This is a genomic window from Atlantibacter sp. MEI4A-1023, from assembly GCF_056155425.1.
In genome coordinates this window covers 3,163,747-3,221,417 of record NZ_CM149568.1, presented here as the reverse complement: position 1 = coordinate 3,221,417, position 57,671 = coordinate 3,163,747, and the positions used below count along the sequence as shown (strand labels likewise).

Annotated in this window: 52 protein-coding genes (2 of these 52 only partly in view); 36 read left to right on the top strand and 16 right to left on the bottom strand. The window is 57.0% G+C overall.

The genetic code is table 11. The annotated features are described in order from the left end of the window. From dalD to ACVV26_RS15330, 3 genes are all read left to right on the top strand, one after another. Positions 1–527: the 3' end of a D-arabinitol 4-dehydrogenase gene (gene dalD, locus ACVV26_RS15340; RefSeq protein WP_474798108.1), read on the top strand. It extends 868 nt beyond the left edge of the window; only the last 527 of its 1,395 coding nucleotides appear in the window; its start codon lies beyond the left edge, outside the window; the stop codon is at positions 525–527. A 10-nt stretch (positions 528–537) separates the two neighbouring features. Continuing rightward, the gene (gene xylB, locus ACVV26_RS15335) at positions 538–2,004 is read left to right on the top strand and encodes a xylulokinase (RefSeq protein WP_474798107.1); all 1,467 of its coding nucleotides are present in this window, start codon (positions 538–540) and stop codon (positions 2,002–2,004) included. A gap of 71 nt (positions 2,005–2,075) precedes the next feature. Next, on the top strand, positions 2,076–3,356 hold the full coding sequence (locus ACVV26_RS15330) for an MFS transporter (protein ID WP_474798106.1): 1,281 nt from the start codon (positions 2,076–2,078) through the stop codon (positions 3,354–3,356). Positions 3,357–3,387: 31 nt separating this feature from the next. Here ACVV26_RS15330 and ACVV26_RS15325 read toward each other — a convergent pair whose 3' ends face one another. The 3 genes from ACVV26_RS15325 to yfcG form a co-directional block, all read right to left on the bottom strand. Beyond that, positions 3,388–4,281 carry a TIGR01777 family oxidoreductase gene (locus ACVV26_RS15325; protein WP_474798104.1) on the bottom strand — a complete coding sequence of 298 codons (894 nt, stop codon included), beginning with the start codon at positions 4,279–4,281 and terminating at the stop codon, positions 3,388–3,390. A gap of 18 nt (positions 4,282–4,299) precedes the next feature. Continuing rightward, positions 4,300–4,662: a dihydroneopterin triphosphate 2'-epimerase gene (gene folX / locus ACVV26_RS15320; protein ID WP_312978252.1), complete on the bottom strand. Its 363-nt coding sequence runs from the start codon at positions 4,660–4,662 to the stop codon at positions 4,300–4,302. A 77-nt stretch (positions 4,663–4,739) separates the two neighbouring features. Next, positions 4,740–5,369 (bottom strand): GSH-dependent disulfide bond oxidoreductase, encoded by a 630-nt coding sequence (gene yfcG, locus ACVV26_RS15315; protein ID WP_312978254.1) that lies wholly within the window; start codon positions 5,367–5,369, stop codon positions 4,740–4,742. A gap of 129 nt (positions 5,370–5,498) precedes the next feature. Between yfcG and yfcF the strand changes: the two genes are divergently transcribed. The 3 genes from yfcF to yfcD are packed head-to-tail and all read left to right on the top strand — an operon-like array spanning position 5,499 to position 7,361. Beyond that, the gene (gene yfcF / locus ACVV26_RS15310; RefSeq protein WP_474798102.1) at positions 5,499–6,143 is read left to right on the top strand and encodes a glutathione transferase; all 645 of its coding nucleotides are present in this window, start codon (positions 5,499–5,501) and stop codon (positions 6,141–6,143) included. A 57-nt stretch (positions 6,144–6,200) separates the two neighbouring features. After that, positions 6,201–6,752 (top strand): phosphodiesterase, encoded by a 552-nt coding sequence (gene yfcE / locus ACVV26_RS15305; RefSeq protein WP_474801867.1) that lies wholly within the window; start codon positions 6,201–6,203, stop codon positions 6,750–6,752. A 54-nt stretch (positions 6,753–6,806) separates the two neighbouring features. Beyond that, a complete protein-coding gene (yfcD, locus tag ACVV26_RS15300) occupies positions 6,807–7,361 on the top strand; it encodes an NUDIX hydrolase YfcD (RefSeq protein WP_312978258.1) in 555 nt (184 codons plus the stop codon). A 48-nt stretch (positions 7,362–7,409) separates the two neighbouring features. On the opposite strand, the gene yfcC is transcribed toward yfcD, so the two are convergent. The 3 genes from yfcC to ackA form a co-directional block, all read right to left on the bottom strand. After that, on the bottom strand, positions 7,410–8,936 hold the full coding sequence (gene yfcC, locus ACVV26_RS15295; RefSeq protein ID WP_474798100.1) for a putative basic amino acid antiporter YfcC: 1,527 nt from the start codon (positions 8,934–8,936) through the stop codon (positions 7,410–7,412). Positions 8,937–9,130: 194 nt separating this feature from the next. Beyond that, complete coding sequence (pta, locus tag ACVV26_RS15290) at positions 9,131–11,272, bottom strand: phosphate acetyltransferase (RefSeq protein ID WP_474798098.1); 2,142 nt, start codon at positions 11,270–11,272, stop codon at positions 9,131–9,133. An 80-nt stretch (positions 11,273–11,352) separates the two neighbouring features. Beyond that, entirely contained in the window at positions 11,353–12,555 is a 1,203-nt protein-coding gene (ackA, locus tag ACVV26_RS15285) for an acetate kinase (RefSeq protein WP_474798096.1), read from the bottom strand. A gap of 330 nt (positions 12,556–12,885) precedes the next feature. On the opposite strand from ackA, the gene yfbV reads away from it, so the two are divergent. The 4 genes from yfbV (at position 12,886) to ACVV26_RS15265 (ending at position 16,547) form a co-directional block, all read left to right on the top strand. Next, positions 12,886–13,341 carry a terminus macrodomain insulation protein YfbV gene (gene yfbV / locus ACVV26_RS15280; protein WP_144130262.1) on the top strand — a complete coding sequence of 152 codons (456 nt, stop codon included), beginning with the start codon at positions 12,886–12,888 and terminating at the stop codon, positions 13,339–13,341. Between the two features lie 73 nt (positions 13,342–13,414). Continuing rightward, positions 13,415–13,909, top strand: coding sequence for a YfbU family protein (locus ACVV26_RS15275; RefSeq protein WP_474798094.1), 495 nt, complete (start codon positions 13,415–13,417; stop codon positions 13,907–13,909). A 12-nt stretch (positions 13,910–13,921) separates the two neighbouring features. After that, complete coding sequence (locus ACVV26_RS15270; protein WP_474798092.1) at positions 13,922–14,584, top strand: sugar phosphatase; 663 nt, start codon at positions 13,922–13,924, stop codon at positions 14,582–14,584. A 130-nt stretch (positions 14,585–14,714) separates the two neighbouring features. After that, positions 14,715–16,547 (top strand): SLC13 family permease, encoded by a 1,833-nt coding sequence (locus tag ACVV26_RS15265; protein ID WP_474798090.1) that lies wholly within the window; start codon positions 14,715–14,717, stop codon positions 16,545–16,547. Positions 16,548–16,549: 2 nt separating this feature from the next. Here ACVV26_RS15265 and yfbR read toward each other — a convergent pair whose 3' ends face one another. Both yfbR and alaA read right to left on the bottom strand, forming a co-directional pair. Continuing rightward, on the bottom strand, positions 16,550–17,149 hold the full coding sequence (yfbR, locus tag ACVV26_RS15260; protein WP_312978274.1) for a 5'-deoxynucleotidase: 600 nt from the start codon (positions 17,147–17,149) through the stop codon (positions 16,550–16,552). A gap of 78 nt (positions 17,150–17,227) precedes the next feature. After that, positions 17,228–18,442 carry an alanine transaminase AlaA gene (gene alaA, locus ACVV26_RS15255; protein ID WP_312978276.1) on the bottom strand — a complete coding sequence of 405 codons (1,215 nt, stop codon included), beginning with the start codon at positions 18,440–18,442 and terminating at the stop codon, positions 17,228–17,230. 983 nt (positions 18,443–19,425) lie between these two features. Here alaA and lrhA point away from each other — a divergent pair. From lrhA to ACVV26_RS15180, 15 genes are all read left to right on the top strand, one after another. Further along, complete coding sequence (lrhA, locus tag ACVV26_RS15250; protein WP_474798088.1) at positions 19,426–20,358, top strand: transcriptional regulator LrhA; 933 nt, start codon at positions 19,426–19,428, stop codon at positions 20,356–20,358. Positions 20,359–20,972: 614 nt separating this feature from the next. After that, the gene (nuoA, locus tag ACVV26_RS15245) at positions 20,973–21,419 is read left to right on the top strand and encodes an NADH-quinone oxidoreductase subunit NuoA (protein WP_125291540.1); all 447 of its coding nucleotides are present in this window, start codon (positions 20,973–20,975) and stop codon (positions 21,417–21,419) included. Between the two features lie 15 nt (positions 21,420–21,434). Next, positions 21,435–22,109: an NADH-quinone oxidoreductase subunit NuoB gene (gene nuoB / locus ACVV26_RS15240; RefSeq protein WP_002463453.1), complete on the top strand. Its 675-nt coding sequence runs from the start codon at positions 21,435–21,437 to the stop codon at positions 22,107–22,109. 89 nt (positions 22,110–22,198) lie between these two features. Beyond that, positions 22,199–24,010, top strand: a complete 1,812-nt coding sequence (gene nuoC, locus ACVV26_RS15235; protein WP_474798086.1) for an NADH-quinone oxidoreductase subunit C/D — start codon at positions 22,199–22,201, stop codon at positions 24,008–24,010. 2 nt (positions 24,011–24,012) lie between these two features. Then, positions 24,013–24,513: an NADH-quinone oxidoreductase subunit NuoE gene (nuoE, locus tag ACVV26_RS15230; protein ID WP_165459982.1), complete on the top strand. Its 501-nt coding sequence runs from the start codon at positions 24,013–24,015 to the stop codon at positions 24,511–24,513. Next, positions 24,510–25,847 (top strand): NADH-quinone oxidoreductase subunit NuoF, encoded by a 1,338-nt coding sequence (gene nuoF, locus ACVV26_RS15225; RefSeq protein WP_125291542.1) that lies wholly within the window; start codon positions 24,510–24,512, stop codon positions 25,845–25,847. Before nuoE ends, nuoF begins: the two co-directional genes overlap by 4 nt. Positions 25,848–25,941: 94 nt before the next feature. Then, positions 25,942–28,668 (top strand): NADH-quinone oxidoreductase subunit NuoG, encoded by a 2,727-nt coding sequence (gene nuoG / locus ACVV26_RS15220; RefSeq protein WP_474798084.1) that lies wholly within the window; start codon positions 25,942–25,944, stop codon positions 28,666–28,668. Continuing rightward, positions 28,665–29,642 carry an NADH-quinone oxidoreductase subunit NuoH gene (nuoH, locus tag ACVV26_RS15215; RefSeq protein WP_125291544.1) on the top strand — a complete coding sequence of 326 codons (978 nt, stop codon included), beginning with the start codon at positions 28,665–28,667 and terminating at the stop codon, positions 29,640–29,642. Before nuoG ends, nuoH begins: the two co-directional genes overlap by 4 nt. 14 nt (positions 29,643–29,656) lie before the next feature. Then, complete coding sequence (nuoI, locus tag ACVV26_RS15210) at positions 29,657–30,199, top strand: NADH-quinone oxidoreductase subunit NuoI (RefSeq protein ID WP_125291545.1); 543 nt, start codon at positions 29,657–29,659, stop codon at positions 30,197–30,199. A gap of 11 nt (positions 30,200–30,210) precedes the next feature. Beyond that, a complete protein-coding gene (gene nuoJ, locus ACVV26_RS15205) occupies positions 30,211–30,765 on the top strand; it encodes an NADH-quinone oxidoreductase subunit J (RefSeq protein ID WP_474798082.1) in 555 nt (184 codons plus the stop codon). Further along, positions 30,762–31,064 (top strand): NADH-quinone oxidoreductase subunit NuoK, encoded by a 303-nt coding sequence (gene nuoK / locus ACVV26_RS15200; protein WP_002463445.1) that lies wholly within the window; start codon positions 30,762–30,764, stop codon positions 31,062–31,064. Before nuoJ ends, nuoK begins: the two co-directional genes overlap by 4 nt. Next, positions 31,061–32,902: an NADH-quinone oxidoreductase subunit L gene (gene nuoL, locus ACVV26_RS15195; RefSeq protein WP_474798080.1), complete on the top strand. Its 1,842-nt coding sequence runs from the start codon at positions 31,061–31,063 to the stop codon at positions 32,900–32,902. Before nuoK ends, nuoL begins: the two co-directional genes overlap by 4 nt. 141 nt (positions 32,903–33,043) lie before the next feature. Then, positions 33,044–34,573: an NADH-quinone oxidoreductase subunit M gene (gene nuoM / locus ACVV26_RS15190; RefSeq protein ID WP_474798078.1), complete on the top strand. Its 1,530-nt coding sequence runs from the start codon at positions 33,044–33,046 to the stop codon at positions 34,571–34,573. A gap of 6 nt (positions 34,574–34,579) precedes the next feature. Continuing rightward, positions 34,580–36,037: an NADH-quinone oxidoreductase subunit NuoN gene (nuoN, locus tag ACVV26_RS15185; protein WP_312978290.1), complete on the top strand. Its 1,458-nt coding sequence runs from the start codon at positions 34,580–34,582 to the stop codon at positions 36,035–36,037. A gap of 159 nt (positions 36,038–36,196) precedes the next feature. Further along, the gene (locus ACVV26_RS15180; protein ID WP_474801865.1) at positions 36,197–37,738 is read left to right on the top strand and encodes a vWA domain-containing protein; all 1,542 of its coding nucleotides are present in this window, start codon (positions 36,197–36,199) and stop codon (positions 37,736–37,738) included. Positions 37,739–37,773: 35 nt separating this feature from the next. Here ACVV26_RS15180 and rnz read toward each other — a convergent pair whose 3' ends face one another. Then, positions 37,774–38,688: a ribonuclease Z gene (rnz, locus tag ACVV26_RS15175; RefSeq protein WP_474798076.1), complete on the bottom strand. Its 915-nt coding sequence runs from the start codon at positions 38,686–38,688 to the stop codon at positions 37,774–37,776. A gap of 65 nt (positions 38,689–38,753) precedes the next feature. On the opposite strand from rnz, the gene ACVV26_RS15170 reads away from it, so the two are divergent. The 8 genes from ACVV26_RS15170 (at position 38,754) to menE (ending at position 46,694) form a co-directional block, all read left to right on the top strand. Beyond that, entirely contained in the window at positions 38,754–39,203 is a 450-nt protein-coding gene (locus ACVV26_RS15170; RefSeq protein ID WP_474798074.1) for a GNAT family N-acetyltransferase, read from the top strand. A 66-nt stretch (positions 39,204–39,269) separates the two neighbouring features. Then, entirely contained in the window at positions 39,270–39,581 is a 312-nt protein-coding gene (elaB, locus tag ACVV26_RS15165; protein WP_312978294.1) for a stress response protein ElaB, read from the top strand. 115 nt (positions 39,582–39,696) lie between these two features. Next, on the top strand, positions 39,697–40,983 hold the full coding sequence (gene menF / locus ACVV26_RS15160; RefSeq protein WP_474798072.1) for an isochorismate synthase MenF: 1,287 nt from the start codon (positions 39,697–39,699) through the stop codon (positions 40,981–40,983). Positions 40,984–41,063: 80 nt separating this feature from the next. After that, positions 41,064–42,734 carry a 2-succinyl-5-enolpyruvyl-6-hydroxy-3-cyclohexene-1-carboxylic-acid synthase gene (gene menD, locus ACVV26_RS15155; RefSeq protein WP_474798070.1) on the top strand — a complete coding sequence of 557 codons (1,671 nt, stop codon included), beginning with the start codon at positions 41,064–41,066 and terminating at the stop codon, positions 42,732–42,734. After that, entirely contained in the window at positions 42,731–43,501 is a 771-nt protein-coding gene (gene menH, locus ACVV26_RS15150; protein ID WP_474798068.1) for a 2-succinyl-6-hydroxy-2,4-cyclohexadiene-1-carboxylate synthase, read from the top strand. The genes menD and menH overlap by 4 nt, the downstream gene beginning before the upstream one ends. Positions 43,502–43,510: 9 nt before the next feature. Further along, on the top strand, positions 43,511–44,368 hold the full coding sequence (gene menB / locus ACVV26_RS15145) for a 1,4-dihydroxy-2-naphthoyl-CoA synthase (protein ID WP_312978300.1): 858 nt from the start codon (positions 43,511–43,513) through the stop codon (positions 44,366–44,368). Continuing rightward, complete coding sequence (menC, locus tag ACVV26_RS15140) at positions 44,368–45,333, top strand: o-succinylbenzoate synthase (protein WP_474798066.1); 966 nt, start codon at positions 44,368–44,370, stop codon at positions 45,331–45,333. The genes menB and menC overlap by 1 nt, the downstream gene beginning before the upstream one ends. Continuing rightward, entirely contained in the window at positions 45,330–46,694 is a 1,365-nt protein-coding gene (gene menE, locus ACVV26_RS15135; protein WP_474798064.1) for an o-succinylbenzoate--CoA ligase, read from the top strand. Before menC ends, menE begins: the two co-directional genes overlap by 4 nt. A 1-nt stretch (position 46,695) precedes the next feature. Here menE and nudI read toward each other — a convergent pair whose 3' ends face one another. Both nudI and katA read right to left on the bottom strand, forming a co-directional pair. Next, positions 46,696–47,121, bottom strand: a complete 426-nt coding sequence (nudI, locus tag ACVV26_RS15130; protein WP_151603992.1) for a nucleoside triphosphatase NudI — start codon at positions 47,119–47,121, stop codon at positions 46,696–46,698. A gap of 80 nt (positions 47,122–47,201) precedes the next feature. After that, positions 47,202–48,650, bottom strand: a complete 1,449-nt coding sequence (gene katA / locus ACVV26_RS15125; RefSeq protein ID WP_474798062.1) for a catalase KatA — start codon at positions 48,648–48,650, stop codon at positions 47,202–47,204. A 285-nt stretch (positions 48,651–48,935) separates the two neighbouring features. On the opposite strand from katA, the gene ACVV26_RS15120 reads away from it, so the two are divergent. Together ACVV26_RS15120 and ACVV26_RS15115 are read left to right on the top strand one after the other, a co-directional pair. Further along, entirely contained in the window at positions 48,936–49,478 is a 543-nt protein-coding gene (locus ACVV26_RS15120) for a YfaZ family outer membrane protein (protein ID WP_474798060.1), read from the top strand. Between the two features lie 94 nt (positions 49,479–49,572). Continuing rightward, entirely contained in the window at positions 49,573–50,772 is a 1,200-nt protein-coding gene (locus tag ACVV26_RS15115; protein WP_474798058.1) for a nicotinamide mononucleotide deamidase-related protein YfaY, read from the top strand. A 31-nt stretch (positions 50,773–50,803) separates the two neighbouring features. Here the strand turns inward: ACVV26_RS15115 and glpC are convergent, their stop codons facing one another. The 3 genes from glpC to glpA are packed head-to-tail and all read right to left on the bottom strand — an operon-like array spanning position 50,804 to position 54,862. Continuing rightward, positions 50,804–52,000 carry an anaerobic glycerol-3-phosphate dehydrogenase subunit GlpC gene (gene glpC, locus ACVV26_RS15110; RefSeq protein WP_474798056.1) on the bottom strand — a complete coding sequence of 399 codons (1,197 nt, stop codon included), beginning with the start codon at positions 51,998–52,000 and terminating at the stop codon, positions 50,804–50,806. After that, a complete protein-coding gene (gene glpB, locus ACVV26_RS15105) occupies positions 51,997–53,253 on the bottom strand; it encodes a glycerol-3-phosphate dehydrogenase subunit GlpB (RefSeq protein ID WP_474798054.1) in 1,257 nt (418 codons plus the stop codon). The genes glpC and glpB overlap by 4 nt, the downstream gene beginning before the upstream one ends. Then, positions 53,243–54,862 (bottom strand): anaerobic glycerol-3-phosphate dehydrogenase subunit A, encoded by a 1,620-nt coding sequence (gene glpA, locus ACVV26_RS15100; RefSeq protein ID WP_474798052.1) that lies wholly within the window; start codon positions 54,860–54,862, stop codon positions 53,243–53,245. Before glpA ends, glpB begins: the two co-directional genes overlap by 11 nt. 263 nt (positions 54,863–55,125) lie before the next feature. Between glpA and glpT the strand changes: the two genes are divergently transcribed. After that, complete coding sequence (gene glpT, locus ACVV26_RS15095) at positions 55,126–56,478, top strand: glycerol-3-phosphate transporter (RefSeq protein ID WP_474798050.1); 1,353 nt, start codon at positions 55,126–55,128, stop codon at positions 56,476–56,478. A gap of 39 nt (positions 56,479–56,517) precedes the next feature. Here the strand turns inward: glpT and yfaE are convergent, their stop codons facing one another. Both yfaE and nrdB read right to left on the bottom strand, forming a co-directional pair. After that, positions 56,518–56,772 (bottom strand): class I ribonucleotide reductase maintenance protein YfaE, encoded by a 255-nt coding sequence (gene yfaE / locus ACVV26_RS15090; RefSeq protein WP_144130302.1) that lies wholly within the window; start codon positions 56,770–56,772, stop codon positions 56,518–56,520. A gap of 1 nt (position 56,773) precedes the next feature. Next, positions 56,774–57,671, bottom strand: partial view of a class Ia ribonucleoside-diphosphate reductase subunit beta gene (gene nrdB / locus ACVV26_RS15085; RefSeq protein ID WP_165459955.1) — the 3' portion only. Its footprint extends 233 nt past the window's final position; 898 of the gene's 1,131 nt are visible here — the last part of the coding sequence; its start codon lies off the right edge, out of view — the gene reads right to left on this strand; the stop codon is at positions 56,774–56,776.

Below are 57,671 nucleotides of genomic sequence, written 5' to 3'. Positions count from 1 at the left end.
TTTCTTACATCGACGACAGTACCCGTCATCCGGTGATCCGCCAGCTGGCCTGGGAATACGTGTCTCAGGACGTGATCCCGTCTCTGACTCCGAGTCCACTTAATTTAGGCGACTATCGCGATGTGGTACTGGCGCGCTTTAGCAATCCGCATATCAAAGATACCAACCAGCGCGTCGCCGCCGACGGACTGTCAAAAATCCCCGGCATGGTGACGCCGACCTTAATTCAGTGCTACGCGCGCGGCAGTGAGCCGCAGGCCAGCGCGGTACTCCCGGCGCTGTTTTACCTGTTCCTCCAACGCTGGGCGCAGGGTGAACTGCCGTATGAATACCAGGATGGCGTCATGCAGCCTGACACTATCCGCGCGCTGTTTGCCGGTTCCGATCCGCTGAAAACTTTTACCTCGGATGAGGCGTTATTTGCAGAGCTGGCGGGTAACGACGCGTTTCATGCGCTGATGGTGCGCACCGTCGCCCGGATGCAAGCCTGGGTGAACGAAACCACCGCACAACCACTGACTGCGTAACGGGGGCGCTATGTATCTGGGAATCGATATCGGCACATCAGAACTGAAAGCACTGGTGATTAATGAGCTGGGTGAGATTGTCGCTGCGCAACATGTCGCTCTGACCGTGCAGCGCCCGCATCCCCTCTGGGCGGAACAGGACCCGCAGGCCTGGTGGCAGGCCACCTGTCAGGTTGTGGCGGCGCTGCGCCAGCAGGTGCCGGAAGCCTGGGCGGCGATCCGCGCCATTGGCCTGTCCGGCCAGATGCACGGCGCGGTGCTGCTGGACAAACAGGGTGAGGTACTGCGCCCCTGCATCCTGTGGAACGACACGCGAAGCCACCGGGAGTGTGACGACCTGCGCGAGCGCCATCCAGAAATCATGACCCTCAGCGCCAATATGATCATGCCGGGTTTTACTGCGCCGAAGCTGGCCTGGGTGGCGCGTCATGAACCGAAGATTTTTCAACAGATCGATAAAGTGCTGCTGCCGAAAGATTATCTGCGTTGGCGCTTAACCGGCGAGTTCGTGAGCGATCCCTCCGACGCGGCAGGCACGCTGTGGCTTGACGTAGCAAAACGCGACTGGTCTGACGCTTTGCTGGCGGCCACGGATTTATGCCGTGAGCAGATGCCGCGCCTGGTGGAAGGCAGCGAAGTTAGCGCCACGCTGGATGCGGCGCTGGCAACCGAATGGGGCTTAAGCGCAGACGTGGTGGTTGCCGGTGGCGGCGGCGACAACGCCACCTCGGCGGTGGGCGTTGGCGCGGTCAATCCCGGCGATGCGCTGATCTCGCTCGGCACTTCCGGGGTGATATTTGTAGTCAATGACGCGCTCCAGGCCGATCCGTCCTCCGGCGTGCACGCTTTCTGCCACGCGCTGCCTGGACGCTGGCATCAAATGAGCGTAATGCTCAGCGCCGCCAGTTGCCTGCGCTGGGTATGTAATCTGCTCGGGGTAACGGAAAGCCAGCTCATGGAAGAGATGGCGCTGTTAACCGACGAGGAGAAACAGTGCGCGCCGCTGTTCTTACCGTACCTGAGCGGCGAGCGGACGCCGCACAACGACCCCGAGGCCAGCGGCAGTTTCTTCAACTTGCGCCATGAAACTCGCCGCGCGCTGCTGGGCTATGCGGTGATTGAAGGCGTGGCATTCGGCCTTGCGGACGGCATGGATGTGCTGGGCGACGCCCGGCAGACCATCACCCGTTGCAGTCTGACCGGCGGCGGCGCGCGCAGCACGCTGTGGGCGCAGTTGATCGCCGACGTGCTCGACCTCACCGTTGTCACCCATCCGGCCAGCTCCTCGGGGGCGTTAGGCGCGGCGCGGTTAGCCTGGCTTGCCTGCGGTGCTGATGAGCAAACGGTTTGCCGTAAACCGCCCGTTCAGCACGCGTTCGAACCCGCGCGCGCGCGCCAGGGCTGGCTGGAGAAACGCCTCGCGCTGTTCCGTCTTCTGTATCAGCAACAGCGGCAGGCTCGCGCGCTCTTACCCTGATTGATGATGATAAATGCCAGGCGCGGACACCGACGCCTGGCCCCCTGTACCCTGTGAAGAGGAAGATTGTGATGCAATCGCAACAATACTGGTTTGGGTTACCCAAACATCTGCTGTGGGGTTTTATCGCTATCGCCATTTTTATGAGCGGTGATGGTTTCGAGATGGCGTTCCTGTCAAAACACATTACCGACATGGGATTCAGCCCGGCGCAGTCGGCGATGGTATTTGCCGTTTACGGTTTTGCCGCCGCGCTGGCGGCCTGGGCCTCTGGCGTCGTGGCGGAACTGATCACCCCGCAAAAAGCCATGGCAATCGGCTTTGTGCTGTGGTGCGTGATGCACGCGCTGTTTATGGCGCTGGGGCTCGGGATGCGCAATTATCCGCTGATGCTGCTGTTTTACGGTATTCGCGGCTTGGCTTATCCGCTGTTTATCTACTCGTTCATGATGATGCTGGTGCAGGTGTTGCCGCGTGAGAAACTGGCGGCAGCGACCGGCTGGTTCTGGGCAATGTACTCTGTGGGCATCGGCGTAGTCGGCAGTTATCTGCCGAGCTTTACCATTCCGATGATGGGCGAAACCGGCACGCTGTGGATGGCGATTGGCTGGGTGGCCGTGGGCGGCGTGACGGCGCTGATCAGCCTGCGCAACGTGCCGGTGGATCGCTCGCGGGTGAATCTGCCGATGAAAGAGAAAATGACCGAGCTTTCCCGGGCGGTGACGATCCTGTTTACCAACCGGGATGTGTTCTACGCATGTCTTATCCGCATTATCAACACGCTGTCGCTGTTCGGTTTCGCGATTGTTATGCCGCTGCTGTTTGTCGATCGTCTCGGTTTTACCATTTCGGAATGGCTGCAAATCTGGGCGGTGTTCTTCTTCGTCACCATCTTCACCAATATCTTTTGGGGAATTATGGGCGAGTATATCGGCTGGATCCGCCAGGTACGTTGGTTCGGCTGTCTGGGCATGGCGATCGCCAGCCTGTCGTTTTACTATCTGCCAATGTGGGCGGGCCACAATTTTGCGATAGCGCTGATCCCGGCGGTGCTGCTGGGGATTTTCGTCGCCGCCTTTGTGCCGATGACGGCGGTGTTTCCTACGCTTGAGCCGCATCATAAAGGCGCGGCGGTTTCAATTTATAACCTGTCGGCTGGCATGAGTAACTTTGTCGCACCCGCCATTGCGTCGCTGATCCTACCGTTTTTCGATATTGTCGGCGTGGTGTGGGCGTACACCGGTTTGTATCTGTTCGCTGGCGTGTTGACCTTTATCATCAAGGTGCCGCAGCCCAAACGGGCCGCGAAAGCGGTGGATGCCTCAGACGGCTATTCACAACAGCGTATTTAACATTAAGGGCCGCAATAGCGGCCCTTGTTATTTACCGCACCACGTCATGTAGCGCTTCTTCTAAATCGAACCAGCGAAAGCCAAACCCGGACTCTTCCAGCCGCTTCGGCAATGCCCGTTGCCCACCGAGCACCAGTACGGCGGATTCCCCCATCATCAATTTAATGGCAGTGGCAGGGGCGCGGATAAACGCCGGACGACTCATCACATGCCCCAGGGTATGCGCGAACTGCTCGTTGCGTACCGGATACGGCGACACCATATTGAACGGCCCGCGCAGGTCGTTATTCAGCAGCCAGAGAATGCCGTTCACCATGTCATCGACGTGGATCCAGGCCAGATACTGACGCCCGTTGCCCATCGGCCCCCCCAAACCGGTGCGGAACAGCGGCACAATTTTCCCCAGCATCCCGCCCTCCGGGGCGAACACCGCGCCGGTGCGCAGCAGGCAGACGCGGGTTTTATCGCTTTGCGCCTGGCTGGCGATTTGCTCCCATTTGGCGCACAGCTTGTGGGTAAATTCGTTATGCGGCGGTTCATCTTCCGTCACCACCACTTCGCCGAGGTCGCCGTAATAGCCGGTGGCTGACCCGGAAATCAGTACCGAGGGTGGGTTATCGCTGGCTTTGATCAACGTAACCAGGCGCTGGGTAATTTGCCAGCGGCTCTGGCACAGCCGCTGTTTCTGCGCCGCCGTCCAGCGCTTATCAGCAATGGGCTCGCCCGCCAGGTTAATCACGGCGTCGAACTCATCTAAATCCTGCGCGTCGGACAGCCCTTTCCAGACGTTAACCCGTTGATCGAGCCGGGAGCGCGCTTTTTCCGGGTCGCGCGTCACTACCGTCACGTTATGCCCCAGCACCAACAGCCGTGGCACCAGATGGCGGCCAATCAGGCCAGTGCCGCCGGTAACCAGAATATTCATGCAACCTCCCGGTTGCGCTTAGCGCCGCCAGCTCATGGTCATCGACACCGAGTCGGCATAGCGTAGCGCGTGAAGTTTATCGATCTCCACTTCAGCATAGGTGACCCAGTGATGTTCCCGTACGATATCGAGCACATCCTGAGTTAATTTTTCGAGCAAAGAGAACCGGTTATTCTCGACGTGCTGAATGATGGCTTTGGTAATAGTGCGATAATTTAATGCGTCCTGAATGTCTTCGCTGGTCCGCGCACGATCGGCGGGGTAGTGGATCGCCGCATTGATAACAATATCTTGCCGGTTGGCGATCTCTTCTTCCTTGATGCCAATAAAAGCGCGCAGGCGTAAATTTTTGATGCGGATGATGGCGTCCGGCTGTGACATGAAACTCTCTCCATAAGGGTTATGCCTCGCTATCATACCTTGCCGCGACCGTCTCGCCCACGCGCGCTGCGCCAGACTTAGACCACCTCCGCTTTTTTCCACGCCGCCAGGGTTGCGGGCCGGTTGCGAATGCGCTCGAACCAGTTGCTCACCGCCGGATAGTTCTCCAGCGGGATGCGCTGGCGCTCATGCGACGCTACCCACGGATAGGTCGCGATATCGGCAATGCTGTAATGGCTGCCGCCCAGCCAGGGGGATTTTTCCAGCCGTTTATTCAGCACGCCGTACAGACGTTGAGTTTCGACCTGGTAGCGCTCAATAGCGTAGGGCACCGGCTGCGGGGCGAAATGGTTGAAGTGGTGATTCTGGCCGAGCATCGGGCCAAACCCTGCTACTTGCCAGAACAGCCACTGTAGCGTGGCTTCCCGCTCGCGCAGCTCACCGCTCAGGAACTTGCCGGTTTTCTCGGCGAGGTACAGCAAAATCGCCCCGGATTCGAACAGGCTCAGCGGCGCGCCGCCGTCCACGGGATCGTGGTCGACAATGGCCGGGATTTTATTGTTAGGCGAAATCGCCAGAAACTCCGGGCGAAACTGCTCGCCCTTGCCGATATCCACGCGATGAAGCCGGTATTCCAGGCCCGCTTCCTCCAGAAAAAGGGTGATTTTGTGGCCGTTTGGCGTTGGGGCATAAAACAGATCGATCATAACCGCTCCCGAAATGACGTCATGAATGGCTCAACTAAAAAGTATAGTGAGTACAGGCATTTTCATCAGATGACAGACAGGGATTTCCAGGATAGTTTTTTGTTAAACGTCCAGAAGATGCGAGGAATTATGAGCCAGCCCGTGATAACACTTTGGTCCGATGCAAATTATTTCAGCCCGTACGTCATGTCTGTTTATGTCGCCCTGAAGGAAAAAGGGCTGAACTTCACCCTGAAAACCGTCGATCTGGATAGCGGACAGCACCAACAGGTCGACTGGCAGGGCTTCAACCTGACCCGGCGGGTGCCGTTGCTGGAGATTGACGGCTTTCTGCTTAGCGAGTCTTCCGCCATTGATGAGTATCTCGACGAGCGTTTTGCGCCTCCTGTATGGGAGCGTATTTATCCGCACGACCGGGAAAAACGCGCCCAGGCGCGCCAGGTGCAGGCTTGGCTGCGTAGCGATCTGATGCCGATCCGCGAAGAGCGCCCTACCGATGTGGTGTTTGCGGGCGCTAAGCGCTCTCCGCTCACCCCGGCAGGGCAGCAGGCGGCGCAAAAGCTGTTCGCCATCGCCGGTTCCCTGCTGCGCGACGGGCAGCAAAACCTGTTTGGCGAGTGGTGCATTGCCGACACGGATTTGGCGCTGATGCTCAACCGACTGGTGCTGAACGGTGACGCGGTGCCGGAAGCGCTGGCGGATTACGCGACATTCCAGTGGCAGCGGGCATCGGTTCAGCGCTATGTGGCACTCTCTGCTAAGCGCGCAGGCTGATAAGCGTGGCGGGATCGGCTATTATCCTGTTACTGAATTTTGCTTAAGAGGTGAATGATGAAACTGATGTTCGCATCAGATATTCATGGTTCTCTACCCGCCACGGAACGGGTACTGGCGCTGTTTGAACAGAGCGGCGCGCGGTGGTTGATTTTACTGGGCGACCTGCTGAATCACGGCCCGCGCAATGCGTTGCCTGAAGGTTACGCGCCAGCGCAGGTCGCAGAAAAACTCAACGCTTATGCATCGCAAATTATCGCGGTGCGCGGCAACTGCGACAGCGAAGTGGACCAGATGCTGCTTAACTTCCCGATCACCGCACCCTGGCAACAGGTGTTATTGGCGGAACAGCGGCTTTTTTTAACTCACGGCCACCTCTGGCAGCCGGAGAATCTGCCACCCTTAAGTGAACGAGATGTGTTTGTTTATGGTCATACTCATATCCCTGTGGCGCAACAAGGCGAAAGCTGCCTGCTGTTCAACCCGGGTTCTGTAAGCATACCCAAAGGGGGCTTTGCCCCGAGTTATGGCATGCTGAATGATGGCGTTCTGAGCATTCAGACGCTGGATGATTGCCGGGTTATTGCGCAGATGGCAATTACCCCGTAATTTACCCACTTACTAAATATGCGCCGTGAGAGCGCTTCTCTAAAAGGTTTTCTAATGGTTGAGCAGAATCATTTGGCGGGGACGGAATGGGTCGATATTGTCAGTGAAGACAATGAAGTTATCGCCCAGTGCAGTCGTGAGCAGATGCGTGCTGAACGCCTGAGGCATCGTGCAACTTATATCGTGGTGCATGACGGGATGGGCAAAATTCTGGTGCAGCGCCGTACCGAAAACAAAGATTTCCTGCCCGGCATGCTGGATGCCACCGCAGGCGGCGTGGTGCAGTCAGAGGAAACGATGCTGGATTCTGCACGTCGCGAAGCCGAAGAGGAGTTGGGCATTGCAGGCGTGCCGTTTGCCGAGCACGGCATGTTCTATTTCGAGGATGAACATTGCCGGGTGTGGGGCGGTTTGTTTAGCTGCGTATCCCACGGGCCGTTTGCGCTTCAGGAAGAAGAAGTAAGCGAAGTAAGCTGGATGGAACCGGAAGAGATCACCGCGCGCTGCGATGAATTTACCCCGGACTCCCTGAAAGCGCTCGCGTTGTGGATGACCCGTAACGCCAAAAATGAATCGGCTAAAAAAGAGAAGCAGGAAGAGACGGAATAATTACCGCATCAGATGCCCTCGCCAGCTCTGGCGAGGGCAATCCCCGATTTAATGGTAGCCCATCAGCTGTGCGCCAATCACCACCACGCTCGACATGATAAACAGCAGTCCCAGCAGCGTTGCCCCCACCTTAATCCAGTTGCGGAAATCCACCCGGCAAACGCCGAGCGTGGCCATCAGCGAAGCCGATGTTGGGTAGATGATATGGCTGAACCCGTCGCCAAACTGGAACGCCAGCACCGTGACCTGACGGTTTACGCCCACCAAATCGCCCAGCGGCGCCAGCAATGGCATGGTTAATGCCGCCTGGCCGGAACCCGAAGTCACAAAGAAATTAAACACCGCCTGAAACAGCAGCATAAACCAGGCGGCCACAGCGTTATCCAGCCCGCTGATGCCGTTGGCGATACTGTTGAGTAGCGTATTCAGCACGCTGGCTTCCCCGGCTTCGCCGCTGCCCACCAGCAGCAGTATCCCTTTAGCGAAACCGACCAGCAGGGCAGGGGCGATCATCATCTTCGCGCCCTCGGTAAACGAGGAGGCCATGACGTTTATCGTCATGCCGTTGAGGCGGAACACTACCGCAATCAGGCCAATCACCAGGCCCATAGTGAAAAACTGGCTGGCAATCTCGGGAATAAACCACGCGTTGACGATAACGCCCCAGACCACCCAAATCATCACGCCGGTGAGCACCAGCAGAACCAGCCAGTCGCCCAGGGTAAAAGGCCGCTTGATGACGTCATCCTGCTGTTCGCGGAAAAAACGATCTGATTCATAAACACGCGACAGGTGAGGATTTTTCTTCACCCGTGCGGCATAGGCCAACGTGAACAGCAGGCCAATCAGTGTGGAAACTATCCACACGACGATCCGCAACCCTGACCCCGAGAGCACCGGCAAACCCGCGATACCCTGGGCCACCACCACGCAAAAAGGGTTCATCCATGAACTGGCAAAGCCGATTTGGGTGGCGATGTAGGTGACAAGCACCGTGGTGATGCTGTCATATCCCAGGCGCACCATTAGCGGCGCGATAATGATAGCGAACGCCACCGCCTCCTCGCCCATGCCAAAGACCGCGCCACCGAGCGAAAACAGGATAAACAGCACCGGGATAAACAGCGCTTCATTGCCTCGGGTGTGGCGGATCAGTGCCAGGATACCGTTATCGATGGTGCCGGTACGCATCACGATGCCAAACGCGCCGCCGATCACCAGCATAAACATGATGATCCCAACGGCAGTGCCGAATTTAGAACCGGAGGTTAACCCTTCAAACGGGAAGTTCATCAGGCCTGGCCGTTCATCGCCGGTGCTGAAAAACTGCACCCGATGGTACTGTTCTTCCCCTGCATCGTTAGTCAGGATGCGAAACGAGTGAGGGTCAACGACTTTACGGGTTTTGCTTTGACCATCGACCTGATATTGCACTTCCTGGCTATCAAATATCCCTACCGGCACCACCCAAGTGGCAAGACTGGTCAGTATGGCGACAAAAAAGATGATGACCAGCGTATCGGGCATCGCCCATTTTTTGGCTGGCTTAGATGGAGACTCGGTGACTGCAGACATAACACACTATCCCTGTTGCATGGCAAAGCGATAATTATGCAAACAGGCGAATAGCTATTCATTGATGACACGCAGAGAAATGAACAAATCCGATTTTTACTCTGCTCTGATTTTTAAGATAAAAAAGCCGGAAACAGGGCGCTGTTTCCGGCTTTCGGATGCACAGCGTAGTGGCTGTGCATGGGCATCGCAAATTACTGCTGCTGAGCGGACTGGATCGCGGTCAGTGCGATGGTGTAAACGATATCGTCTACCAGCGCGCCACGAGACAGGTCGTTTACCGGTTTGCGCATACCTTGCAGCATCGGCCCGATGGAGATCAGGTCGGCAGAACGCTGTACCGCTTTGTACGTGGTGTTACCGGTGTTCAGATCCGGGAAGATGAACACGGTAGCACGACCAGCAACCGGCGAGTTCGGCGCTTTAGATTTGGCTACATCAGCCATCACTGCGGCGTCATACTGTAGCGGACCGTCGATGACCAGATCCGGGCGTTTTTCCTGAGCGATGCGGGTCGCTTCACGGACTTTCTCTACATCGCTGCCCGCGCCAGAGGTGCCGGTGGAGTAGGAGAGCATGGCAACGCGCGGGTCGATGCCGAACGCGGCAGCGGAGTCTGCGGACTGGATAGCGATCTCAGCCAGCTGTTCAGCGGTCGGGTCCGGGTTGATGGCGCAGTCGCCATAAACGTAAACCTGCTCCGGCAGCAGCATAAAGAACACAGAAGAAACCAGTGAGCTGCCCGGTGCGGTTTTGATCAGCTGCAACGGCGGACGGATGGTGTTGGCAGTAGTGTGAACCGCGCCGGATACCAGACCGTCAACTTCATCCTGCTCAAGCATCAGGGTGCCCAGCACGACGTTATCTTCCAACTGCTCGCGGGCAACCGCTTCGGTCATGCCCTTGCTCTTACGCAGTTCAACCAGACGGGCGACATAGCTTTCACGAACCACTTCCGGGTCGACGATTTCAATGCCGGTGCCCAGCTCCACGCCCTGTGCTGCCGCAACGCGGGTGATTTCATCCGGGTTGCCTAACAGTACGCAGGTCGCGATGCCGCGTTCAGCGCAGATAGCCGCTGCTTTAACGGTACGCGGCTCGTCGCCTTCCGGCAGCACCACGCGTTTACCGGCTTTACGCGCCAGCTCGGTCAGCTGATAGCGGAACGCTGGCGGAGACAGACGGCGGCTGCGCTCGGAGCTGGCGGTCAGGGATTCGATCCAGTCAGCGTTAATGTGGCTGGCTACATATTCCTGCACTTTCTCGATACGCTCGTGGTCATCAACCGGCACTTCGAGGTTGAAGCTCTGGAGGCTCAGGGAAGTCTGCCAGGTGTTGGTGTTCACCATGAATAACGGTAGTCCGGTAGCGAAAGCGCGCTCGCACAGTTTGCTGATGCGGGCGTCCATTTCGTAACCGCCGGTCAGCAGAATAGCGCCGATTTCCACGCCGTTCATGGCGGCCAGACATGCGGCAACCAGCACGTCAGGACGGTCAGCGGACGTCACCAGCAGAGAACCTGCGCGGAAATGCTCCAGCATATGCGGGATGCTGCGCGCGCAGAAGGTCACGGATTTCACGCGGCGGGTTTTGATATCGCCTTCGTTGATCACAGTGGCTTTCAGGTGACGCGCCATGTCGATAGCGCGTGTTGCGATCAGATCGAAGCTCCACGGCACCGCGCCCAGCACCGGCAGCGGGCTTACCGCTTGCAGCTGTTGCGCGTCGATGTTGATCACTTTGGCTTTGTTGGAATCGTCAAAGATTTCAGACAGGTCAGGGCGGGTGCGGCCTTGCTCGTCAACCGGGGCGTTCAGCTTGTTGATGATAACGCCGGTGATGTTGGTGTTTTTCACGCCGCCGAAGCTGCTGCGGGTTAGTTCGATACGCTCTTTCAACTGCTCCGGAGTATCGGTGCCCTGAGACATCACGAACACGATTTCCGCGTTCAGGGTTTTGGCGATTTCGAAGTTCAGCGACTGCGCGAACTGGTGTTTGCGGGTCGGCACCAAGCCTTCAACCAGCACCACTTCCGCGTCTTTGGTGTTCTCGTGGTAGCGCGCGATGATCTCTTCCATCAGCACATCTTTCTGATTGCTGGAAAGCAGAGACTCAACGTGGCTCATCTTCAGCGGCTCAGCGGCCGGAAGATTAGAATTGGTGCGCACGATCGTGGTGGTCTGGTCCGGCGCATCGCCGCCAGCGCGCGGCTGCGCGATCGGTTTAAAGACGCTCAAACGAACGCCTTTACGTTCCATAGCACGGATCACGCCGAGGCTGACGCTGGTCAGGCCGACGCTGGTTCCGGTAGGGATAAGCATAATTGTACGGGACACGGTTTATCCTCTTATACACGGCGGCCAGAAATTCTCTGGCACAGAAAACAACACCGCCAGCAGAGGCTGGCGGCGAGGGATTAAGCGGTCAGGCGGCTCGCATCCTGAGCGATCACCAGTTCTTCGTTGGTCGGGATGACCATCGCAGCGCGGGTGCCTTCTTTGTTGATGAAGCCGGATTTTCCGAAACGGGCAGCCAGGTTACGTTCGTGATCGACGTCGAAGCCCAGCACGCCCAGTTTGCCAAGAGACAGTTCGCGAACCATCGCCGCGTTTTCACCGATACCGCCGGTGAACACTACGCCATCCAGACGACCATTCATCAGCGCAGTGTAAGAGCCGATGTATTTCGCCAGGCGGTGGCAGTAAACGTCCATCGCACGCTTAGCGTCTTCTTTGGATTCGTAGTTGTCTTCAACATAACGGCAGTCGCTGGTGACTTCGGTCAGGCCCAGCAGGCCGGACTCTTTGGTCAGCATCTTGTTGATCTGGTCAACGCTCATGCCCAGGTTGTCGTGCAGGAAGAAAATGATCGCCGGGTCGATGTCACCGGTACGGGTGCCCATCACCAGGCCTTCCAGCGGGGTCAGACCCATAGAGGTGTCCACGCACTCGCCGTTGCGAATTGCAGAAACGGAACCGCCGTTGCCCAGGTGGCAAGTGATGATGTTCACTTCTTCCACCGGCTTGTTCAGCATTTTCGCGGCTTCCTGAGTCACATAGTAGTGGCTGGTGCCGTGGAAACCGTAACGGCGAACGCCATGCTCTTTGTACAGGTTGTACGGCAGGGCATACAAATAAGACTCTTCCGGCATGGTCTGATGGAACGCGGTGTCGAACACAGCAACGTTCTTCTCTTTCAACTGCGGGAAGGATTTCAGCGCTTCTGTGATACCGATCAGGTGAGCCGGGTTATGCAGCGGTGCGAAAGAGGCAGAATCTTTGATGCCCTGGATGACGGATTCGTCGATAACCACAGAGCTGGTGTACTTTTCGCCGCCGTGTACGATACGATGACCAATCGCGGTCAGTTGTGCGGACAGCTCTGGTTTTTGTGCCAGAATAGTATTAACGATATAGTTCAGTGCTTCGCTGTGAGCGGCGCCTGCACCTAAAGCCGCTTCTTGTTTACCGCCATCCATTTTCCATTTGATACGGGCTTCAGGAAGATGGAAACATTCGGCTAAACCAGAGAGGTACTCTTCACCATTTGCCGCGTCGATGATCGCGAATTTCAGTGAGGAGCTACCGCAGTTCAGAACCAGTACTAACTTACTCGACATGGAAGTACCTATATTGATACGTGGCTAAAAAAACGTCAGTGAGTCTATCAGCGTAGCGCATGATGACGCTGACATTTATGATTAACGTCATGGCAGGGATAAAATTCGCCATCACGAAGGAAATTCTTAGCATTATCGCCTGGTTGACGGCCTGAAGCCAAAGCGAGGCGATTCAATGTTGACAGGGTGTACCCTAAGGTCTACGCCATCAAAAGCTGGCACAGGATACCTGATAGCGCGGCTTTTTGAAAAAGATTTTGAATGGTGATATGAACTGTTGTTATCTTGCACGAAATTTTGATTATTTATATGTGAAGTTGAGGTAAAGCCATGTCCACTCCCGAGAATTCCCCCGTTAGCTTTTTTAGCTTATTTCGCCGGGGACAGCATTACGCCAAGACGTGGCCTATGGAAAAACGCCTCGCCCCGATGTTTGTGGAAAACCGCGTGATCCGTGCTACCCGCTTCGCCATTCGCTTTATGCCGCCGATTGCGGTATTTACGTTAACCTGGCAAATCGCGCTCGGCGGGCAGCTCGGCCCGGCGGTCGCCACGGCGCTATTCGCCATTAGCCTGCCGATGCAGGGCCTGTGGTGGCTGGGCAAACGCTCGGTTACGCCGTTGCCGCCTTCTATCCTGCACTGGTTTTATGAGGTACGCTCCAAACTGGAAGAGGCGGGCCAGTCCCTCGCGCCGGTGCAGGGCAAGCCCGATTACCAGGCACTAGCTGATACGTTAAAGCGGGCGTTTCGCCAGTTAGACAAAACTTTCCTGGATGATTTGTAATTTGCCCCCTGTTGCGCATATAAATGAGGGCATCTGAGTTGCTTAACGCGCCTATGCGTAACAGGAGTCAAAAATGGAAATGACCAACGCTCAACGTCTGATCCTCTCGAATCAGTACAAAATGATGACCATGCTCGACCCGGATAACGCCGAGCGCTATCGTCGCCTGCAAACCATTATCGAACGCGGCTACGGCCTGCAAATGCGCGAACTGGACCGTGAGTTCGGCGAGCTGAAAGAAGAAACCTGCCGCACCATCATCGACGTGATGGAGATGTACCACGCGTTGAGCGTCTCCTGGGCCAACCTGAAAGATAATCCTGGCATTGATGAGCGCCGCGTCACCTTCCTGGGTTTTGATGCCGCCACGGAAGCGCGCTACCTTGGTTATGTGCGCTTTATGGTTAATATCGAAGGCCGCTATACCCATTTCGATGCCGGTACCCACGGCTTCAATGCCCAGACCCCGATGTGGGAAAAATACCAGCGGATGCTGAAAGTGTGGCATTCCTGCCCGCGCCAGTATCACCTGAGCCCGAACGAAATCACCCAGATCGTAAACGCCTGACGGGAGCCTGCTGTGATCAAAGGTTTTTTGTTCGATCTTGACGGAACGCTGGTGGATTCATTGCCGGTAGTGGAACGCGCCTGGTGCGGCTGGGCCGATCGTTTCGGCATTGCCCATGATGAGGTGTTGAATTTTATCCACGGCAAACAGGCGATTACCTCGCTGCGCCATTTTATGGCGGGCCGCAGTGAAGCGGAGATCCAGGCGGAGTTCCTGCGGCTGGAACAGATTGAAGCCACTGATACTGACGGCGTCACCGCGCTGCCAGGCGCGGTAGCGCTGCTGAACCATCTCAATGAACAGAGCATTCCCTGGGCGATCGTGACTTCCGGTTCGATACCCGTCGCCTCAGCGCGCCGGGCGACGGCGGGATTGCCAGAGCCGAAAGTGTTCGTCACGGCGGAGCGCGTGGCGCGCGGTAAACCGGAGCCGGATGCCTATCTGCTAGGCGCGCAGCTGCTGGGGCTGAAGCCTGAAGAGTGCGTGGTGGTAGAAGATGCCCCTGCGGGCATTCTTTCCGGGCTGGCGGCAGGCAGCGAGGTGATCGCGGTGAATGCGCCGGACTCGACGCCGCGTCTTGATGAGGTCAATTTGCGTCTGGATACGCTCACCGCATTGACCGTGGAAAAACAGCCCGACGGCGCGATCCGCTACGCAAAACGCGCACTTTCATGATGTCACCCCGCCACGCTTTACTCAAAAAGCGTTAGTATGTTCCCACTTCATCATTGACGAAGCATTTCAGGTGCTTCGTCAATTTTTGCACCCCCTACCCGAGGCCCGCGTCAACTAACAAGGAAAGCGAGTGAACAGCGAACTGATATGGGTTCTGATTTTATTGGCTGTGGCGGTACTCCTGTTTGCCACCGGTAAAGTCCGCATGGATGCGGTCGCGTTAATGGTCATCGTGGCCTTTGTATTAAGCGGTACCCTTACCTTAAGCGAAGCCTTTTCCGGCTTTAGCGATCCCAATGTGATTTTGATTGCCGCCCTGTTTGTGATTGGCGACGGGCTGGTGCGTACCGGCGTCGCCACCAAAATGGGGTCATGGCTGGTGGACATGTCGGGCAGCAGCGAAACGCGCATGCTGGTGCTGCTGATGTTGACAGTTGCGGGTCTCGGCGCGTTTATGAGCTCAACCGGCGTGGTGGCGATTTTTATACCGGTAGTGCTCAGCGTATCGATGCGCATGAAAACCTCGCCGTCACGCCTGATGATGCCGCTCAGTTTCGCTGGCCTGATCAGCGGCATGATGACGCTGGTGGCGACGCCGCCCAACCTGGTGATCAACAGCGAGCTGTTGCGCGAGGGGCTGGCCGGGTTTCACTTTTTTAGCGTTACCCCGCTGGGGCTGGTGATTTTGCTGCTTGGCATCGTCTATATGCTGGTGATGCGCGGCGCACTTACCGGCAGTAGCAAAGATGAGGGCGCGGATACCTGGCGGCGGCGCACTTTCCGCGAGCTGATTAAAGAGTACCGGCTGGCGGGCAGGGCGCGGCGTCTGGCAATCCGTCCGGGGTCGCCAATGATGGGTCAACGGCTTGATGATTTGAAACTACGCGAGCGCTATGGCGCGAACGTCATTGGGGTAGAGCGCTGGCGGCGTTTTCGCCGGGTGATCGTTAACGTTCATGGCGTCACCGAGTTCCGTGCCAGGGATGTGCTGCTGATCGATATGTCGGCGTCTGACGTCGATCTCCGTCAGTTTTGCAGCGAGCAACTGCTGGAACCGATGATATTGCGTGGTGAGTACTTCTCCGATCAGGCGCTGGATGTGGGGATGGCGGAAGTGTCGCTGATCCCGGATTCGGAAATCGTCGGCAAAACGGTGCGGGAAATCGGCTTTCGTACCCGTTACGGCTTAAACGTGGTGGGCCTGCGCCGCAATGGCGACGCGCTGGAAGAGGGCATCGTCAACGAACCGCTGGAGCTGGGGGATATTTTGCTGGTGGTGGGCGACTGGAAGCTCATCGCCCAGCTCAGCCAGAAAAAGCGCGACTTTCTGGTGCTGAACCTGCCGGTGGAGGAGGGGGATGCGTCTCCGGCGCACAGTCAGGCGCCCCACGCGATATTTTGCCTGGCGCTGATGGTGGCGCTGATGTTGACCGATGAAATCCCCAATCCCATTGCTGCGATTATCGCCTGCCTGCTGATGGGTAAATTTCGCTGTATCGATGCGGAAAGCGCCTGGAAAGCCATTCACTGGCCAAGCATTATTTTGATCGTCGGGATGATGCCGTTTGCGCTGGCGTTACAAAAAACCGGTGGCGTGGAGCTAATCGTCCAGGGATTGATGCAGGTGGGTGGCGGCTACGGCCCGTACCTGATGCTGATTTGCTTGTTTGTGATGTGTGCGACCATCGGGCTGTTTATCTCTAACACCGCGACGGCGGTATTGATGGCACCGATTGCCCTGGCGGCGGCCAAGTCTATGGGCGTCTCGCCGTATCCTTTTGCCATGATGGTAGCGATGGCGGCGTCGGCGGCGTTTATGACCCCGGTTTCATCGCCGGTAAACACCCTGGTGCTGGGCCCAGGGAATTACCGGTTTAGTGACTTCGTAAAGATCGGGGTACCGTTTACGCTGATTGTGATGGTGGTGTGCGTAATTTTGATTCCATTGCTGTTCCCGTTTTAAGGCTACAGCGATGAATCCTGGCTGATTTCGTCCAGCGAGAGATGGAAACTCGGGACAAACATCTGCACAAAATAGTCCATTTCCTGGCTCCGCCGCGCCTCAAGCGTTTTTTCGAGGCGCGATTTCGCCAGCAAAAACTCGTTGTTGCCTGCAGACAGCTCTTCCAGGCATTTTAGATAGGCGCACAGCGCGTCAGCCTGCTTAACGATAGCACGCTCCTCGTCGCTGCTGTAATGCTCGTCAATCAGCGGCATAAAGATGTCGCGCAGCTCATCCGGCACCATATCCACCAACTTTTGCTGGGCGATCTTCTCAATCGCTTTGTATTCGTGGGCGATTTGGTTGTTGAAGTACTTTACCGGCGTCGGTAAATCCCCGGTCAACACTTCGCTGGCGTCGTGATACATCGCCAACAGGGCGATGCGCTCGGCATTCAGTTCCCCGCCGAACTTACGGTTTTTAATCGCCGCCAGCGCGTGGGCGACCATCGCTACCTGCAAACTGTGCTCGGAGACGTTTTCGGTACGCACGTTGCGCATCAGGGGCCAGCGGTTAATCAGCTTCAGGCGGGAAAGATAGGCGAAGAAGTGGCTTTGATTCATTTCAGGCGGTCTCTTGCTACGACAGAGTGCCATTGTGCGAGGTGTTGGGGGAAGATGCAAACCTTCCCCCACAGGCTGTTACTGGTGGTAGTGTGACAGGAAACGGCCGAAACGGTTAATCGCCATTTCCAGATCGTCGAGACGCGGCAGCGTCACGATACGCACATGGTCCGGCCACGGCCAGTTAAAGGCGGTTCCCTGCACCAGCAGCACTTTTTCCTGCAACAGGAAATCCAGCACCATTTTCTGGTCGTCGAGAATATTGAAGCGTTTGCTGTCGATTTTCGGGAACATGTACAGCGCGCCCTGCGGCTTCACGCAGCTGACGCCCGGAATATCGTTAATTAATTCCCACGCCCGGTTGCGCTGTTCGTAGAGACGGCCACCGGGGGTAATAAACTCGCTGATGCTCTGGTAACCGCCCAGCGCGGTCTGGATAGCATGCTGCGCTGGAACGTTGGCGCAAAGACGCATCGAGGCCAGCATTTCCAGCCCTTCAATGTAGCCTTTAGCATGTTTCTTCGGCCCGTTAAGCACCATCCAGCCCTGACGGAAACCCGCCACGCGGTAGGTTTTGGACAAGCCGTTAAAGGTCACAGTCAGCAGATCCGGGGCCAGCGCGGCAATAGAGTGATGCTGCGCTTCGTCATACAGGATTTTGTCGTAAATCTCGTCGGCGAAAATAATCAGGTTGTGCTGACGGGCGATCTCGACAATCTCCAGCAGCAGCTCTTTTGAGTACACCGCGCCGGTGGGGTTGTTGGGGTTAATCACCACTATACCGCGGGTGCGTGGGGTGATTTTAGCGCGGATATCATCAAGGTCCGGGAACCAGCCAGCGGATTCGTCGCACAGATAATGCACCGCTTTGCCGCTGGACAGCGATACCGCTGCGGTCCATAACGGATAATCCGGCGCAGGCACCAGCATTTCGTCGCCGCTATTCAGCAATGCCTGCATCGCCTGCACGATCAGTTCCGAGACGCCGTTGCCGATATAGATATCTTCAACCGTGACATCACGCATATCGCGCGCCTGGTAGTGCTGCATGATTGCTTTGCGGGCGGAGTAAAGGCCTTTGGAATCGCAGTAGCCTTGCGCAGTCGGGAGGTTGCGAATCACATCAACCAGGATCTCGTCCGGCGCGTCGAAGCCAAACGGGGCAGGGTTGCCGATGTTTAATTTGAGTACTTTGTTCCCTTCTTCTTCAAGGCGTTTTGCTTCTTTAAGAACGGGGCCACGGATGTCGTAACAGACATTATCGAGCTTGCTGGATTTTTCGATAGGGGACATGCATCAAACCTTTTTGTGAGCCTTGCTTCCTGCCGTGGAAGCGGATGCGCACAATGTACTCCTCTGGTGAAAGGTTTTGAAGGCATGGGCAAACAGGCGTAATGAAATATCCGCCGAGCATTCATGGGGTTTGTGATTGTTTTGCGATATTAAAATCTAAAAATAAAACACTGAACAGCTTTTAACTCAGGTTTAAAGCGCTTCGCTACGGGCTTTATGCTTTTTATGTGAAATATTTGCTGCATAAAGTGAGCATTTAACAAATAACACGTCACAAATACTCAGTAAAAATGAATGTTTAATTCTACGAGTAGCGGTGTTACATCGCCTTTTCAATGCCGCTTTCACGGTGACCATGATGTTAAAGATAAACGAAATCTTATTTGTAATTATTAAGGAAAGTTAATTATTAGTCGAAAATGAGACGACTTAAACAGATTCTCTGAACAATCTTAATTATGGCTTATAAACATTTTTCCGTTGAGATTAATCGCATTGAGACTTAAAAAAATTCCCGATTTAGGATATTATCGTCTGGTTACACCTGAGTCTTAGCGGGGTTACATCGTTTTTCCCGTGTTATTAAGCCGGTTTGTTGAATTTAACTTATTGTTTATATTGTCTCTTTTATTTTGAAATAAAAAGCATATTCTTACAATGATTCGCACTGCAAACCGTTATGACTGCTTTTCTCGTTGCGCTTAACTGAAACGAATAAAAAATTATTATCCTCGGTGAATTTTGGCTACTGGCAATTTTTTTTTAGGATTTGTATGTTATATCAGTAGATATTATCCGGCGTACTCAAGTCAGCTATATGTATGACTTAAGTCACTAATTGAAAAATGATAACGCTGGAAATCTTTTCCAGTAGATTTTTACTGAAAGGATGCATGCTTCAAATGGAATTGCTGGCGCTTCGATAACACATAGCAACAGATCCGGGGCAGCTCCCTATGAGCAACCTGATAGTGAATAACAATATGATAAATGCAAATCGTCCGATCCTTAACCTCGACCTCGATCTGCTGAGAACGTTTGTCGCCGTTGCCGATTTGAACACCTTTGCGGCGGCGGCGGCGGCAGTTTGCAGGACACAATCAGCCGTAAGCCAGCAGATGCAGCGGCTGGAGCAGCTCGTCGGTAAAGAGCTGTTCGCTCGTCATGGTCGTAATAAACTGCTTACCGAGCATGGCATCCAACTGCTCGGCTATGCCCGTAAGATCCTTCGTTTCAATGATGAAGCATGTACGTCGCTAATGTTTAGCAGCCTACAGGGCTCACTGACCATCGGCGCGTCCGATGAGTCGGCAGATACCATCCTGCCCTTTATTCTCAATCGTATTAGTTCGGTTTATCCGAAGATTTCGCTGGATGTAAGGGTAAAACGCAACCCTTACATGATCGAGATGCTGATGCAGCATGAAGTCGATTTGGTTGTGACTACCACGCAACCCGATAACGCGGAATGTATGGTACTGAGAACCTCTCCGACATTATGGTATTGCGCCGCAGATTTTATCCTGCCGAAAGGGGAACCTGTGCCGCTGGTGGTGTTGGATGAACCCAGCCCCTATCGTGACGTGATTATTTCGCACCTGAATAGCGAAAATATCCCCTGGCGGATTTCCTATATGGCCTCAACGCTTGCTGCGGTGCGCGCAGCGGTGAAAGCTGGCCTGGGCATAACGGCCCGCCCGGTAGAAATGATGAGCCCGGAGTTGCGCGTACTGGGGATTAGCGAAGGGCTGCCGATGCTGCCAGAAACGGAATACTTGCTATGCCGAAATCCGCAGAGCGGCAACGAGCTGACGCAAGTTATCTTCCAGGCGATGCAGACCCACTATAATCCGTGGGGTTACGAAATGGCCTCGACGCAAGGAAACAGTGTGCTAATCGAAGACCAGCTGGATTAGCCTCCTCCCAAAGGATAATTGTTAAAAACAAGCCCCTGATGCTTATAATGGCATCGGGGGCTTATTTTTTGCACATAACCTGGACGTGAAAGCGGCAAAAACTTGCTGATTTTCATCCGGCTATCGACGAGCAAAGGCCGAGCCAGAAGCAAAACAGCCTTTCAAAATGATTGGAACGGCACTTAATGTTAAAAAGTCAGCGTTTTTGTTGTTTTTTTTTCCTGTCAATTAACAGAACCGTGTCTCAGATCAAGAAAATACCCATGCCAGGGGGGATGAATAGTTGAGAATTCCTGCCAAAATAAAGGGGCGTTTTTACACGGCTCACATAACGGACACGATTCAACAACATGAAAAGTAAGATCTGCAGTCAACAGAAAGCAGGTTAAAAGCATTAAATGTTAATGATGTGCTGCTGGTGTAAATTAATGTGAGGATACTTTTGTTAAAGTTGACAAAAGGTTATAGAAAGGAGTAAAAATGCCCATCAATTCGCTGCTTGAGCCCTGTTTTGGTAGTGGTTGTACGGTTTTTTTATTCCTCCCCATGAATCAATGTGACGTTCATTTGCCAGTAAGAGCAGAGAGTAACATCGTCACCATTAGAGTTAAGCAATGAGTATGTCTACATCCACTGAAGTCATCGCTCATCATTGGGCATTCGCTATCTTTCTAATCATCGCCATCGGCCTGTGTTGCCTGATGTTGGCGGGCGCTTTCTTTCTGGGTGGTCGCGCGCGCGGTCGTCAGAAAAACACGCCTTTCGAATCAGGGATCGACTCCGTCGGCACCGCTCGTCTGCGTCTTTCCGCTAAGTTTTATCTGGTGGCGATGTTCTTCGTCATCTTCGACGTGGAAGCCCTGTATCTCTTTGCATGGTCGACGTCTATCCGTGAAAGCGGGTGGGTCGGTTTTGTAGAGGCCGCAATTTTCATTTTAGTGTTACTGGCTGGTCTGGTTTATCTGGCACGCATTGGTGCGCTGGACTGGACGCCCGCTCGCTCGCGTCGTAGCCAAATTAACCCTGAACCTGGCAGTCACACTAATCGTCATCCGCAGTAACAGCGAGGCATTAAGATGGATTATACGCTCACCCGCATCGATCCTGACGGTGAGAATGACCGTTACCCCCTGCAGAAACAGGAGATCGTGACCGATCCCCTGGAGCAGCACGTTCATCGTAGTGTGTACATGGGCAAACTCGAGAATGCCGTACACGACATGGTGAACTGGGGTCGTAAAAACTCAATCTGGCCTTATAACTTTGGCCTTTCCTGCTGCTACGTGGAAATGGTGACGTCGTTTACCGCAGTCCATGACGTAGCGCGTTTCGGTGCAGAAGTATTGCGCGCGTCCCCGCGTCAGGCTGACCTGATGGTGGTGGCGGGCACCTGCTTTACCAAAATGGCACCGGTTATTCAGCGTCTGTATGACCAGATGCTTGAGCCAAAATGGGTTATCTCCATGGGTGCTTGTGCAAACTCTGGCGGCATGTACGACATCTACTCCGTGGTTCAGGGCGTGGATAAGTTCATACCGGTGGACGTGTACATTCCTGGCTGCCCGCCGCGTCCAGAGGCTTACATGCAGGCGTTGATGCTGCTGCAAGAGTCCATTGGCAAAGAGCGTCGTCCTTTGTCCTGGGTGGTTGGCGATCAGGGCGTTTACCGCGCCAATATGCAGTCAGAACGCGACCGTAAACGTGGCGAACGCATTGCTGTAACCAACTTGCGTACACCAGACGAGATTTAATTTGCGCCTGTTGGACGTGGAACAGCCTTCGCATATCAATAAACAATAGCGCGAAGCCACTTCCGGCAGTCACCAAAGAACCATTTGCAATGGTGAAAAATATGACCGATTTAACCGCGCAAGACGCCGTACTGCCAGCATGGCAAACCCGCGATCATCTCGATGATCCGGTTATCGGTGAACTGCGTAACCGTTTTGGGCCGGATGCCTTTACTGTTCAGGCAACCCGCACCGGCGTACCGGTGGTATGGGTAAAGCGTGAACAATTACTGGAAGTAGTGGATTTCCTCAAACGGCTCCCTAAGCCCTACGTCATGCTGTTCGATTTGCATGGCATGGATGAGCGTCTCCGCACCCACCGCGACGGTTTACCGGCCGCGGATTTTTCCGTTTTCTACCACCTGATTTCTATCGATCGCAACCGCGACATCATGCTGAAGGTGGCATTTTTAGAAAACGATCTTAACGTGCCGACACTCACCAACCTGTTCCCGAACGCCAACTGGTATGAGCGTGAGACCTGGGAGATGTTCGGTATTACCTTTACCGGACACCCGCACCTGACGCGCATCATGATGCCGAATACCTGGGAAGGCCACCCGCTGCGTAAAGACTACCCTGCACGTGCGACCGAATTCGACCCGTTCGAACTCACTAAGCAGAAGCAGGATCTGGAAATGGAGGCGTTGACCTTCAAACCGGAAGAGTGGGGCATGAAACGCGGTACCGAGCATGAAGACTTCATGTTCCTGAACCTCGGGCCTAACCACCCGTCAGCGCACGGTGCGTTCCGCATCATCCTGCAGTTAGACGGCGAAGAGATTGTCGACTGCGTACCGGATATCGGCTACCACCACCGTGGCGCTGAGAAGATGGGCGAGCGCCAGTCCTGGCACAGCTACATCCCGTATACCGACCGCGTTGAGTATCTCGGCGGTTGCGTTAACGAAATGCCCTACGTGCTGGCGGTAGAAAAACTCGCGGGGATCACCGTGCCGGATCGCGTTAACGTGATTCGCGTGATGCTTTCCGAACTGTTCCGCATCAACAGCCATCTGCTTTATATTTCGACGTTTATTCAGGACGTTGGCGCGATGACGCCGGTGTTCTTTGCCTTTACTGACCGCCAGAAAATTTATGATTTAGTCGAAGCCATTACCGGCTTCCGTATGCACCCGGCCTGGTTCCGCATTGGCGGCGTTGCCCACGATCTGCCGAAAGGCTGGGAACGTTTGCTGCGCGAATTCCTTGACTGGATGCCGAAGCGTCTCGATTCCTATGAGAAAGCGGCGCTGCGTAACACCATCCTGAAAGGCCGTTCCCAGGGCGTTGCCGCTTACGGTGCGAAAGAAGCGCTGGAGTGGGGCACCACGGGTGCGGCGCTGCGTGCAACTGGCATTAACTTCGACGTGCGTAAAGCGCGCCCGTACTCCGGTTATGAGAATTTTGACTTTGAAATCCCGGTGGGTGGCGGCGTCAGTGACTGCTACACCCGCGTGATGCTTAAAGTTGAAGAGCTGCGCCAGAGCTTGCGTATTCTTGAGCAGTGCTACAAGAACATGCCGGAAGGCCCGTTCAAGGCGGATCACCCGCTGACCACGCCGCCGCCGAAAGAGCGCACGCTGCAACATATCGAAACCCTGATTACTCACTTCCTGCAGGTTTCCTGGGGTCCGGTGATGCCGGCCAACGAATCCTTCCAGATGATTGAGGCAACCAAGGGTATTAACAGTTACTACCTGACCAGCGACGGCAGCACCATGAGCTACCGCACGCGTATTCGTACCCCGAGCTTCCCGCACCTGCAGCAGATCCCGTCTGCCATTCGCGGTAGCCTGGTGTCCGACCTGATTGTCTATCTGGGTAGTATCGATTTTGTTATGTCTGATGTGGATCGCTAATTATGCACGAGAATCAACAACCACAGACCGAGGCTTTTGAGCTGAGTGCGGCAGAGCGTGAGGCAATTGAGCACGAAAAGCACCACTACGAAGACCCGCGTGCGGCGTCCATTGAAGCGCTGAAAATTGTTCAGAAACAGCGTGGCTGGGTGCCGGACGGCGCAATCTACGCTATCGCCGATGTGCTGGGTATCCCGGCCAGCGACGTTGAAGGCGTGGCCACGTTCTATAGCCAGATTTTCCGCCAGCCGGTTGGCCGCCACGTGATTCGCTATTGCGACAGCGTGGTTTGCCATATCACCGGTTACCAGGGCATTCAGTCGGCCATTGAAAAGCATTTGCAGATCAAGCCGGGCCAGACGACCTTTGATGGTCGTTTCACCCTGCTGCCGACCTGCTGCCTGGGCAACTGCGACAAAGGGCCGAGCATGATGATCGATGAAGATACGCATGCTTACCTGACGCCGGAGAAAATCCCTGACCTGCTGGAGCAGTACAAATGAAAACCGTCATTCGCACTCCAGAAACCCATCCGCTGACCTGGCGTCTGCGCGATGACGAACAGCCAGTATGGCTTGACGAATACCGCAGCAAAAACGGTTATGAGGGCGCGCGTAAGGCCCTGACCGGTTTGTCGCCGGACGAAATCGTCAACCAGGTGAAAGATTCGGGTCTGAAAGGCCGCGGCGGCGCGGGCTTCTCCACCGGTTTGAAGTGGAGCCTGATGCCGAAAGACGAATCCATGAACATCCGTTACCTGCTGTGTAACGCCGACGAAATGGAGCCGGGCACCTATAAAGACCGTCTGCTTATGGAACAGCTGCCGCACCTGCTGGTAGAAGGCATGCTGATTTCCGCGTTCGCGCTGAAAGCCTACCGTGGCTACATCTTCCTGCGTGGCGAATACATCGAAGCAGCGGATCGCCTGCGTCGCGCCATCGCCGAAGCCACCGAAGCGGGCCTGTTGGGGAAAAACATTCTCGGTTCCGGCTTTGATTTCGAACTGTTTGTGCACACCGGTGCGGGCCGTTATATCTGCGGGGAAGAAACCGCGCTGATTAACTCGCTGGAAGGCCGCCGCGCCAACCCGCGTTCTAAGCCGCCGTTCCCGGCAAGCTCCGGCGTATGGGGTAAACCGACCTGTGTGAACAACGTCGAAACCCTGTGCAACGTGCCGGCTATCCTCGCCAATGGTGTGGAGTGGTATCAGAACATCTCGAAAAGCAAAGATGCTGGCACCAAGCTGATGGGGTTCTCAGGCCGCGTGAAAAACCCGGGCCTATGGGAACTGCCGTTCGGCACCACCGCACGTGAAATTCTGGAAGATTACGCGGGCGGCATGCGCGATGGCCTCAAGTTTAAAGCCTGGCAGCCAGGCGGCGCGGGCACTGACTTCCTGACCGAAGCGCATCTCGATCTGCCGATGGAATTCGAAAGCATTGGTAAAGCGGGCAGCCGTCTCGGCACCGCGCTGGCGATGGCCGTCGATCACGAAATCGGCATGGTCTCGCTGGTACGCAACCTTGAAGAGTTTTTCGCACGTGAATCCTGCGGATGGTGTACGCCATGCCGTGACGGTTTGCCGTGGAGCGTGAAAATTCTGCGCGCACTGGAGCGTGGGGAAGGGCAGCCAGGGGATATTGAAACCCTGGAGCAACTGTGCCGCTTCCTGGGCCCAGGCAAAACCTTCTGCGCCCATGCGCCAGGTGCGGTCGAGCCGCTTCAGAGTGCGATTAAATATTTCCGCGACGAATTCGAAGCCGGGATCAAACAGCCGTTCAGCAATACCCATTTGATTAATGGGATTCAGCCGAACCTCTTAAAAGCACGCTGGTGATCCTGCCGTCTTTAGAGCAAAAGACGCGACGGTCGTATAAAGAATTTTGATTAACGCTCGGCTTTAAGCTGAGATAACTGGAAGCATGCTGACTATGGCTACGATTCATGTAGACGGCAAAGAATACGAGGTCAATGGAGCGGACAACCTGCTTGAAGCTTGTCTCTCTATGGGTCTCGATATTCCTTATTTTTGCTGGCATCCAGCGCTGGGGAGCGTTGGAGCTTGCCGCCAGTGTGCGGTGAAGCAATATCAGAACGCGGAAGATACCCGCGGTCGCCTGGTGATGTCCTGTATGACACCGGCAACCGATGGCACTTTTATTTCTATCGATGACGAAGAAGCGAAGCAGTTCCGCGAAAGCGTTGTGGAATGGTTAATGACTAACCACCCGCACGACTGTCCGGTCTGTGAAGAGGGCGGAAACTGCCACCTTCAGGATATGACGGTAATGACCGGTCATAGCTTCCGCCGCTATCGTTTTACCAAACGTACCCACCGCAATCAGGATCTCGGTCCGTTTATCTCCCATGAGATGAACCGCTGTATCGCCTGCTACCGCTGTGTGCGTTACTACAAAGATTACGCCGACGGCGAAGATCTGGGCGTCTATGGCGCGCATGACAACGTCTACTTCGGTCGCCCGGAAGACGGTACGCTGGAAAGCGAGTTCTCCGGTAATCTGGTAGAAATCTGTCCGACCGGCGTGTTCACCGATAAAACGCACTCCGAACGCTATAACCGTAAATGGGATATGCAGTTCGCGCCGAGCATCTGCCAGCAGTGCTCGCTGGGTTGTAACACTAGCCCGGGTGAACGCTATGGCGAACTGCGCCGTATCGAAAACCGTTACAACGGCACCGTAAACCACTATTTCCTGTGCGACCGTGGCCGTTTCGGCTATGGCTACGTCAACCTGAAAGACCGTCCGCGCCAGCCGCTTCAGCGCCGTGGCGATGACTGGATCACCCTCAACGCCGAACAGGCAATGCAAGGGGCGGCGGATATTCTGCGCCAGTCGAAGAAAGTGATCGGTATCGGTTCCCCGCGCGCCAGCGTGGAGAGCAACTTCGCGCTGCGCGAACTGGTGGGAGCGGAAAACTTCTATACCGGCATCGCGGCGGGCGAACAACAGCGCCTGCAACTGATGCTGGACGTACTGCGTAACAGCGGCGTCCACACCCCAGCGCTGCGTGAAATCGAATCTTACGACGCGGTATTAATCCTGGGTGAAGACCTGACTCAGACCGGCGCACGCGCTGCGCTGGCGGTGCGTCAGGCGGTGAAAGGTAAAGCACGCGAAATGGCGGCGGCGCAGAAAGTGGCCGACTGGCAGATTGCCGCGATCCTCAACATCGGCCAGCGCGCTAAACACCCGCTGTTCGTGACTAACGTCGATAACACCCGTCTGGATGATATCGCCGCGTGGACCTACCGCGCGCCGGTTGAAGATCAGGCGCGTTTAGGTTTCGCCATCGCCCACGGCCTGGATAACAGCGCCCCGGCGGTTGACGGTATCGATCGCGATTTGCAAAACAAGATCGACGTGATCGTACAGGCGCTGGCCGGTGCGAAAAAACCGTTAATCATCTCCGGTACTAACGCCGGCAGTGCTGACGTGATCCACGCAGCGGCTAACGTGGCGAAAGCCCTGAAAGGCCGTGGCGCAGACGTCGGTATCACCATGATCGCCCGTGCGGTGAACAGCGTGGGCCTCGGCATGATCGGCGGCGGTTCGCTTGACGACGCGCTGATCGAGCTGGAAACGGGTGCCGCCGATGCGGTTGTGGTACTGGAAAACGATCTGCACCGCCACGCTTCTGCCGCACGCGTTGACGCCGCGCTCAGCAAAGCGCCGCTGGTGATGGTTATCGACCATCAGCGCACCGCGATCATGGACAAAGCCCATCTGGTGCTGTCCACCGCGAGCTTCGCCGAGAGCGACGGTACGGTTATCAACAATGAAGGCCGCGCACAGCGTTTCTTCCAGGTCTACGAACCGTCTTATTACGACAGCAGCATCACCATGCTGGAAAGCTGGCGCTGGTTGCACTCGCTGCACAGCACCGTGAAGAGCCGTGAAGTGGACTGGACGCAGCTTGACCATGTCATCGACGCGGTGGTTGAACAGTTGCCGCAGCTCGCGGGCATTAAAAATGCCGCGCCGGATGCCTCTTTCCGCATTCGCGGTCAGAAACTGGCCCGTGAACCGCACCGCTACAGTGGCCGTACCGCGATGCGCGCCAACATCAGCGTGCATGAACCGCGCCAGCCGCAGGATAAAGACACCATGTTCGCCTTCTCGATGGAAGGGAACAACCATCCGGATGCGCCGCGTTCTCAGGTGCCGTTTGCCTGGGCTCCGGGCTGGAACTCCCCGCAGGCCTGGAATAAATTCCAGGACGAAGTGGGGGGTAAACTGCGCCACGGCGATCCGGGCGTGCGTCTGATTGAAGCGTCGGAAACCGGTCTGGATTACTTCCGCGACGTACCGGCAGGCTTCACTGCGCAGGACGGGGAATGGCGTATCGCGCCGTATTACCACCTGTTCGGCAGTGATGAAATGTCCCAGCGTTCACCGGTATTCCAGCAACGTATGCCGCAGCCTTACCTCAAGCTCAACCCGGCAGATGCCGCGAAGCTTGGCGTAAACGCGGGCGCGAAGGTCTCCTTTAATTACGACGGCCAAACCGTGACCTTACCGCTGGTGATCTCCGAAGGGCTGACGGCAGGGCAGGTCGGCTTACCGATGGGCATGCCGGGTATCGCGCCAGTACTGGCCGGTGCGCGTCTTGAGGATCTGCAGGAGGCTCAACAATGAGTTGGTTAACACCGGATGTTATTGAGATTCTGCTGACCATCCTGAAAGCGGTTGTCATTCTGCTGGTGGTCGTCACCTGCGGGGCGTTCATGAGCTTCGGCGAACGCCGCCTTCTGGGCCTGTTCCAGAACCGCTATGGACCGAACCGCGTAGGCTGGGGCGGTTCGCTCCAGCTGGTTGCGGATATGATCAAGATGTTCTTTAAAGAAGACTGGGTCCCGCGCTTTACCGACCGCGTCATCTTTACCCTGGCACCGATGATCGCCTTTACCTCGCTGCTGCTGGCTTTTGCGATTGTGCCGGTCAGCCCGAGCTGGGTGGTGGCCGATCTGAACATCGGGATCCTGTTCTTCCTGATGATGGCGGGACTCGCGGTATACGCGGTGCTGTTCGCCGGCTGGTCGAGCAACAACAAATACTCCCTGCTGGGGGCAATGCGTGCGTCTGCGCAAACCCTGAGCTATGAAGTATTTTTAGGCCTTTCCCTGATGGGGGTGGTGGCGCAGGCCGGTTCATTCAACATGACCGACATCGTCAACAACCAGGCGGACATCTGGAACGTCATTCCCCAGTTCTTTGGTTTTGTGACCTTTGCGATTGCCGGCGTGGCGGTGTGCCACCGCCACCCGTTTGACCAACCGGAAGCCGAGCAGGAACTGGCGGATGGTTACCACATCGAATATTCCGGTATGAAATTCGGTTTGTTCTTCGTGGGTGAGTACATCGGTATCGTTACCGTGTCGGCGCTGATGGTTACGCTGTTCTTCGGTGGCTGGCATGGCCCGTGGTTGCCTCCTTTCATCTGGTTCGCGCTGAAAACCGCGTTCTTCATGATGATGTTTATTTTGATTCGCGCCTCATTACCGCGTCCGCGTTATGACCAGGTAATGTCCTTCGGCTGGAAAGTGTGCCTGCCGTTGACGCTTATCAACTTGTTGGCAACGGCGGCTGTCATTTTGTGGCAGGCGCAATAAGGGGTGAAAAAACCATGACATTGAAAGACATAGTGGTGGGTTTCGGCACCCAGGTCCGTAGTATCTGGATGATTGGCTTGCACGCCTTTGCCAAACGCGAAACCCGCATGTATCCGGAAGAGCCGGTTTATCTGCCGCCGCGCTACCGTGGCCGTATCGTGCTGACGCGCGACCCGGACGGTTCCGAGCGCTGCGTTGCCTGTAACCTGTGTGCGGTAGCCTGCCCGGTAGGCTGTATCTCGCTGCAGAAAGCAGAAACTGTGGATGGCCGCTGGTATCCGGAATTTTTCCGCATCAACTTCTCACGCTGCATTTTCTGCGGCATGTGTGAAGAGGCCTGCCCGACCACCGCAATCCAGCTGACGCCGGATTTCGAAATGGGCGAGTTTAAACGTCAGGATCTGGTGTACGAGAAAGAGGATCTGCTGATTTCCGGTCCGGGCAAATACCCGGAATATAACTTCTACCGGATGGCAGGTATGGCAATCGACGGAAAAGACAAAGGCGAAGCAGAGAACGAAGCCAAGCCTATCGACGTCAAGAGCCTGTTACCGTAAGGAGAGTGGCAATGGAATTCGCGTTTTACATATGTGCCCTTGTGGCAATACTCGCCACCTTACGGGTTATCACGCACACCAATCCGGTACACGCGCTGCTGTATCTGATCATTTCGCTGCTGGCGATTTCGGGCGTGTTCTTTTCACTGGGCGCTTACTTTGCCGGTGCGCTGGAAATCATCGTTTACGCGGGCGCCATCATGGTGCTGTTCGTGTTCGTGGTGATGATGCTCAACCTTGGCGGCTCCGAGATCGAACAGGAACGCCAGTGGCTGAAACCGCAGGTGTGGATTGGTCCGGGCCTGCTGTCCGCCGTGCTGCTGGCGGTGCTGGTTTACGCCATCACGAGCGTTAACGATCAGGGTATCGACGGTACGCCGGTGTTTGCCAAAGAAGTGGGGATTACGCTGTTTGGTCCTTACGTTCTGGCGGTTGAGCTGGCCTCTATGCTGCTGCTGGCGGGCCTGGTTGTCGCCTTCCACGTTGGGCGCGAAGATCGTCCTGGCGAAGTGCTGAGCAACCGTCCTGAAGACCGGGCGAAAAGAAAATCGGAGGAGCACGCATGATCCCCTTACAACACGGGCTGATCCTCGCGGCCATATTGTTTGTGCTTGGGCTGACGGGCCTGGTGATCCGTCGTAATCTGCTGTTTATGCTGATTGGGCTGGAAATCATGATTAATGCTGCCGCGCTGGCGTTTGTCGTCGCGGGAAGCTACTGGGGGCAGACGGACGGGCAGGTGATGTACATCCTGGCTATCAGCCTGGCTGCCGCAGAAGCCAGTATTGGCCTGGCGCTGTTGCTACAGCTCCATCGTCGCCGCCAGAATCTGAATATCGATTCAGTAAGTGAGATGCGTGGATGAACCTCCTTTGGTTAACCATTTTTCTGCCATTGATTGGCTATGTACTGCTGGCGTTCTCGCGCGGACGCTGGTCTGAGAATTTATCTGCGGCCATCGGCATGGGCTCTGTAGGCCTGGCCGCGCTGGTCACGGCGTATGCAGGTATCGATTTCCTGAACAGCGGCCGCGAGCCGTTCGTTCAGCCGCTATGGACCTGGATGGCGGTCGGTGATTTCAACATCGGCTTTAATCTGGTGCTGGACGGGCTGTCACTGACCATGCTGTCTGTGGTGACCGGCGTCGGTTTCCTGATCCACATGTTCGCTTCGTGGTACATGCGCGGTGAAGAGGGCTATTCGCGCTTCTTTGCGTACACCAACTTGTTTATCGCCAGCATGGTTATTTTGGTGCTGGCCGATAACCTGCTGTTGATGTACCTCGGCTGGGAAGGCGTGGGCCTGTGCTCCTACCTGCTGATCGGCTTCTACTACACCGATCCGAAAAACGGCGCGGCGGCGATGAAAGCCTTCGTGGTAACCCGTGTCGGTGACGTATTCCTCGCGTTCGCACTGTTCATCCTCTACAACGAGCTGGGCACCCTGAACTTCCGAGAGATGGTCGAGCAGGCTCCGCAGCACTTCGCTGACGGCAACACCATGATCCAGTGGGCGACGCTAATGCTACTGGGCGGCGCGGTGGGTAAATCGGCGCAGCTGCCGTTGCAGACCTGGCTTGCGGACGCGATGGCTGGCCCGACGCCGGTCTCCGCGCTGATCCACGCCGCGACCATGGTAACCGCAGGCGTCTACCTGATCGCCCGTACTCATGGCCTGTTCCTGCTGACCCCGGAAGTGCTGCATCTGGTGGGTATCGTGGGTGCGGTAACCCTGGTGCTGGCGGGTTTTGCAGCGCTGGTGCAGACCGACATCAAACGCGTACTCGCTTACTCCACCATGAGCCAGATTGGCTACATGTTCCTGGCGCTGGGCGTACAGGCGTGGGATGCGGCGATTTTCCACCTGATGACGCACGCGTTCTTCAAAGCGCTGCTGTTCCTGTCATCCGGTTCGGTGATCCTGGCCTGCCACCACGAACAGAACATCTTCAAAATGGGTGGTCTGCGTAAGTCGATACCGCTGGTCTATGCCTGCTTCCTGGTAGGCGGCGCGGCGCTGGCGGCTCTGCCGATGATTACCGCAGGCTTCTTTAGTAAGGACGAAATCCTGGCAGGTGCCATGGCTAACGGTCATATCAATCTGATGATCGCGGGTCTGGCGGGGGCATTTATGACCTCGCTGTACACCTTCCGTATGATTTTCATCGTGTTCCACGGCAAAGAGCAAATTCACGCTCACGCAGGGAAGGGGATTACCCATCATCTGCCGCTGATCGTACTGCTGGTTCTGTCGACCTTCATCGGCGCGCTGATTGTACCGCCGTTGCAGGGCGTACTGCCGGATACCACCGAGCTTGAACATGGCCGTATGCTGACCCTGGAAATCGCTTCCGGCGTGGTCGCTATTGCGGGCATCGTGATTGCCGCGTGGCTGTGGCTCGGCAAACGCACACTGGTGACGTCCATTGCCAACAGTGCGCCGGGCCGTCTGCTGGGTACCTGGTGGTATAACGCCTGGGGCTTTGACTGGCTGTACGACATGATCTTCGTAAAACCGTTCCTCGGTATCGCCTGGCTGATTAAGCGCGATCCACTGAACGCGTTGATGAACACGCCAGCAGTGCTGTCGCGCTTTGCAGGTAAAGGTCTGCTGTTTAGCGAGAACGGTTATCTGCGCTGGTATGTAGCGTCAATGAGCATTGGTGCGGTCGTGGTTCTCGGCCTGCTGATGGTGTTGCGTTGAGTTTGTTGGCTGTGTGAATATGCCCGGCGTCATGCCGGGCCTGTGAACTAAGAATAAATTAAGATTACTTTCCTGAAGTACAGGCTTTATCGGCAGGTCAGATAGCCTGAGCAGGAGTAAAAATAAGGGACATACTTAGCTATGTTATTGCCTTGGTTGATATTAATTCCCTTTATCGGCGGCTTTCTGTGCTGGCAGACCGAACGCTTCGGCGTGAAGGTGCCGCGCTGGATCGCGCTGATCACTATGGGATTGACGCTGGCGCTCTCTTTGCAACTGTGGTTGCAGGGGGGTTACGGATTAACGCAAGCAGCGGGCCTGCCGCAGTGGCAGTCTGAGTTTGTGATGCAGTGGATCCCCCGCTTCGGGATCACCATTCACCTGGCGATTGACGGTCTCTCACTGCTGATGGTGGTGCTGACCGGTCTGCTGGGCGTGCTGGCTGTGCTCTGTTCCTGGAATGAAATCGAGAAATATCAGGGCTTCTTCCACCTTAACCTGATGTGGATCCTGGGCGGCGTCATCGGTGTGTTCCTTGCCATCGATATGTTCCTGTTCTTTTTCTTCTGGGAAATGATGCTGGTGCCGATGTACTTCCTGATCGCGTTGTGGGGGCATAAAGCCTCTGACGGTAAAACGCGTATCACGGCGGCCACCAAATTCTTTATCTACACCCAGGCAAGCGGCCTGGTCATGCTGATCGCCATCCTGGCGCTGGTGTTTGTGCACTACAACGCGACCGACGTCTGGACCTTCAACTACGAGCAACTGCTGAACACGCCGATGTCTCATAACGTTGAATGGCTGCTGATGCTTGGTTTCTTCATCGCCTTCGCGGTGAAAATGCCGGTGGTGCCGCTCCACGGCTGGTTGCCGGATGCGCACTCACAGGCACCGACGGCGGGTTCTGTCGACCTGGCGGGGATTTTGCTGAAAACCGCGGCCTACGGTCTGCTGCGCTTCTCGCTGCCGCTGTTCCCGAACGCGTCTGCGGAGTTTGCGCCTATCGCCATGTGGCTGGGCGTGATCGGTATTTTCTACGGCGCGTGGATGGCCTTTACCCAGTACGACATCAAACGCCTGATCGCTTACACCTCCGTTTCCCATATGGGTTTCGTGCTGATCGCCATCTATACCGGCAGCCAGCTTGCTTATCAGGGCGCGGTGATCCAGATGATCGCCCACGGTCTGTCGGCGGCGGGTCTGTTTATTCTCTGCGGTCAGCTGTACGAACGCCTGCACACCCGCGATATGCGGATGATGGGCGGTCTGTGGAGCAAAATTAAATGGCTGCCTGCGCTGTCGATGTTCTTCGCGGTCGCCACTCTGGGTATGCCGGGCACCGGTAACTTCGTAGGTGAATTCATGATCCTGTTCGGCAGCTTCCAGGTCGTGCCGGTGATCACCGTGATTTCCACCTTCGGCCTGGTGTTTGCGTCGGTTTACTCGCTGGCGATGCTGCATCGCGCTTACTTCGGTAAAGCGAAAAGCCAGTTGAGCAACCAGGATCTCCCAGGGATGTCACTGCGCGAGCTGTTTATTATTCTGTTGCTGGTGGCGCTGTTAGTGCTGCTTGGCTTCTATCCGCAGCCGATTCTGGATACCTCGCACTCTGCTATGGGCAATATCCAGCAGTGGTTTGTTAATTCTGCTTCTACTACAAGGCCGTAATTCGCCATGACAATAACTCCACAACAACTGATCGCGCTGCTACCGCTGCTCGTCGTGGGCTTTACGGTAGTGGTGGTGATGCTCTCCATTGCGTGGCGACGCAACCACTTTGTGAATGCCACCATTTCGGTGATTGGCCTGAACGCCGCGTTAATCTCTCTCTGGTTTGTCGGCCAGGCGGGGGCGATGGACGTCACGCCGCTAATGCGCGTTGACGGCTACGCCATGTTCTACACCGGCCTGGTGCTGCTGGCGAGCCTCGCCACCTGTACCTTCGCCTACCCGTGGTTAGAGGGCTATTACGACAACAAAGAAGAGTTTTATCTTCTGGTGTTGATTGCGGCGCTGGGCGGGATTCTGCTGGCTAACGCCAATCACCTGGCCTCGCTGTTCCTGGGTATCGAGTTAATCTCTCTGCCACTGTTTGGCCTGATTGGCTATGCGTATCGCCAGAAACGTTCGCTGGAAGCGAGCATCAAGTACACCATTCTGTCGGCGGCGGCCTCGTCGTTCCTGCTGTTCGGTATGGCGCTGGTGTATGCGGAATCCGGCAGCCTGTCGTTTGTTAGCCTCGGTAAGAGCCTGGCGGACAACATGCTGCACGAGCCGCTGCTGCTGGCAGGCCTGGGGATGATGATCGTCGGTCTGGGCTTCAAACTGTCTCTGGTGCCGTTCCACCTGTGGACGCCGGATGTGTACCAGGGCGCGCCTGCGCCGGTCTCCACTTTCCTGGCGACCGCCAGCAAAATCGCCATCTTCAGCGTGGTGATGCGTCTGTTCCTGTACGCGCCGGTAGGCGACAGCGAAGCGATTCGCGTGGTGCTGGGCATTATCGCGTTCGTATCGATTATCTTCGGTAACCTGATGGCGCTCAGCCAGACCAACATCAAACGTCTGTTGGGCTACTCTTCTATCTCCCATCTGGGCTATCTGCTGGTGGCGCTGATTGCGCTGCAAAGCGGCCAGATGTCGATGGAAACCGTGGGCGTGTATCTGGCCGGTTACCTGTTCAGCAGCCTCGGCGCGTTCGGCGTGGTGAGCCTGATGTCCAGCCCGTACCGTGGCCCGGATGCCGACTCGCTGTTCTCCTACCGTGGCCTGTTCTGGCATCGTCCGATTCTGTCGGCAGTAATGACGGTGATGATGCTGTCGCTGGCGGGTATCCCGATGACGCTGGGCTTTATCGGTAAGTTCTACGTGCTGGCGGTGGGCGTGCAGGACAGCCTGTGGTGGCTGGTTGCCGCCGTGGTTGTCGGCTCGGCGATCGGTCTCTACTACTATCTGCGTGTAGCGGTGAGCCTGTACCTGAACGCGCCGCAGCAGCTGAACCGCGATGCGCCGTCTAACTGGCAGTACAGCGCGGGCGGTATCGTGGTGCTGATCTCCGCCTTGCTGGTGCTGGTACTCGGCGTGTGGCCGCAGCCGCTGATTAGCCTGGTGCAGTTAGCTGAACCGCTGATGTAACAGCCAACGTTGTGAACAAAACCGCCACTTGCTGGCGGTTTTTTTATGGGAGTAACTTTTTTCAGATTTAGCATCGTAGGGAATTCTGATGCATGGCGGTATGTTTCATCGTCAATTAACAAAGGAGTGTTTATGTTTAGCAAAGCAGCGAAATGGTCAATGGTGATGGGAATGCTGGTGACAGGATGCAGTAACCCCTATGTTGCTCATTCACCTCAATATGAAATGCAAGGGCGGATGAAGATGGTGAGCCAGGCCGTCCCTGTCCCCGCGCCGAGGGCAAATACCGCGCGCTATGAGCACTACGACGACAACCCGGTAAAGCAGGTTAGCCAACAGCCGCTGGCGACGTTTAGTCTGGATGTGGATACCGGCAGCTATGCTAATGTGCGCCGTTTCCTGAATGAGGGTATTTACCCGCCGGCGGATGCGGTACGCGTGGAAGAGATGATGAATTATTTCCCCGCAGACGCGAAACCCGTTTACGTTGCAACCCCTGCCAGCCAGCCCTTTGCGGTTGACTATGAACTCGCCCCTGCGCCCTGGAATAGTGAACGCACGCTGCTGCGGGTCAACATTCAGGCGAAAGACATCAAAACCGCCGAACTGCCGCCCGCCAATTTAGTGTTCCTGGTGGATGTGTCCGGGTCGATGGATGAACCGGCCAAACTGCCGCTGATACAATCCTCCCTGAAACTGCTGGTTGACGAGTTACGCGACCAGGATCGCGTGGCGATTGTCACCTATTCCGGTGAAGAGCGTGTGGCGCTGCCTTCGACCTCAGGCAGTGATAAATCAACCATTCGTCATGCTATTGAGGGGCTGGATGCCAGCGGCGCGACCAGCGGCGAAGCGGGCATTCGCCTGGCCTATCAGCAGGCGGAAAAAGGCTTTATTAAAGGCGGCGTGAACCGCATTCTGCTGGCTACCGACGGGGATTTTAACGTCGGGATCAGCGATAATAAAGAACTCGAAACCCTGATTAAACAGAAGCGCGACACCGGGATTACGCTCTCCACGCTTGGCGTAGGTAGCGATAATTTCAACGAAGCCATGATGGTCAACGTCGCCGACGTGGGTAACGGCAACTACAGCTATCTCGATTCGCTGTCTGAAGCGAAAAAGGTGCTTAATGATGAAATGCACCAGACGCTGATCACCGTCGCGAAAGATGCCAAAGCGCAAATTGAATTCAATCCACAGCGTGTCGTCGAGTATCGTCAGATTGGTTATGAAAAACGCCAGTTGCGGGATGAAGATTTCAATAACGACGCGGTGGACGCCGGGGATATCGGCGCAGGTAAGCGGGTTACGGTCCTGTTTGAGCTGACGTTGTCCGGGCAGAAACCGTCAGTTAACCCGCTGCGTTACGGTAAGCAAAAACCGGTGGAAGGGAAATCTAATGAGTTGGCGTTTATCAATCTGCGCTGGAAAGCGCCGGAAGGCGGCGACAGCCGGTTAATGAGCGAACCGGTGACCCCGGCAAAGCTTAACGCCTCGTTTGATTCCGCCTCGCAGGAGATGCGTTTCCAGACTGCTGTGGCTGCCTGGGGGCAAAAACTACGCGGCTCCAGCTACCTTGCCGCCACTTCCTGGGAGCAAATCGCTCAATGGGCAAGCGCGGCGCGCGGCGAAGACAGCAATGGCTACCGGGCTGAATTTATCCAGTTGGTTAAGCTGTCCGGGAAACTGGCAAAATAACGTTGATAACCTAAACCGCCACTGGTGGCGGTTTTTTATATCTGCACCGTCATAAAATCTTCAGCGGCGAGGGTGTTCGGGAAAATTTCCCGGCACTCGCGCAGCAGCGCTTCACAGCCTGCTTCATCATAGCGCGAGCTGAAATGGGTAATCACTAACCGCCCGACGCCAGCGGCTCTGGCGACCCCGGCGGCCTGCACCGTGGTGGAATGGCCCCGGCTGTTGGCTTTTTCCGCCATGGCGGCTTCCAGGGTAGTTTCATGCACCATCAAATCAACACCCTGCGCCAGCGCGACGGCATCTGATGCGGGTCCGGTATCGCCGAAAATCGCCAGGGTTTTGCCTTTCTGCGCCGGGCCTAAATACGCCTCACCGTTGATGACCCTGCCATCGTCCAGCGTAACGGTTTCCCCGCGTTTTAAACGCTGAAATAATGGGCCGGGCGCAATGCCTTCCGCCTTCAGCCGCGCGGCGTCAAGTGCGCCGGGTTTGTCGTGCTGTTCAAGGCGATAGCCATAGCACTCCACCGGATGGGTGAGGGGATAGGCCGTCACGCGAAATTCACTATCGCAAAACACTTCACCCGCCGTAATCTCGACGATCTCCAGCGGAAACCCGGTCCAGGAGCCGCTAAGCTGCAACGCCATCTCAATAAACTGGCGTAAACCTTTTGGGCCATACACCGTCAGCTGGCTTTCGTTACCCGCCATTGAACGGCTGCACAACAGCCCCGGCAGGCCAAAAATATGGTCGCCATGCAGATGGGTGATAAAGATCTTACTGAGTTTGCCGGGATTAAAGGCGGTGTGCAGCATCTGGTGTTGAGTGCCTTCGCCGCAGTCAAACAGCCAGTAATGCGGCTGGTTATTCATCGGGTTAAACACCATTGCCGTCACATTGCGGGTTTTGCACGGTACCCCGGCGGAGGTGCCTAAAAATGTCAATTCCATCCCGCGTTTCCTTTCTGAATGATTTAGTATGAGAACGACCATTATGCACCATTCAGGAGCGCACCATGATTCACTGGCAGGATCTTCACCATTCAGAATTTGATGTCCCGACGCTGTACGCGGTACTGCAACTGCGTTGCGCGGTGTTTGTGGTTGAGCAAACCTGCCCTTATCAGGATGTTGATGGTGACGATCTGGTGGGAGAGAACCGCCATATCCTCGGCTGGCACGACGGCAGGCTGGTGGCTTATGCGAGGATTCTGAAAAGCGACAGTGATTTTGAGCCGGTGGTGATTGGCCGGGTCATTGTCGATGCCCGCCTGCGCGGCGAAAAACTCGGTCAGCAGTTGATGAGCCAAACCCTCGCGTCGTGCCACCAGCACTGGCCTGGCAAGGCGTTGTACCTCGGCGCGCAGGCACACTTGCAGGCGTTTTATCAGCGCTTTGGCTTTGCGCCCGTCACCGACGTCTACGATGAAGACGGCATTCCGCATATTGGGATGGCCAGAGAATAAGCGGCAAAAAGCGCTTCCCTTGTCTATATTTAGCTGACGTGTGTTAAATCCTGATGGAGAGAAGCGATGACTCAGAATAACGAACAGTTCAATACCCGGATTGATGATGATTTGTCACTGCTTAGCGAAACGCTAGAGGAAGTGCTGCGTTCGTCGGGCGATCCGGCGGATCAGAAATACATCGAACTAAAAGCACGTGCCGAACAGGCGCTTCATGATGTAAAAGCACGCGTATCCAACGCGTCCGACAACTATTATTTCCGCGCCAAAAAAGCGGTTTACCGCGCGGATGACTACGTTCACGAGCAGCCGTGGAAAGGTATCGGCATCGGCGCCGCCGCCGGTCTGGTGCTGGGTATTCTGCTGGCTCGCCGCTAAACGCCGTTTCCTCACCCCTGATCTCAGGGGTGAGGTGATATCCCCCATCTAGTGTAATTTTGTTTACCCACCAGACCACGTATAATGCGGGGTTTTTCAGGGAAACGAGGTACACGTGCATTCCATTTCCACCGCGTTGCAGCAAATCGCGCAACAATTGCGCGCAGAATTTCCTGTCTCTCCCGGTGTGCGGCGTTTCGCTGTACCGGTATCCCTGAACCAAACCGACCCGCTTGCATGGCTTGCCAGCCAGCAGACGTATCCGCAGTTTTACTGGCAACAGCGTAATGGCGATGAAGAAGTTGCCGCGTTAGGAGCCAGCCATCATTTTTCTACCTTTGATGCCGCCCAGGCGTTTTTGGCAAACCAGCGCGATGCCGCGCTGCGCATCTGGGGATTAAACGCCTTTGATACCGAACGCAGCGCGCTGTTTCTGCCGCGTCTTGAATGGCGGCGTCACGGTGGCGGCGTGACCCTGGCGCTGACGTTGTGCAGCGACCACTCGCTGGCCGACGACGCCCGCGCCGCGCTGGCGTTCATTGAGTCGCTTACCCCCGGTGCACCGCTGCCTGATGCGCCGCTCGATTGCGTGGGCGAGCGCCATTTCCCCGAACGCGCGGGCTGGAACCGGCTCATCGCCCAGGCAACAGACGCCATCGCGGCGGGGCAGTTCGAAAAAGTAGTCATGGCCCGCGCCAGCGATCTGCAATTTTCATCCCCGGTGAGTGCGGCGGCGTTTATGGCCGCCAGCCGCCGCGTTAATCTTAATTGCTACCACTACTTTATGGCCTTTGCGCCGGACGACGCGTTTTTAGGCTCCAGCCCTGAGCGCCTGTGGCGGCGCATCGACAGTGCCCTGCGTACCGAGGCGCTGGCTGGCACCGTGGCGAATCATCCCGATGAAGCAAAAGCCCAGGCGCTGGGTGAATGGCTGATGAAAGACGATAAAAACCAGCGTGAGAATATGCTGGTGGTGGAAGATATCTGCCAGCGCCTGCAAAACGCCGTCAGCTCGCTGGATGTTCTGCCGCCGCAAATCGTCAGGCTGCGCAAAGTACAGCATCTGCGCCGCTGTATCTGGACCGAACTTCATCAGCCCGACGACAGCCTTTGCCTGCACCAGCTCCAGCCCACGGCGGCGGTGGCGGGCCTGCCGCGCGAACCGGCGCGCCAGTTTATCGCTTCCCATGAATCCTTTGTCCGCGAGTGGTACGCCGGGTCCGCTGGCTATCTCTCGCTAAAACAGACTGAATTCTGCGTCGCCTTGCGCTGCGCCCGGGTTACCCGGCAGACCGTGCGGCTGTATGCGGGTGCGGGTATCGTCGCGGGTTCGCAGCCTGACGAAGAGTGGCAGGAAATCACCAATAAAGCGGCGGGATTGCGCACTTTACTGGTGAGCTAACGCCAGAATCCCGACCCATATCAAAACAGTGAATGTCGCGCGCTTTATAATAAAGCGGCAAAATTGATACCGGACAACTTATGTCGACTAGTACTTTCAACCGCCGCTGGGCGACGGTGATCCTCGAAGCCTTAACCCGCCACGGCGTTCGCCATATTTGTATTGCGCCTGGCTCGCGTTCAACGCCGTTGACGCTGGCGGCAGCGGATAATCGCAACCTGACTCACCATACCCATTTTGACGAGCGTGGATTAGGGCACCTGGCCCTGGGGCTTGCCAAAGCCAGCGGCGAGCCGGTTGCCGTGATCGTCACGTCCGGCACGGCGGTGGCGAACCTGTATCCAGCGGTAATTGAAGCCGGGTTGACCGGCGAAAAGCTGATCCTGCTCACCGCCGACCGGCCGCCAGAGCTGATTGACTGCGGTGCCAACCAGGCGATCCGCCAGCAAGGTATCTTTTCTTCTCATCCCACCGCCGCGCTGGATTTACCCAAGCCCAGCCCGGAGACGCCTGCCAAATGGCTGGTGTCGTCGATTGATTTGCTGTTAGGCCAGCAGCGCGGCGGGGCATTACATATCAACTGTCCGTTTGCCGAGCCGCTGTACGGCGAGTTGGACGACACCGGCCTCGCCTGGCAGGAATCGCTGGGCGACTGGTGGCAGGACGACAAGCCCTGGCTGCTGGCCGAAGAAGATCACTATGCAGCTCAGCAACACGACTGGGGCGCATGGCGGCGTAAAAAAGGCGTGATCATTGCCGGAAGGATGTCACCGCAGGAAGGCAAACAGCTGGCACGCTGGGCGCAAATCCTGGGCTGGCCGCTGATTAGCGATGTCCTGTCGCAAACCGGGCAGCCGCTGCCCTGCGCCGATCTGTGGCTGGCGAATCCGCGCGCCCAGGCGTTACTGGCGCAAGCGCAGATTGTTATCCAGTTCGGCAGCAGCCTGACCGGTAAACGTTTACTGCAATGGCAGGCCAACTGCCAGCCGCAGGAGTTCTGGCTGGTGGATCACCTGATTGGGCGGCTCGATCCGGCCCATCACCGGGGGCGTCGGTTAACCGCGCGCATCAGCGAGTGGCTGGAGCGGCACCCCGCCGAGCACCGTGCGCCCTGGGCCGGGGACATCACCGCGCTGTCGCAAACCGCGTGGGAACTTACCGAAGCCGCCACCCAGCTATTCGGCGAAGCGCAACTGGCGCATCGGCTACCGCAACTGCTGCCGGAACACGGCCAGGTCTTCGTCGGTAACAGCCTGGTGGTGCGTCTGGTGGACGCGCTGACGCAGATGCCGCAGAGCTATCCGGTGCTGAGCAATCGTGGGGCCAGCGGCATTGATGGGCTGATATCCACCACCGCCGGGGTACAGCGCGCCACCGCGCGCCCGACGCTTGCCATCGTTGGCGATTTATCCGCGCTGTACGATTTAAACGCCCTGGCGCTGCTGCGCCACGTTTCTGCGCCGCTGGTGCTGATTGTGGTGAACAACAACGGCGGGCAAATCTTCTCGTTATTGCCAACCCCGGTGAGCGAACGTGAGCGCTTTTACTGTATGCCGCAGAACGTGTCGTTTAAGCACGGCGCGGCGATGTTTGGCCTTGAATATCGCAACCCAACGACCTGGGAAGAACTTCAGGCCGCCGTGAGCGAAGGCTGGCAGCGGCCTCACACCACCGTGGTGGAAATTAACGTGCCCTCTACCGACGGCACGCACACTCTGCAAAACCTGCTGGCGGCGGTAAGCCAGGCATGATCCTGAATGCGACCGCGCGTCCCGGTAAAACCGCCTCGCAGCCCTGGCTTGTCTGGCTGCACGGTTTTCTGGGCAGCCAGCAGGAGTGGCAGCAGGTGGCCGCTGAGTTCAGCGAACCTGGCCACCTGTTTATCGATTTGCCCGGCCACGGCGGCAGTGCGGATGTGCGCGTCGCCAGCTTTGATGAGACCTGCATACTGCTCGACGCCACCCTGGCGCATCACGCCATTAGCCAGTACTGGCTGATTGGCTATTCGCTGGGCGGGCGCATCGCCATGCACTACGCCTGCGGCAAACCGCGCCCCGGTTTGCAGGGGCTGATTGTCGAAGGCAGCCATCCAGGATTAACGGACCCTCAGGAGCGCGACGCGCGTATCGCGTCGGACAGCCGCTGGGCGAGCCAATTTCGTGAAGCGCCCCTCGAACAGGTGCTGAATGCCTGGTATCAACAGCCGGTTTTTGCCACCCTCAGCGCGGCGGCACGTGAAGAACTGGTTGCGCTACGCAGACACAACAATCCGCACGCGCTGGCCGATATGCTGGAGGCTACCTCGCTGGGCCGCCAGGCGGATTTACGCGGGCAACTCAGCCATTTGCCGCACCCCTTTATCTTTTTTTGCGGTGAGCAGGACAGCAAGTTTCGTGGCATCGCCACAACGCTTAACGTGCCCTGTCACCTGATTACGGCTGCGGGCCACAATGCCCATCGCGAAGCGCCGCTGGCCTTCGCGGAAAGCCTGTCACCACTTTTGCCTCAACCAGACTAAGGAATCACCATGCTCCATCTCGATGAACAGATGCTGAACGCCCCGATTGAATGGCAGGACTGCTCCGAAGGCTACACTGATATTCGCTATCACAAGTCGCCGGAAGGGATCGCCAAAATCACCATCAACCGCCCGCAGGTGCGTAATGCATTCCGTCCGATTACCGTGAAGGAGATGATCCAGGCGCTGGCGGATGCCCGTTATGACGACAGCGTTGGCGTGATCATTCTGACCGGCGAAGGCGATAAAGCGTTTTGCTCCGGCGGCGACCAGAAAGTACGCGGCGACTACGGTGGATACCAGGACGACTCCGGCGTTCACCACCTCAACGTGCTGGACTTCCAGCGCCAGATCCGCACCTGCCCGAAACCGGTAGTGGCGATGGTGGCGGGTTACTCTATTGGCGGCGGCCACGTGCTGCACATGATGTGCGATCTGACCATCGCGGCAGAAAACGCCATCTTCGGCCAAACCGGCCCGAAAGTCGGCTCGTTCGACGGCGGCTGGGGCGCGTCCTATATGGCACGCATTGTCGGCCAGAAAAAAGCGCGTGAAATCTGGTTCCTGTGCCGTCAGTACAATGCCCAGGAAGCGCTGGATATGGGCCTGGTCAACACCGTGGTGCCGGTTGCCGAGCTGGAAAAAGAGACCGTGCGCTGGTGCCGCGAAATGCTGCAAAACAGCCCGATGGCGCTGCGCTGCCTGAAAGCCGCGCTCAATGCCGACTGCGACGGCCAGGCGGGCCTACAAGAGCTGGCGGGTAACGCCACCATGCTGTTCTATATGACCGAAGAAGGGCAGGAAGGGCGTAACGCGTTTAACGAGAAACGTCACCCGGACTTCAGCAAATTCAAACGGAACCCGTAATGCGACAGGCACAACTCTGGCGGTATCAGGTACCGATGGATGCAGGCGTTGTGCTTCGCGACCGTCGCCTGAAAACCCGCGACGGTTTACTGGTGCGCCTGGAAGAGAATGGCGTGCAGGGATGGGGCGAAATCGCCCCGTTACCCGGCTTTAGCGTTGAATCTCTCGAACAGGCGACGGATGCCGCGCTGGCCTGGCTGAACGCCTGGCGGCAGGGCGGGGACGCCGCGCTGCCGGAACTGCCCTCCGTGGCGTTTGGCCTGAGCTGCGCGCGGGCGGAACTTACCGGCGCGCTGCCGGATGCCGCCGATTACCGTGCCGCACCGCTGTGTACCGGCGACCCGGACGAGCTGTTCGCGATGCTCAGCGCCATGCCGGGCGAGAAAGTCGCCAAGATCAAGGTTGGCTTGTATGAAGCGGTACGCGACGGCATGGTGGTCAATCTGCTGCTGGAAGCGATCCCGGATTTGTCGTTGCGCCTCGACGCCAACCGGGGATGGACGCCGCTCAAGGCGCAGCAGTTCGCCAAATACGTTAATCCCGAGTACCGGGCGCGCATCGCGTTTCTCGAAGAACCCTGTAAAACCCGCGAGCAGTCACGGGCCTTTGCAGCAGAAAACGGCATCGCCATCGCCTGGGATGAAAGCCTGCGCGAAGCAGATTTTGTGATGCAGGCGGAGCCGGGCTTAAGTGCGGTGGTGATCAAGCCCACGCTCACCGGCAGCCTGGATCGCGTACGCGAGCAGGTGGCGGCGGCCCATGCCCAGGGATTAACGGCGGTCATCAGCTCCTCGATTGAATCCAGCCTCGGGTTAACCCAGCTGGCGCGCATCGCAGCGTGGCTGACGCCCAACGCTATCCCCGGTCTCGACACGCTGTCGCTGATGCAGGCGCAGTTGGTGCGGGCCTGGCCGGACAGCGCGCTGCCGGTCTGGTCCACGGACGCGCTGGAACCGCTGTTGTGATCTTCACGCAGTGGCCCTGGCAGCATTGGGCGCAGCAGCGCGGTGAGGCGATTGCGCTGGCGCTCAATGACCAGACGCTCAGCTGGCGGCAGCTTTGCCAACAGGTGAACGCACTGGCGGCGGGCCTGGCGCAGCAGGGCGTTAGCGAAGGTGCGGGTGTGGCATTACGTGGTCGCAACAGCCTGCAACTGGTGCTGGCCTGGCTGGCGCTGATGCAGTGCGGGGCGCGGGTATTACCGCTCAATCCGCAGCTTCCGTCGGCGTTGCTTGAGGAACTGCTGCCCACGCTGAATATCGATTATGCGCTGGAGCTGGGATGCGATGCGCTACTCAATAACCTTCCCGCGCTGGCGCTTACGCCGGGTGAGGATGCGGTGACCTGTGACTGGCAGCCGAACCGGATAGCGTCGATGACGTTGACCTCCGGCTCTACCGGCTTGCCGAAAGCGGCGGTGCACAGCGCCCAGGCGCATCTGGCCTCGGCGCAGGGCGTACTGGCCGCCATCCCGTTCTCGCCAGAGGACTGCTGGCTGCTGTCGCTGCCGCTGTTCCATGTCTCCGGACAGGGGATTTTTTGGCGCTGGCTACTGGCAGGCGCGCAACTGGCGGTGCGCGAATCTGTTCCGCTGCATGAAGCGCTACGCGGCTGCACCCACGCCTCGCTGGTGCCGACGCAGCTGTGGCGTTTACTCAATGATAACCACCCGCTGACCCTCAACGCGGTGTTATTAGGCGGCGCGGCGATCCCGGTGGCGTTAACCGATGCCGCGACCGAGCGCGGCATTGCCTGCTGGTGCGGCTACGGGTTAACCGAAGCGGCGTCCACCGTGTGCGCCAAACGGGCAGACGGCCAGCCGGACGTCGGCGCGGCGCTGCCGGAACGCGAGGTGAAAATCGTCGATGGCGAAGTGTGGCTGCGTTCCGCCAGCCTCGCCAGCGGCTACTGGCGTAATAGAACCATCATCCCGCTACTGAATCAGGACGGCTGGTTCGCGACCCGCGATCGCGGTGAAATTCGCGACGGGCGGTTAACCGTGCTGGGCCGAATCGATAATCTGTTTTTTAGCGCGGGCGAGGGTATTCAGCCGGAAGAGGTGGAACGGGTCATCGCCACGCATCCGCAGGTCAACCAGGTGTTTGTGGTGCCGCTGGCAGACAGCGAGTTTGGGCATCGCCCGGTAGCGATAGTGGAAGGCGAGGCCGATTTGGATCTCAACTGCCTTGCGGTATGGGTCAGCGACAAGCTGGCGCGTTTCCAGCAGCCGGTGCGCTGGCTGGCACTGCCGCCGCGCTTTAAAAACGGCGGGATTAAGATCTCGCGCCGGGCGTTGCAGCAGTGGGTGAATAGCGATGCCGGTTGAATCAGAGTAACCCTTTCTTACTTAGCGTGGCGCGGGTCGCCACGTTTAAATCATAATTCGGGAAATCCTCCGGCTTCACCCAGGCATGATCCTGAAACTCCTCGTTCAGCACGATATCCCGGTTAGCCGCCACGCAGTCAAAAATCAGGTAAATCATGTAGATCTCTTCCTGGCTGCCGTCGGCGTAGGTTTTCATCCGCACGTCGTCGCTGAACGTCCAGGGCGTCACGCGGGAAATGACCAGCTGCTCGCCCAGCTCTTCGGCGATTTCGCGGCGCAGCGCCTGCTCCATGGTTTCGCCGGGCTCCATACCGCCGCCGGAAAGCGCCCACTGGCCGGGGAACACCCCACGGTTATCGGCCATTTTACACAGTAGATACTCACCCTGATTTTCAATGAGCGGGCAGACAATAGTCCGTTGGCGCATGATTATTTCCTTATTCGTAAGAAGGGGATGAGTGTAACGCGATGAAAGAAAAAGCGGGAGCCTGAACTCCCGCCTGACGGTTATTTTGCGGCTTTGATGGCGGCCAGCGCGGCGGCGACGCCTGCGCCGTATTCCGGGTGGACTTCGCTGAACAAGCCAATCTGGCGCTGCTGGATAAACTCCGGCACGTCTTTCATGTCGCCCGCGATGCGCTGGAACATGCGCTGATGCTCCTGGTCGCTCAGTAGCTCAAACAGCTTACGCGGCTGGCTGAAGTAGTCGGTATCTTCGCGATGGTTCCAGTGGTCCGCTGCGCCTTCAAGCGTTAGCGGCGGCTCGCTGAAGTCCGGCTGTTCCTGGAAAACGCCAAAGCTGTTCGGCTCATAGGTTGGGCCGTTGCCGCTGTTGCCGTCTACGCGCATTGCGCCATCACGATGATAGTTGTGGAACGGGCAGCGCGGCTTGTTAACCGGGATCTGGTGATGGTTGACGCCTAAACGGTAGCGGTGGGCATCGCCATACGAGAACAGGCGGCCCTGCAACATGCGGTCCGGGGAGAAACCAATGCCGGGCACCACGTTAGCCGGGGACATCGCCACCTGCTCAACTTCAGCAAAGTAGTTATCCGGGTTACGGTTCAGCTCCAGCTCGCCTACTTCCATCAGCGGATAATCGCCGTGCGGCCAGACTTTGGTCAGGTCGAATGGGTTATAAGGCGTTTGCGAGGCTTCGGCTTCCGGCATCACCTGCACATATAGCTTCCAGCGCGGGAAATCGCCTTTTTCAATATGATCGAACAGGTCGCGCTGCGAGCTTTCACGATCTTCCGCCACCAGACGTTTAGCGTCGTCGTCCATCAGGTTAGCGATGCCCTGCTGGGATTTCAGGTGGAATTTCACCCAGAAGCGCTCGTTGTTGTAATTGATAAAGCTGAAGGTGTGGCTGCCGAAACCGTGCATGGTGCGATAGGAGAACGGCAGGCCGCGATCGCTGAAATCAATGGTCAACTGGTGCAGTGATTCCGGCTGGAGGGAGAAGAAATCCCACTTGTAGGTGTTATTGCGCAGGTTGGTGCGTGGATCGCGTTTTACCACGTGGTTGAGATCCGGGAACTTCAGCGGATCGCGCAGATAGAACACTGGGGTGTTGTTGCCGACCAGATCCCAGTTGCCTTCTTCGGTATAGAACTTGATGGAGAACCCACGGATATCGCGCTCGGCATCCGCTGCGCCGCGTTCGCCGGCCACGGTGGAGAAACGAATAAACAGGTCGGTTTTTTTACCGATTTGCGAAAAGAGTTTGGCGCGGGTAAAGGCGGTAATGTCATGGGTGACGGTGAAGGTGCCGTAAGCGCCGGAACCTTTCGCATGCATACGGCGCTCGGGGATCACTTCACGGTCGAAATGGGCTAATTTCTCAAGGAACCAGACATCCTGTAGCAGCATGGGACCTCGCGGGCCTGCGGTCGCTACGTTATTGTTATGGGCAACCGGTGCGCCTGCGGCGGTGGTTAATCCTTTTTTAGTCATCTTATATCTCCTGAATGAATATAACCGTTAGTTCCATGTGGATACTCGATATCAACATGGCGCTAATTTTTAAAACGTGCCTTGATCAACAACAATGTGTGTTCCCCTATCGCAAATATCGGCTCGGGCATTTCTCTTAAAATGATGTTTATTTTCAATTGATTACACTTAACCTATTAATGAAATAGATGGATACATTGCTTAGCCTGGGGATAACGGTACAATGCGCCGTTTTACGCACTTTGCGTGGAGTTTTTGCGGACGTTATTTGTGGGGCAAAAAGGAATGAAAAAATTATTTTTAGCCGGCGCAGCCGGTTTGATGTGGGTTTCTCTGTCTGCCAGCGCGATCAGTATCAGCGGGCAGGCGGGTGAAAAATACACTAACCTTGCCGTAGGCATGGGTACTGACACCAGCGGCCTGGCGCTGAGCGGCAACTGGGCGCATAACGACGATCATGGCGATATTGCCGGATTAGGGCTGGGCCTGAATCTGCCGCTGGGGCCGTTTATGGCGACAGTGGGCGGTAAAGGCATTTATCTGAACCCGAACGCGGGCGATGAAGGCTATGCGTTAGCGGCAGGCGGCGGCCTGAGCTGGAAACTCAGCGACAATTTCAGCGTATTTGGCGACTACTATTATTCGCCAGACTCGCTCTCCAGCGGCGTGAATGACTATCAGGAAGCCAGCGCGGGCGCGCGTTTCACCATCATGCGTCCGATTAGTGTGGAGGCGGGCTACCGTTACATCAATATGAAGGGCAAAGATAACGAGGCTGACAGTAAAGTCGCCGACGGCCCGTACGTTGGCGTAAGCGCGCACTTCTAAGCCATCCTGACGCGGCATCTCCGCCGCGTCATCTCCTGCAAATTCTCCGCACGCTTGCGCTATAGTAAGGCGTTCCCATCTCGCGGAGAAAATAATGTTAAAAGTAGAAATGCTGTCAACGGGCGACGAAGTGCTGCACGGTCAAATCGTTGATACCAATGCCGCCTGGCTCGCCGATTATTTTTTTAACCAGGGTGTCCCGCTTTCCCGCCGCAATACCGTTGGCGACAAACTCGAAGATTTAGTGGCCGTGCTGCTTGAACGCAGCCAGCATGCCGATATTCTCATCGTCAACGGCGGCCTCGGCCCAACCAGCGACGACCTGAGCGCCGAAGCCGCCGCGCAGGCGCTGGGCGAAGAGCTGGTGCTGCATGAGGAATGGCTGGAGCATATGGCGCAGTTCTTTTCCGAACGTGGCCGCGTGATGGCGCCCAGCAACCGCAAACAGGCGCTGATCCCCGCCAGCAGTGAAATGATTGATAACCCGGTGGGCACCGCCTGCGGCTTCGCCATCACCCTCAACCGCTGCCGCATTTTCTTCACGCCGGGCGTCCCTTCTGAATTCAAACAGATGGTGCAGCAGGAAATCCTGCCGCGCCTGCAAAAAAGCGTTGCGCTGCCGCCCGCGCCGGTGTGCCTGCGCTTAACGACGTTTGGCCGTTCGGAAAGCGATCTGGCCCAAAGCCTTGACGGGCTCAGCCTGCCGCCAGAGGTGGTGATTGGCTATCGTTCATCAATGCCCATTATTGAACTCAAGCTGACTGGCCCTGGCGAACAGCGCGCCGCGATGGAAGCCCTGTGGCCGGAGATCCGCAAGGTGGCAGGGGAGAGCGTCATTTTTGAAGGCACCGAAGGCTTACCGGCGCAAATCGCCCGCTGCCTTAACGAGCGTCAACTAAGCCTGACCCTGAGCGAGCAGTTCACCGGCGGCCTGCTGGCGCTCCAGCTTTCCCGCGAGAGCGCGCCGTTGCTGGCGAGCGAAGTCGTGCCCGCCCAGCCGGAGTCCCTGACCCAGACTGCCCACTGGACCGCAGAGCGGCGGATTAACCATTTCGCCGGGCTGGCGCTGGCGGTCTCGGGGCTGGAAGAAGATCATCTTAACTTTGCGCTATCCACCCCGGAAGGCACCCACGCGTTGCGGGTGAAGTTCAACACCACCCGTCACAGCGTGCAGGTACGCCAGGAAGTGTGCGCCATGATGGCGTTAAACATTCTGCGCCGCTGGCTGAACGGCAAAGATATCGCCAGCGATCACGGCTGGATCAACGTGGTGGAATCGCTTTTTATTGAGTAACGGTGTCGCCGGGCGTTATGCCCGGCGCATGTCAGGCCAGCGCCTGCGCCAGCAGGGTAATCGGATGTTCACAGCGTTTGCTGGTGGACATCTCGATTTGCCATTTGCAGGTTTCGCAGTCGGTGATCACCAGATCCACGCCACTCTCTTCAATCTGTTTAAACAGCGGTTCGCCGATGGCCTGCGAGGTCGGGTAGTTCTCGGATTTAAAACCATAGGTTCCGGCAATCCCGCAGCAGCGCGAATCCAGCACCAGCACCTCCACGCCGGGGATGCGTTTCAGCAATTCCAGGGTGTAGATCGCCCAGCCCATTTTTTCCATATGGCAGGGGGTGTGATAGGCCACGCGCAGCGGCGTCGGCTTGAGATTCAGCGTTGCGCCGTCTTCCAGTCTGCGCCACAGAAAGCGCGTCGCCAGTTCAATGCTGTCGCGCAGCGGGGTGGTATCCACATCCAGCACGTGCGGGTATTCATCGCGCAGCGTGAAGGTGCAGGTCGACGAGGTGGCGATCACCGGGAGATGGCGTTCAATAATCGCTTCTTCCAGCGAACGGGCATTCACCCGCGCCTGTTTACGGGCTTTATCGACAAACCCGTTGGCGATCAGCGGTACGCCACAGCACTTTTCTTTGCTCAGCAGCTCCACACCGATGTTCATGGCGTTAAACACGTTTACCAGGTCTTTGCCGAGAGTGGAATTGTTGTAATTGACGTAGCAGCCGTGGAAAAACGCCACTTTATCGGCGAACTGCGCCTGGGCCGCCGCCTGTTTGCGATACCACTGGCGGAAGGTGCCGAACGCGTATTTCGGCAGGCTGCGGCGATGGTCGATTTTCAACGCCTTATCCAATAGCTGGCGCACCGGTTTCATGGCGGTGGCGGCATTGACCAGCGGCGCAAACGGCGTGGAGAGCGAGCCCATGATGTCGGTATGGCTAAGCAGCGCATCGCGCAGCGACGGGTTATGCGGCGCATATTCCGCTCTGGCGCGCTGAATGATGTCGCCGATTTTGACGTCCGACGGGCAGGCCACTTCGCAGCGCTTGCAGTTGGTGCAGTATTTTAGCGCCTCGTCGTACAGCGTCGGGTCTTTAAGACGCAGCCGCGCGCCGTCCGGCCCGGCCTGTTTCGGACCGGGATAATGCGGGTTGGCGCGGCTTACCGGGCAGGCGGTAGTGCAAACGGTGCATTTAATGCAGCTTTCGAAACCGGTCTCCCTCAGGCTCATAATCTGCTCCCTGTATTAATAATCTGTTGGGCGGCGTGCAGGGCGGTAATGGCGCACACGCCGCCGCCGCAGCCCTGGGTAATGGGATCGAACCCGCCGAGCACGGTGCCGATGGCGTACACGCCTTCCAGGGATTCGCCGTTACGCGACGGCTGGAGACGGTCGTTGGTTTTTACGCCGATGGACTGCCAGGGCTGGGAGTGGAAAAAGTCCGGGTGGCTCCAGTCACCGTTAGCGGCGTAATCATGCAGATCCAGATCGAAAATCGCTTCGCGAACCCGCTGGCGCTCGGCCACCAGTCCATTGCTGAAGAAGCTGCCGCTGGCGAGCACCACGTGCCGCGCCTTAAGGGCGATATCGCCATGATTGCGGGTCCATACCTGGTGCAACCCCGCTTCATTGCGCGTGACGCGGTTTACCGCATCGCCTTCCATAATAATGCCGCCGTTCTGGCGGAAATATCGCGCCAGCGCGTTGTGCATCCTCATCCCCGGCACCGACGGCGGCAGGGTAGGGATAAAATTCAGCGCGCAGGGCAGGGCGTGTTGTAACTGCGCGGGCAGGTCCGGCTGCTCCAGGCCCACCACGGCGGGCAGCAGCAGCGCGTCATAGCCTGGCGCGAGGGCGGTCAGCTCGTTGAGCAGTTCCGGCGTGTAGCGCGCATCGTCGAGCATCCGGGCGATGTTCACCGCGCGGAATTCGCTGGGGTTCTGGCGCAACACGTCCAGCACCGGCAGCGCCAGCTCGGCGGTATCGGCCTCAATACCCTGCTGTTTCAATTGCTCGGCCACCATCAGCGGTTCGAAGTCGAGAAAACCTGCGATGCCCACCACGCGAATGCGTTTGCCGGTAAGCGGCGCACAGGGCGCATCCTGCTGGCTCAGCCATGCGGTGCGCCACTGGCCGAGCGGCGTCAGGCGCGAATGGCCGTAGCGCCAGTGGCCCTGTAATGTCAGCCCGGCGCGGGCTAACAGAGCTTCGGCATGATCGGCATAATCCAGCACCGCCGCCGCGCCCGGATGGGCATACGGATGCTGTGGGGACTGGTTGATTAACTCGCACAGCCCGCTTTGGATATCGCTAACCGGCGTGCCGTCGGCAAGATGGCTGAGTAAATCCAGCGAGCCGGATGAGAAGTGCAGAGCGCTCTGGCCCCGGCTGACAATCGCGCAGCGCAGGCCCGCTTCGCCGAGTTTGATCCCGCACAGCAATCCTGCGAGGCCGCCGCCGATAATCACGCTATCAAATTTCATGGCGTTGCTCCTTTTCCAGTCCGCATAATCCCTGGTAAACCCAACGGGTAAATTCCGCCTCGCGTAACGCATCCCCATAGGCGACGGGGGCGATACCTTTCCACCGCTCGTTAAGGAACTGCGACAGTTCGCGGCAGGATTGCATCCCGCTCATCACCCCGAAGCGCTGCAATAATCCGGCGGCGCGGCAGGCGCACAGCTCGCCCTGGCAGGTGCCCATGCCGACGCGGGTGCGGCGGCGTAAGTCCACCAGTTTGGTGACCGCTAATGATTCCACGGCGTAGCGCACTTCGCTGGCAGTGACCGCCTCGCATTCGCATACCAGGCTTTGGTTAAGCCGCGCGTCGTTCAGCCACTCGGCGGCGCGTTCGCCGTGTCGATACACGGCGGAACCGCGCAGCATGGTCGGGAGGGAGATCACTTTGCGCAGCGTGGTTTCCGGTTCTTCGCGCGAGCCGGGCAGCGGCGCGCTGGCGGTGGTGCAGGGCGTGGTGTTGCCCAGCTTGCGGCATACCGCGTCGGTGGCCCATTCCGCCATCAGCCGGTAGGTCATCAGTTTGCCCCCGGTGATGGTGATAAACCCGTCCAGCCCGTCGCGCTCAGCGTGATCCAGCAGCACAATGCCGCGGCTGACGTTGCGACCGCTGGGATCGTCATCGGTAGCTACCAGCGGGCGGACGCCGGAGTAGGCGCGCAGAATGCGGGTTTGCGCCATGCGCGGAGCCAGTTTTGCCCCTTCGCGCAGCAGGATGTCCACCTCGCTGGCGGTGACGCGGGTATTGTCGATTTGGTCGTAGTCAACGCGGCTGGAGGTGGTGCCAATCAGTGAAATGGTGTCGCCGGGCACCAGAATATCGGCGTCGGCGGGTTTGCGGCAGCGGTTAATCACATGTTGATTTATGCGATGGCCGAGTATCAATAACGCGCCTTTGGCAGGCAGCATCCGGATGCGCAAATCGGCGTACTCAGCGATATGCGCCCCCCAGATCCCGGCGGCATTCACCACCACGTCGGCGTAGATTTCGCGCGTTTCGCCGTGCTGATGGTCGAAAACGCGCACGCCGCGGATCTGCTCATTGTGGCGGATCAGCCCGGTCACTTCATGCCACGTATACAGCAGCGCGCCGTGTTCACGCGCATCCAGCATATTGGCGGTGGTCAGCCGGAACGGATCGACGGTGCCATCGGGCACCCGCACGCAGCCAACCAGCGCCGGGTTGACGCTGGGTTCAATCTTCAGCGCTTCCTGCGGGGTGAGTAATTCGGTGTCGATATCCGCCTGCTGGCAGGCATCGATAAACTGGCGCTGCCATTCAAACGAGTCTTCGGGCAGGGTGATAAACAACCCGCCGGTGGGTTCTATACAGTGGCGGGCCACGCTTTTCAGAATGCGGTTTTCCGCAATGCATTCTCTTGCCGATTCTGGATCGTTGACCGCATAGCGCGCGCCGCTGTGTAGTAACCCGTGGTTGCGCCCGGTCGCGCCGGTGGCAAAGTCGTGGCGCTCCAGTAAAATGGCCCTGAGGCCGCGTCGCGCGCAGTCTCTGGCAATACCCGCGCCGGTCGCGCCGCCGCCGATTATCACCACATCCGCTTGTTCTGGTCTCATCGCCTCGTCCTCTCAACACTCTGCTGTGTTCACCATTTAGCCACATTATTGATGTGGTTTGTTTGATAACGAGCAAATTCGAACGAAAAACGAAAATATATTCCTTTGTAATACGCTTTTTTGTTCGATTGTAATAAAAGTGAAACAATATGTGCGATGTTTCACAGCATTTACATTTAATTTTGACTACTATCACGCTCGGAAAAGAAAGTTTCCGTTGTCTTTTGTTTTCGTTGAGTACTTATCTGGGCCTGGAGAGAGCAATGCTAAGTATCTTTAAACCTGCAGCGCATTCGGCAAGATTGCCTGCAGAAAAGATCGATCCCGTTTACCGCCGGTTACGCTGGCAGATTTTCATGGGGATATTTTTTGGGTACGCGGCCTATTATCTGGTGCGAAAAAACTTCGCGCTGGCAATGCCGTATTTGATTGAACAAGGATTTTCACGCGGGGATCTGGGTTTTGCGCTGTCGGGCATTTCCATTGCTTACGGCTTTTCGAAGTTCATCATGGGTTCGGTGTCTGACCGCTCCAACCCGCGCGTGTTTCTGCCTGCCGGTTTGATTCTGGCGGCGGCGGTAATGCTGTTTATGGGTTTCGTGCCCTGGGCGACATCAAGCATTGCGATTATGTTCGTACTGCTGTTCTTGTGCGGCTGGTTCCAGGGCATGGGGTGGCCGCCGTGTGGCCGTACTATGGTGCACTGGTGGTCGCAGAAAGAGCGCGGCGGGATTGTCTCGGTATGGAACTGCGCCCATAACGTGGGCGGCGGGCTTCCTCCGCTGCTGTTCCTGCTCGGTATGGCGTGGTTTAACGACTGGAAAGCGGCGCTGTATATGCCTGCTTTCGGGGCCATCATCGTGGCGCTGATTGCCTTTGCGCTGATGCGTGATACCCCGCAGTCCTGCGGTCTGCCGCCGATTGAAGAGTACAAAAACGACTACCCGGATGATTACAGCGATAAGCACGAAGAAGAGCTGACCGCGAAGCAGATTTTTATGCAGTACGTTCTGCCTAACAAATTGCTGTGGTATATCGCTATCGCCAACGTGTTTGTTTACCTGCTGCGTTACGGCATCCTCGACTGGTCGCCGACCTATCTGCGTGAAGTGAAGCATTTCGCGCTGGATAAATCCTCCTGGGCCTACTTCCTGTATGAGTATGCGGGGATACCGGGCACGCTGCTGTGCGGCTGGATGTCGGACAAAGTGTTTAAAGGCAACCGTGGCGCAACCGGCGTGTTCTTTATGACGCTGGTGACCATCGCGACCATCGTTTACTGGCTCAACCCGGCGGGCAACCCGCACGTGGATATGGCCTGTATGATCATTATCGGCTTCCTGATTTATGGTCCGGTGATGCTGATTGGTCTACATGCGCTGGAGCTGGCGCCGAAAAAAGCAGCGGGTACGGCGGCAGGCTTCACCGGTCTGTTTGGTTATCTCGGCGGTTCGGTTGCCGCGAGCGCCATCGTCGGTTACACCGTGGACTTCTTCGGCTGGGACGGCGGTTTTATGGTGATGATCGGCGGCAGCATTTTAGCGGTGCTGTTGTTGATCGTGGTAATGATTGGTGAGCGTAAGCATCACCAGGAAGTGCTCGCGAAACGCGGGTAATAAAAAAGGCTGAGCTTACGGGCTCAGCCTTTTTCCTTTCTACAGTTCGATTTCAATATCGCCCTGCGCCCGGCAACAGCAGGGGAGAATGTCCCCCGGCTCGATAAACGCCAGCGGCTCAATCAGCCAGGTCACTTCGCCCGCATGTAAACGGGTACGGCACGAACCGCAATACCCTTCACGACACTGATATTCCACCGCAATTTTATGCGACTCCAGCGCCGCCAGCAGGGAAGGGTGCTCATCCTGGCACAGCAGCTGTGCGCCAGAGAGGCGAAGCGTAATACGGCCCATCTTAAAGCTGGAAATTGCTCAGGTCGTCGGTATCGACTTCCGAGTCAATCTGGCCGACCAGGTAAGAGCTTACTTCCACTTCCTGCGGCGCAACCTGCACGTTATCCGATACCAGCCAGGTGTTAATCCACGGAATCGGGTTGGAGCGGGTTTTGAACGGCAGATCGAGCCCAACAGCCTGCATGCGGATGTTGGTAATGTATTCCACGTACTGGCACAGAATGTCTTTGTTCAGGCCGATCATTGAACCGTCGCGGAACAGGTAATCCGCCCACTCTTTTTCCTGCTGCGCCGCCAGTACGAACAGATCGTAAGATTCCTGTTTGCACTCTTCGGCGATTTCCGCCATTTCCGGGTCATCCGCGCCGGAACGCATCAGGTTCAGCATGTGCTGGGTGCCGGTCAGGTGCAGCGCTTCGTCGCGGGCGATCAGGCGAATGATTTTGGCGTTGCCTTCCATCAGCTCGCGCTCGGCGAAGGCGAAGGAACAGGCAAAGCTGACGTAGAAGCGAATCGCTTCCAGCGCGTTCACGCTCATCAGGCACAGATATAACTGCTTTTTCAGGCTACGCAGGTTAACGGTCACGGTTTTGCCGTTCACCGTGTGGGTGCCTTCGCCCAGCAGATGCCAGTAGCTGGTCATCTCGATCAGGTCGTCGTAATAGCCGGAGATATCTTTGGCGCGCTTTAAGATTTCGTCGTTGGTGACGATATCGTCAAACACAATCGCCGGATCGTTAACGATGTTGCGGATGATATGGGTATAAGAGCGTGAGTGGATGGTCTCGGAGAACGCCCAGGTTTCTACCCAGGTTTCCAGCTCGGGAATAGAAATCAGCGGCAGCAGCGCGACGTTCGGGCTACGGCCCTGGATAGAGTCCAGCAGCGTCTGGTATTTC

Bases quoted from the DNA above. Each gene is read 5' to 3' on its own strand.
- lrhA (WP_474798088.1), top strand. From the start codon at position 19,426: ATGATAAATGCAAATCGTCCGATCCTTAACCTCGACCTCGATCTGCTG.
- ACVV26_RS15330 (WP_474798106.1), top strand. From the start codon at position 2,076: ATGCAATCGCAACAATACTGGTTTGGGTTACCCAAACATCTGCTGTGG.
- glpA (WP_474798052.1), bottom strand. From the start codon at position 54,862: ATGAGACCAGAACAAGCGGATGTGGTGATAATCGGCGGCGGCGCGACC.
- nuoE (WP_165459982.1), top strand. From the start codon at position 24,013: ATGCACGAGAATCAACAACCACAGACCGAGGCTTTTGAGCTGAGTGCG.
- yfcC (WP_474798100.1), bottom strand. From the start codon at position 8,936: ATGTCTGCAGTCACCGAGTCTCCATCTAAGCCAGCCAAAAAATGGGCG.
- yfcE (WP_474801867.1), top strand. From the start codon at position 6,201: ATGAAACTGATGTTCGCATCAGATATTCATGGTTCTCTACCCGCCACG.
- glpB (WP_474798054.1), bottom strand. From the start codon at position 53,253: ATGAAATTTGATAGCGTGATTATCGGCGGCGGCCTCGCAGGATTGCTG.
- menD (WP_474798070.1), top strand. From the start codon at position 41,064: ATGTCGACTAGTACTTTCAACCGCCGCTGGGCGACGGTGATCCTCGAA.
- alaA (WP_312978276.1), bottom strand. From the start codon at position 18,442: ATGTCCCCTATCGAAAAATCCAGCAAGCTCGATAATGTCTGTTACGAC.
- katA (WP_474798062.1), bottom strand. From the start codon at position 48,650: ATGACTAAAAAAGGATTAACCACCGCCGCAGGCGCACCGGTTGCCCAT.
- nuoM (WP_474798078.1), top strand. From the start codon at position 33,044: ATGTTATTGCCTTGGTTGATATTAATTCCCTTTATCGGCGGCTTTCTG.
- ackA (WP_474798096.1), bottom strand. From the start codon at position 12,555: ATGTCGAGTAAGTTAGTACTGGTTCTGAACTGCGGTAGCTCCTCACTG.
- glpT (WP_474798050.1), top strand. From the start codon at position 55,126: ATGCTAAGTATCTTTAAACCTGCAGCGCATTCGGCAAGATTGCCTGCA.
- nuoN (WP_312978290.1), top strand. From the start codon at position 34,580: ATGACAATAACTCCACAACAACTGATCGCGCTGCTACCGCTGCTCGTC.
- nuoB (WP_002463453.1), top strand. From the start codon at position 21,435: ATGGATTATACGCTCACCCGCATCGATCCTGACGGTGAGAATGACCGT.
- nuoL (WP_474798080.1), top strand. From the start codon at position 31,061: ATGAACCTCCTTTGGTTAACCATTTTTCTGCCATTGATTGGCTATGTA.
- yfaE (WP_144130302.1), bottom strand. From the start codon at position 56,772: ATGGGCCGTATTACGCTTCGCCTCTCTGGCGCACAGCTGCTGTGCCAG.
- ACVV26_RS15275 (WP_474798094.1), top strand. From the start codon at position 13,415: ATGGAAATGACCAACGCTCAACGTCTGATCCTCTCGAATCAGTACAAA.
- yfbV (WP_144130262.1), top strand. From the start codon at position 12,886: ATGTCCACTCCCGAGAATTCCCCCGTTAGCTTTTTTAGCTTATTTCGC.
- ACVV26_RS15170 (WP_474798074.1), top strand. From the start codon at position 38,754: ATGATTCACTGGCAGGATCTTCACCATTCAGAATTTGATGTCCCGACG.
- folX (WP_312978252.1), bottom strand. From the start codon at position 4,662: ATGTCACAGCCGGACGCCATCATCCGCATCAAAAATTTACGCCTGCGC.
- nuoK (WP_002463445.1), top strand. From the start codon at position 30,762: ATGATCCCCTTACAACACGGGCTGATCCTCGCGGCCATATTGTTTGTG.
- glpC (WP_474798056.1), bottom strand. From the start codon at position 52,000: ATGAGCCTGAGGGAGACCGGTTTCGAAAGCTGCATTAAATGCACCGTT.
- menH (WP_474798068.1), top strand. From the start codon at position 42,731: ATGATCCTGAATGCGACCGCGCGTCCCGGTAAAACCGCCTCGCAGCCC.
- ACVV26_RS15325 (WP_474798104.1), bottom strand. From the start codon at position 4,281: ATGAATATTCTGGTTACCGGCGGCACTGGCCTGATTGGCCGCCATCTG.
- nuoJ (WP_474798082.1), top strand. From the start codon at position 30,211: ATGGAATTCGCGTTTTACATATGTGCCCTTGTGGCAATACTCGCCACC.
- nudI (WP_151603992.1), bottom strand. From the start codon at position 47,121: ATGCGCCAACGGACTATTGTCTGCCCGCTCATTGAAAATCAGGGTGAG.
- rnz (WP_474798076.1), bottom strand. From the start codon at position 38,688: ATGGAATTGACATTTTTAGGCACCTCCGCCGGGGTACCGTGCAAAACC.
- yfcG (WP_312978254.1), bottom strand. From the start codon at position 5,369: ATGATCGATCTGTTTTATGCCCCAACGCCAAACGGCCACAAAATCACC.
- ACVV26_RS15115 (WP_474798058.1), top strand. From the start codon at position 49,573: ATGTTAAAAGTAGAAATGCTGTCAACGGGCGACGAAGTGCTGCACGGT.
- ACVV26_RS15120 (WP_474798060.1), top strand. From the start codon at position 48,936: ATGAAAAAATTATTTTTAGCCGGCGCAGCCGGTTTGATGTGGGTTTCT.
- nuoF (WP_125291542.1), top strand. From the start codon at position 24,510: ATGAAAACCGTCATTCGCACTCCAGAAACCCATCCGCTGACCTGGCGT.
- xylB (WP_474798107.1), top strand. From the start codon at position 538: ATGTATCTGGGAATCGATATCGGCACATCAGAACTGAAAGCACTGGTG.
- menC (WP_474798066.1), top strand. From the start codon at position 44,368: ATGCGACAGGCACAACTCTGGCGGTATCAGGTACCGATGGATGCAGGC.
- nuoA (WP_125291540.1), top strand. From the start codon at position 20,973: ATGAGTATGTCTACATCCACTGAAGTCATCGCTCATCATTGGGCATTC.
- menB (WP_312978300.1), top strand. From the start codon at position 43,511: ATGCTCCATCTCGATGAACAGATGCTGAACGCCCCGATTGAATGGCAG.
- nuoC (WP_474798086.1), top strand. From the start codon at position 22,199: ATGGTGAAAAATATGACCGATTTAACCGCGCAAGACGCCGTACTGCCA.
- yfcD (WP_312978258.1), top strand. From the start codon at position 6,807: ATGGTTGAGCAGAATCATTTGGCGGGGACGGAATGGGTCGATATTGTC.
- nuoH (WP_125291544.1), top strand. From the start codon at position 28,665: ATGAGTTGGTTAACACCGGATGTTATTGAGATTCTGCTGACCATCCTG.
- yfbR (WP_312978274.1), bottom strand. From the start codon at position 17,149: ATGAATCAAAGCCACTTCTTCGCCTATCTTTCCCGCCTGAAGCTGATT.
- nuoI (WP_125291545.1), top strand. From the start codon at position 29,657: ATGACATTGAAAGACATAGTGGTGGGTTTCGGCACCCAGGTCCGTAGT.
- elaB (WP_312978294.1), top strand. From the start codon at position 39,270: ATGACTCAGAATAACGAACAGTTCAATACCCGGATTGATGATGATTTG.
- nuoG (WP_474798084.1), top strand. From the start codon at position 25,942: ATGGCTACGATTCATGTAGACGGCAAAGAATACGAGGTCAATGGAGCG.
- yfcF (WP_474798102.1), top strand. From the start codon at position 5,499: ATGAGCCAGCCCGTGATAACACTTTGGTCCGATGCAAATTATTTCAGC.
- ACVV26_RS15180 (WP_474801865.1), top strand. From the start codon at position 36,197: ATGGTGATGGGAATGCTGGTGACAGGATGCAGTAACCCCTATGTTGCT.